The following is a 57671-nucleotide window of genomic DNA, read 5'->3' as shown; positions in this document are numbered from 1 at the left end:
ACACTTTTAAGCAATGGCAGATCTTTGATAGAGTCCGAATAAAAAGTGGAGCCCGCAAGAATTGCACTCATTTCTGCAAGACTGCACACATTTCGTTGTTTCAGCCATTGCCTGAGATAGCGCACCTTATCAATACCCATATTGGGCCTGCCTTCCAGCTCACCAGTGAACACACAGTTTTCATCCAGTTGCCATGTGGTCGCAATCCATGCGTCAAATCCCAGTTTCCGTGCAACAGGCATCACCAGAAAATGGCTGCTGGCAGTCGTCAGCAACAAAGAGTCGCCCCCGTCACGATGCAACTCAACAAGATATTTAGCCATGGGAGGAATTCGTGGCCAAAGCACCTCTTCAAAAAATTCGTCGCGGATATGCTGGCACGCCGCTTCCTCACGGCCTTTCAACAAACCGGCATAAAACCGGCAGAACTGCATGGCATTCACCCGCCCGCTCTTATATTGCTGCTGCCAGCGTGCATTATGCAACTCCATTTCTCTGTCCAGCAGCCCTCGTTCAATCAGGTACATGCACCACAACTGATCGGTGTCGCCCTCTAAAAGGGTAAGGTCCAGATCAAACATGGCCAGCCTCACCGGCTGTGCAACTGGTGCAAATGTAGCAGATGCGGCAGATGAAACAGGCTTGTCACAGCCCTGTTGCTGCGGTAACGCGGAATCCGGAGCAAGTACTTTATCCATGTAAAACACCCATTTCCTTCAGTGCGCTGCCAACAGCATTCACTGCTTTTTGCATTTGAACACTGTTGATCGCGCCAATACACCCCACCCTGAAGGTTTCCACCTCCGTCAGTTTGCCGGGATAAAGAATAAAGCCCTGCGCTTTCACCTTGTTGTAAAAAACCTTGAAATCAAACCGCTCATCTTCAGGCGAATTGAATGTCACGATAATCGGAGAGAGGTCTTCAGGCTTCAGATAGGTGCTTAAACCCATTTGCGTCATTGCGCTGAGCAGACATTGAAAATTTTGCGTATAACGCTCCAAGCGTGCAGGCTGTCCGCCTTCCTGCTCGAACTGAACCAGCGCCTCAGCCAGTGCCGCCACCACATGCGTGGGTGGCGTAAAACGCCACTGCCCCGTGTGGGTCATATAGACATGCTGGTCATACAGGTCAAGCACCAGAGAATGGCTGTTATCGCGGCAGCTCTCCAAAATAGCCTGGCGGATAAACACAAACCCCATACCCGGAACGCCTTCAAGGCATTTGCCGCTGGCTGAAATCAAAGCGTCAAACACAATCTCATGGCAGTCAATGGGCAGCGCGGCAAATGAACTCATCGCGTCTACAATCAACCCACGCCCCAGACGCTGGCATATATCGCTGACCTGCTGCAACGGATTCACCACCCCTGTGCCGGTTTCGCAATGGATCAGCCCCACATGCGTAATGCTGTCATCCTGCATTAATGTCTGTTCAAGCTGCTCAAGCGAGACTGGCCTGTTTTCAGGCTGGGTCAGCACGCTGACGCGGCGCCCCATCATGGTGGCCAGCTTTGCCATTCGCTTGCAGTAAGCGCCATTGTCAAGCACCAGCAAATGGGCTTGACGCGGCACCACAGTGGCAATGGCCGCCTCTACCGAAAAAGTGCCGCTGCCCTGCAATGGAACAACGACATAGTCATCCTGACCATGAATAATGTCCAGCAACTGCCGGCAGACGGTTGCCGTCAACGCATTAAAATCAGCGTCCCATGAGCCCCAGTCCTTGAGCATGGCCTGCTTGGTGCGCAGGCTTGTCGTCAGTGGCCCCGGTGTCAGTAAGATATGACTGTCATCCATCATGCTCATCATCCTTTATTAACATCTTGTATTCAAATTGCTGCAATATCTGTTACCGCGATTACACGCGCACCTTCCAGCGCTGCGTTCTTTTTTCCACCCATTTGCCCAATATCAGATAAAACACGGTGACAATGGATGAAATGCCCACGATCAGCATCGCCATGGCGGCGGCAGCACCGGCATCGCCCGTTTCATCCAGATTCAAAATCGCAATGGAAGCCACCCGTGTCTGCGGAGAATACAAAAACACCACCGCGGAAATTGTCGTCATTGCATTGATGAAAAAATAACGCGAGACATCCAGCAGTACAGGAGTACAAATAGGCAGCGTGACACGCCACATCGTTTTGTAAAAAGGCACTTTCAAGGACGCTGAAACCGCTTCAAACTCGCTGTCAATCGATTTAAGCGCTGTGACCACCGACAGATGCCCGGTTGTATAAAAATGCACGACTGTGCATATCACCATCAGTATCATGGTGTGATAAAGAAAGTTCAGCGGATTGGACGGGCTGTTAAAAAAGAAGATGTACCCCATGCCCAGAACCAGCCCCGGAACAGCCATAGGCAGCACCACAAACAGCCGCAGAACGGGACGTACCAGGCTCAGCCCTTTGGTTTTCTCCATCAGGTAGGCTCCGACAAAAACTGTGGCCGTACCGATGATGGTGGTACCCACAGCCATTTTCAGACTGTTAACAACAGCGTCTCCCAGCCCTCGGCCAATCAGTGCAGACTCATAGTTGACCAGACTCAAACTCAGGTTATAAGGCCAGAAAGTGACAAACGAGGCAAACGCGGCCATTAAAAACATGGCAACCATTAACAGGCAGACGACCACGCAATACAAGGTCATCCACATATCAAACGCTTTTCGCGGCTTGGGAACCAGGGCGACAGCACGCGAAGAAAGCACTGCCGTCTGTTTACGCTGAACAAAATAATCCACAGAAAATGTCAGCAAGGCCGGTGCCAGCAATAGCATTGCCACAATCGCACCGCGTTGAAAATCCTGCTGCCCAATTACCAGCTTGAAAATATCTGTTGCCAGCACATTAAAACTGCCACCAACCACCTTGGGAATACCGAAATCAGTGATCACCAACGTAAAAGAAACCAGCGCCGCCGAAATCACACCGTACTTGCTGCTGGGAAGCGTGATGGTGAGAAACTTGCGGACCCGTGTGGTTCCCATCGTGTCTGCGACTTCATACAGGCGCGCGTCAGCCAGCGAAAGCGAAGTCACCAGAATCATCAGCACATGCGGAAACACAGCAAAACACTCGGCCAGAACAATGCCTGAGGCACCGTAAATGCTGTCAAACCCCAGTGACTGCCAGAATGATTTGGCGATCCCCTGGTTACCAAACCAGTAGATCAGTGAAATGGCAGAAAGCAACGAGGGTGCCAAAAGCGGTAACAGCGTAATGCTGCGCAAAACACCTTTAAAGCGCATACAACTGCGCGTTAAGGCGTAGGCAAAAATGTAGGCCAGCGGCAACGTAATCACCGTCACAAGCACCGAAACCCAGATGCTGTTCCACAAGCTTCTTAGCAGACCGGGAGAAGTAGCATATGTTGCCAGGGCCTCCCATCCTGAAATACCGGAAAATTCGCTGTCAAAGATCTGGGCCAAAACCGCGAACAGGGGTAAAACCAGGGAAACCACCAGTAAAAGCACAAAGACAATCAGGCCTGCATAAATCAAACCGCGTGTGCTGAAAAATCTACCTACCACCTTATTTTTACTACTCACTGTTGTTTTATTTTGCACATCAGTCACATGCATGGCCTGATTGCGATAAACGCAATTCACAATGCCCGTACCGAATACGGAAACACCATTTCAAATGCATGTAAAAAGACCCTGCTCAAAACCAGCCGCTTGCAGTTGCAAGAAGCGGTTGAAACGCTCACCTCAAAATTTGTTTTTATCAGTTCATCGGGAAAATACTCATCCGCTCCGGCCTCATTGAAAAATGCAGGCTGCTGCCTTCGCGGACATTAAAGTCACGCATCTGGTTAAGCGTAAACTGCAACTGCAATGCCTGATCAGGAATTCGGTCAACCATCACCTCTGCCATGCAGTTATCTCCCAGAAACTCGACACGGCGCACGGTTGCCCTGCATTTTCCGGAGTCATCATCCAGCAGCTCTCCGACAATACGGTCTTCGGGACGCAGATAAAGCTTAACGGCCTGCCCCGCAGCAAAATGCCCGGCGCCCTTTTCATCAGAGCACCGCATACGCAGGTCACCGCAACGAAACCAACCATTACCTTCAGCAATTGCTTTAAGGCAATTGGCGTTGCCAATGAAATCAGCAACAAAGGGAGATACCGGGTTGCAATACACCTCCATGGGCGTGCCGACTTGCTCGATGGCACCATGGTTCATCACAACAATGCGATCCGCCATGGATAGCGCTTCTTCCTGATCATGCGTGACCATGATGGTTGTCAGATTCAGCTCGCGCTGCAAGCGGCAAATTTCTTTGCGAAGATGCTGGCGCACTGTTGCATCCAGTGCTGACAGCGGTTCATCCAAAAGCAGCAACCCTGGCGATGTAGCCAGCGCTCTGGCCAAAGCGACGCGTTGCTGCTGCCCTCCCGACATCTGCGAGGGGAATTTATTTCCACTGCCTTTAAGCCCAACCTGTTCCAACAACTGATCGGCACACTTTTGCAGATGCTGACGTGAATGCTTGTGATTTGCCAGTCCGTAAATGACGTTCTCAGCAGCGGTCAGGTTGGGAAACAAAGCATAGGACTGGAATACGATGCCATAATCGCGCTTTGCAGGTTCAGCATAAGATATGTTTTGCCCGCACTGATGGATGCTTCCTGATGTTTGCTGCTCCAGCCCGGCAATGATGCGAAGGAGCGTGGTCTTACCACATCCCGAAGGTCCCAGAAAGCATACAAGTTCACCTTGACCAATAGACAGGTCCACTTGCCTGAGCGCCGCAAAATTACCATATGACTTTGAGATGCCAGAAAGCTGCAGGTATGGCTGATTCATATTCCGTCCTTTTCAACCCTGAATGATTTTTAACAACACAGCTATATCACTCATACTTATTTAGGCTCTGTTTTACTGCTGTAGCGCTGTGACCACTCTTGTAAAACACGGGTACGGTTTTGTGCAATGGACTCAAAGTCCATGTTGATCAAGCGCGACTCGTAATCATCCGGAATATTTTCAAGCTTGGGTGCCACGCCAGGCTGCGCGGTAATGGCAAAACTCTTGCCGTAAATTTCCATCGCATCACGGCTGGATGCCCAGTCTGCCAGGATCTTCGCAGCATCCATATGCTGTGTTCCCTTATGGATAGCAAAGGCTTCAACGTCCCAGCCCAACCCTTCCGACGGGAAAACCAGCTCGATTGGAGCGCCCTTGGCCTTGTTGGTGTGTCCACGATATTCAAACGAAATGCCAGCAACGTATTCACCAGTAGCAGCCATGTTGCAGGGCTTAGAGCCTGAATGCGTGTACTGTGCAATATTCTGGTGCAAGCCGTCCATGAATTTCCAGCCTTCACCCTGGCCATTGTCATCACCCCACATGCCCAGCCAGCTCATCACATGAAAATAGCCGGTGCCAGAAGAGTTCGGATCAGGCATCACAACCTGCCCACGAAATTCGGGCTTAAGCAGATCACGCCAGGTTTGAGGCAAAGGAATGTTGCGTTTAGCTGCCTCTACCGTGTTAAAACACACCACCGCACCGGTCACGTCCATGCCCCACCAATGTGGAGGCGTCTTTGCATCAACATACTGCCGGCTCAGATTGGAAAAATTCGCTGGCGCATAAGGCTCCAGCATGTTCAACTGATCAAGCGAAGCCAAGCCAGAAGCGGCAACGCCCCAGATGACATCAGCTTGAGGATTGGCTCTTTCTGCTATCAACTTGGCAACAATCACTCCCGTTGAATCACGTACAATTTGCAGTTCAATATCGGGATGCGCTGCGTTAAATGCTTTGGCATACTCATTAATCTGTTCTGCCTCAAGTGCCGTGTAGACAGTCAGTTGCGTTTTTTGAGCCCATGCCCCTTCAATTAAAGCCAACCCCAAACTGGCTGTCAGCAAACACTTCATTATCGTTTTAATACGCATACACTTCGACTCCTTCAAATACAAATACGAATTGAGTGTATTGAATGATAACGATGGTTTATGACAACTCAATGACAACGACTTGTACAAGAAACAGCGCAACCAGATCAACGCTTTTCAGTTGAATTCATTTATCGTGCTGCTCAAATAAGAGCAGACTCAACAAGAGGTTTTACCCAGGAATAAAAATGCTCAGCCAGATGTCACTAGGGGTGACTTTGCTCTTTAGGCTACCAGAAACAGTATGGTTCCGCCGTACATGTGCTCAAGGCCCGCCGCATCGACCATGCTTATCAACTGTGTCGCGGGTGATACGTTATTGCTATATTTACCACCGCTTTCTGGCTATCGACTCTCATGCCACTGCTATTGGCGCCCGAGACAATCAGATGAACAGCATCTCTTTTTTGTAAGGTGTTTTTTGTCTGGCAAGCCCGCCATGACAATCCGCCAACGAATCAGTGCTAGAGACCACCTTGCACGGTTTCGTCTTGTCGAGCATTGCTTATGGCGGCGTTACCCACAGTCCGCAGAAATGCATCCTTGGAGGAAGTGGCTTCTTCAAGGAGACAACGCTTATGTAGAGCTATATATAATGCAACGGAATAAGCTTGGCAGTTGATTGAGCGCTTGGGATTGAACTCGATATCTGTGAAAGCCGAATACTCCAGAAGCTGTTCGGTAACGCCGGATTGCTTTTTCAGTGCGTTGATATAGAGCCAATCGTAGAACGCAGTCTGCGGCTCCAACTCCCAGTCTGTGCCAAAGAATCGAAAACCGGTAAGTCGGCCCGAGGAAAGCAGGCGTTCATCCTTTTTCGCTTCACGGGAGGTTTTACCGAAAATATCTACAAAGGGTCCCCCCCGCTCAAAGACTTTACTGCCTTGATATGCACACTCAACGCTGAACGTTCGATTGTGCTTGACTGTGGCGAAACTGAGGTTGAAGGCACTGAGTGCTACGCCAAGCTCTTCGCGAGACTTGCTAGAGACCTCCAGCACCTTTGAGATGCCAGGTAAATTACACGCTGCATCGTGTAGCGAGTCAACAGACTTCTGTTTCTGCGATACGGCCATGCCGGGAAACCACTGGAACTCGATGTACTTGGTCTTGACAAGGGCCGACCCTTCAGTGGCTGGGATAAATAGAGGACGTTCTACCATGTTAGTTCTATTGATATTTTAGGAAATCCCCACGCGACGTGGATATCCCTTTGTTATTCACATTTTTGTCGCCAAGATGCTGCAGGTAGCCGTCACGAACGCCTCCCTTATCCAAGATAGCTCCAGCAATGTACTGAAGTTCGACTACATCAAAGACCAGCACTTCAGTCTGCACATCTGGAAACCCAATAGGAACGGATGTACTGCTGCCAATGACCATCGAGTCGGCATAAAGCGAATGGTCGGCACCGCGATCTCATGAACATACCCAATTGGATATAGCTTTGTCGTGCATATGAAGTGAGGTAAGAAGGGGTTGAACGCTGTGCATATGCTTGGATAGCCTGCCGTGGCATTGTGCTTCTCCTGTGCTGTGCTAATCAGCGTTTTTTGCCTGTGTGTTCTTACTTACTTATGAATTTTGCGGTATTTCCAACAGCAATCAAGCACTTTTGAGGGTTGACGTAAGTGCTTGTTTTAAATGGCGGAAGCGGTGAGATTCGAACTCACGAACGGTTTAACCCGTTGCCGGTTTTCAAGACCGGTGCCTTCAACCACTCGGCCACGCTTCCTGGAATCAAGGATAGGATTATATCGGTTTGTCAGAGTTTCGCCAAGCCCTGGTATTGCTGCCCGGACAAACCGCCATGCGAAACCCTGTGTTCCTCTCCCTTTTGCTCTCTGTTATCAATGAGTTGCTGATGATGCCACGTTGGTTACCGCCGGGGCTGCAGTCATTGCCACTTTACTGGGGCTACTGTTATGGCGCACATTGGCACTGCTTGCAGTAACGCTGGCAACCGGAGTAGCCGCCGTGGCAGGCGCGCTGGCAACCACAGGCTGTGTCGCTGCATTACCACTGACCGCTACCTTGCTGGGCGTGCTGTTCCGCGCAACAATCGGGCTGTGCTGCTGTTCCACAGCAATTTTGCTGGGGGTAAAATGCCGCCCACCAGACCTGGAGAAATTCAACGAAGCATTTTCAACCAGCGCCAGTGCCACATTGGCGTTGTTGTCTGTAGAACGATGCACCAGCAGCGCGCTGCCCTGCCGTACCAGCACCAGGGGCGGAATCTCATTCACCTGGCGCAGAACAGACTCAGACATACCGGTTTCCCGCGCCACCTGAGATACGCTCATGGTGCTAGGTGCTTTCCAGACTGTCCAGGAAGATAGCTGCCCTTTATACAGGCTGAGATTTTCCATGAATACTTCGGCATTGTCCCAGGGCAGCAGTATCTGCGAAGTGATTTCTGCCAGAATCACAGGTTTGTTGGCCGCCGGGTTCAGTGCCTTGAACTCATCCACAGAAATTCCTGCCAGTTTAGCGGCAACGTCTACATCCATATCGCGCTCAATGGCGATGGTCTGGAAAAAAGGATGGTTAGGAATCAAGGGCAGTTCAATTTTGTACCCCAGCGGATCACCAATCAGGTTTTTCAGCGCCTGCAGCGCGGGCACATACGTCTGCGTTTCACGCGGCATGGTCAGGTTGGCGTAATCGGTTGGCAAACCGGCCCGCTGGTTGCGCTCAATGGCCCGCAATACATTGCCTTCGCCCCAGTTATAGGCTGCCAGGGCAAGGTGCCAGTCGCCAAACATGGCGTACAGTTTTTGCAGGTAATCAAGTGCCGCATTGGTCGAAGCAATGATGTCACGCCGCTCGTCGCGGAAGATATCCTGCTGCAAGGAAAAGTTACGTCCGGTCGACGGAATAAACTGCCACATACCTGCAGCCTGCGCGGTTGAAACAGCATGTGGATTGAACGCGCTTTCTACAAACGGCAGCAAGGCCAGTTCCATGGGCATGCCGCGTTTATCAAGTTCTTCCACCACATAATACAGATAGCGGCGAGCCCGTTCACTCGTGCGTACAAAATACTGGGTGCGCGAGGCATACCACTGCTCTTTTTCTGTCACCAGTCCGTTTTGCAGATCGGGCATGGCAAACCCGGAACGCACACGCTGCCAGATGTCGGCATTGGCCATATTCAGGTCAATCCCTTCATCGTAAATGGCAAATGCAGCGTCCGAATTATCCACCAGCACCACATCTGAATCCATGGTGGTGGCCTGCGTGCCACGAGGGAGTCCAACCGTCTGCGTATCAACTGCGCACCCTGTCAACCACAAAGCGCACGCGCAGGATAAAAGTGCCCCGAAACGAATTTGAAGATTCATTTAAAATTATCTTTCCAGTGACGTAACGCCGCAAACACAGCCACATCGTCTGTAGCAGCGGGGTTATGAGCTTGAATAACCCCTATGATAGACGATTTACGCGAACGCAAAAAGGGATTAATACGCAATTCCTGACCTATTTGCGATGGAAGTGTGGGCTGTTGTTTTGTGCACAACTGCTGGCAATGCTCGGCGTATAAGAAAATATCGGCGTTATCCGGCTCTACCACCTGCGCAAAACGCAGGTTCGATAAGGTGTATTCATGCGCACAGCAAACACGGGTTTGCTCGGGCAGTGCAGCCAGTTTATCCAACGAATGCAGCATCTGTTCAAGTGTGCCTTCAAATATGCGCCCGCAACCGGCAGAGAATAACGTATCACCGCAAAAGACAATTGGCGCCTGGTTTTCCTGCAAGGCATCTTGTGGTGCGGGAATGTAAAAAGCAATATGCCCTGCTGTATGTCCGGGGATATCATAAACCTCAATATTCAGTCCCAGCAGGTGCAACTGCCGCCCTTCATGTACTGGCTGGTAAGGTTCAGGAACAGCCTCTTTGGCCGGCCCCCAGACCTCTCCTGCCAGATAAGGACGCAAGGCAGCAATACCAGCCGTATGGTCGGCATGGTGATGCGTGACCAAAATGGCGGCAAGTTCCAACTGGCACGCCTGCAAAGTACTGATAACTGGTGTAGCATCACCAGGATCAACCACCAGAGCTTGGTGCCCGTTATGCAGCATCCAGATATAGTTGTCCGATAAGGCGGGGATTGCAATTAGATTCATGGCAGAAGAGATTATAAGTTTGGATTCATGGTTAAGCACGCCCTTGGGCCAGTACCTGCTGGCCTGGGAGCAACAGCGCATCAACAAAGCGGTTGAAGATATTTTCGGCTACCATGCGCTTCAGCTTGGTCTGCCCTCCCTGCCCGCATTAGAAAACAACCGCATGCCCAACCGCTGGCTGGTGCAGGACCATCTGCCAGGCCAGCAGCCAACACAGCCCTCTGCACTGGTCAGCCGGTTTGATGCCCTGCCTTTTGCCGAACAAAGCATTGATCTGGTGGTACTGCCTCATACATTGGATCTGGCGGCAGACCCGCATGCCACCCTGCGCGAGGTCAGCCGTGTGCTGGTGCCCGAAGGCCGTGTTGTGATCACCTGCCTGAATCCGACCAGCTTATGGGGGCTGCGCCAACGGCGTACACGCTTTTTACAGCGCCTGGGAGCCAGCTCCCACTTCCTGCCCCTGGGCGCAGGCTCGCTGATCGGTTACTGGCGCCTGCGCGACTGGCTACGCCTGCTGGGGCTGGAAGTTGCCACCGGAAGCTTTGGCTGCTACCGCCCCGCGTTTCAAACACAAAAATGGCTGGACCGGACCGCCTGGATGGAGTCTGCCGGTGACCGCTGGTGGCCAATTCTTGGCGCAGCCTTCCAGATCACCGCCATCAAACGCATCAAAGGCATGCGGCTGATTGGCCCGCAATGGAAAACAGAACAAAACAAAAATGCCAAGGGCGCCGTTGCCACGCAACGCATGCATCAGGAAAAACAACAGAACCAATAAGCCTGCCGGCAAGGCCGCTACAATGCAGGCTGCATAAAACAAACTGCCAGGATAAACGCCGTGAACACAACCGCCACATTGCCTCAGGTCACCATCTATACCGATGGCGCATGCAAAGGCAATCCAGGGCCGGGCGGCTGGGGCGCATTACTTCAGTATTCACGCAAAAATGGCATTGCTGAAAAAGAGATTTACGGCGGCGAGGCACAAACCACAAACAACCGCATGGAACTGATGGCCGTTATTCAGGCATTGTCATTATTGAAAAAAGCATGCCATATCGACCTGTACATGGATTCACAATATGTCAGGCAGGGCATGCTGGAGTGGGTTGACAACTGGAAAAAGAACGGCTGGAAAACCGCGCAGAAAAAACCGGTAAAAAATGCAGAGCTGTGGCAGCAGCTTGACGAACTGCGGCAACGCCACCAGATTGACTGGCATTGGGTCAAAGGGCACGCCGGGCATCCTGGCAATGAGCGTGCTGACCAGTTGGCCAACCTGGGTGTGGAAAATATTTAAACACAAATAAATAACGCCAGACCCATCACAGGCCTGGCGTTGAATGTCTAAAATGCCTTATTAAGCCTTGGCTACAGTGGCTATTGCCTGGGCCACATAATCAATGTTTTTCGCATTGAGGCTGGCCACACAGATACGCCCACTGTCCAGCCCATAAATGCTGAAATCAGAGCGCAGGCGCACCATCTGGTCTTTGCTCAACCCTGAGTAGCTGAACATGCCGTTTTGTGCCGAGATAAAACTCATGTCTTCTGTCACCCCTGCTGCCTTGAGCTTAGCCAGCAGTTGGTCGCGCAGGCCTTGAATGCGCACACGCATACCCTCAAGCTCATTTTCCCACATGGTGCGCAGGTCGGGCGTTCCCAATACCGTGGAAACCAGTTGGGCACCGAATGTTGGTGGGTTGGAGTAGTTGGTGCGAATCGCCAGCTTTACCTGGCTCTGCACACGTTTGGCTTCGTCCTGGCTGGTGCAGACAATCGACAATGCGCCCACACGTTCGCCGTACAGAGAAAATGTTTTGGAAAAACTGCTGGAAAGCAAAAAGCTCAATCCCGAATCAACCAGCTTGGCCACAGCCACACCATCTTGCTTTAAACCACTGCCAAAGCCCTGATACGCCATATCCAGGAAAGGCACCAGCCCATTGCTGCGCATCACTTCAATCAACTGATCCCACTGGTCTTCACTCAGGTCATAGCCGGTGGGATTATGGCAGCAGGGGTGCAGCAGCACGATTGTGCCTTTGGTAGCCACTTTAAATGCATTGAGCATGCCTTCAAAATTCACGGCGCGTTTTTCAGCGTCATAGTAAGGGTAGGCCACAACCTGGAAGCCTGCGCGGCTGAACAAAGCGCGGTGGTTTTCCCAGCTGGGGTCTGAAACCATTACCGGCACATCAGGGGTAAGTGTTTGCAGGAAATCAGCGCCCACCTTCAAAGCACCGGTACCACCCAATGCCTGAATGGCGACCACCCGACCGGATTTCACCACATCGCTGCTCTGGCCAAAAATCAGGTCTTTCACGCCGCTGGTGTAAGCCGCCATGCCATCGATAGGCAAATATCCTTTAGGAATAATATTTTCTGAAATCTGCTTTTGTGCAATGGCAACACATTTCAGCACTGGAATCTTGCCATCCTCCCCTGTATAAACACCTAGCCCTAGGTTTACCTTGGATGGATTGGTATCCGCAATGTATTGTTCTGTCAGCCCGAAAATGGGGTCGCGCGGTGCCAGCTCTACTGCAGAAAACAGTGACATGGAAAGATACTCCTTGAGATGAAAATCGAATATGAGGGTAGTCCGAGCCCGTAAACAAGACTAATTAGAATTTTATGCCTAAGCCGGTTGCAACCGCACCCGATATCCCGATCAATTCATTAAATATGGACATTTTGGTTGCAGAAATAACACGTCCGCATTTTCGGGGCCATCAAAACACAAACTCATATATAAGACACATATCTCATGTTTCATCTTTTTTTGAATTTTTCTCCGGCTTGCATGCCTCCACATGGCTTTGAAACAGCAATATCCAGATCAATGATGACATTAGCAGGCCCCTGCGTTAATGACTCTCAGCCGCACTGGCAGAAAAGTCGTGCGATAATGTCCCCCGGCCGCTCCTGTACGCGGCCTGCCGCAAAAACACTCCCTGGTTGATTTACCGGACAGCGTATTGACTAGCGCGTGTTAACACAAACTATAGGTCTGATACCTGCAACAACACTTTGCGGTTTTTATCTTGTTTTGAAACGAATTATGATCAAACTGAAAAATCTCACCTTGCGACGTGGCAGCAAAATTGTGCTGGAACAGGCCAATGTCACGCTCAATCCGGGCGAGAAGATCGGCTTGGTCGGGCGCAACGGCGCTGGCAAATCCTCTTTGTTTGCGCTGCTGACCGGGCTGCTTACAGCTGACAACGGCGACCTGGAAATGCCACCACGCTGGCTGATCGCTGAAGTGGCACAGGAAATGCCCGAAACCGCGCAGGATGCCACCGGCTTTGTCATTGCCGGCGACAGCATTCTGGCCGCCGCGCAACAAGAACTGGCCCAGGCCGAGGTTTCAGGCGATGGAGAAGCCATTGCCAATGCACACCTGCACATTGCCGAAGCCAATGGCTTTGATGCCCGGGCACGCGCGCAGGCCATGCTGCTGGGGCTGGGTTTTAAACCCGATGAACTTGAAAAGCCGGTCAATAGCTTTTCCGGTGGCTGGCGCATGCGCCTGCAACTAGCACGCGCCCTGATGTGCCCGGCAGATCTGCTGCTGCTGGACGAACCAACCAACCACCTGGATCTGGATGCGCTGGTCTGGCTGGAATCATGGCTGCAACGTTATCAGGGCACGCTGATCACCATTTCGCACGACCGCGAATTCCTGGATGCCATCACACAGGTCACGCTGCATCTGGAAGACACGCAACTGACACGCTACACCGGCGGTTACACGGCTTTTGAAGAACAGCGGGCGCAGCGCATTTTGCTGCAGCAGGCGGCTTTTGACAAACAACAGGACAGGATTGAGCACCTGCAGAAATTCATTGACCGCTTTAAAGCCAAAGCCACCAAGGCCAAGCAGGCGCAAAGTCGTATCAAAGCACTGGAGCGCATGGAACGCGTTGCACCGGTCATCACCGCATCCAGTTTTCAGTTTGAATTCAAAGAGCCTGACAGCCTGCCCAACCCAATGCTGGTACTGGACGATGTGGCCTGCGGCTACAACGACAAAGTCATTCTCTCGCATGTTCAGAGCTCTGTGCTGGCAGGGCAGCGCATTGGCATACTGGGTGCCAACGGACAAGGCAAATCCACCCTGGTTAAAACCATTGCCCAGCAGATCCCTGCACTGGCGGGCCGCTGCACCCAGGGCAAGGGATTGCGCATTGGTTACTTTGCACAGCAGGAACTGGATATTTTGCGCCATGACGACAATGCATTGCAGCACATGGTCCGTCTGGCAGCCACCATATCACCCGAAGCGCGCGAACAGGATCTGCGCAGCTTTTTAGGCGGATTCCGTTTTGTCGATGACATGGTCAAACAACCCGTAGGCACCATGAGCGGCGGTGAAAAATCTCGCCTGGTACTGGCCATGCTGGTATGGCAGCGCCCGAATCTCCTGCTGCTGGATGAACCGACCAACCATCTGGACCTGATTACCCGCGAAGCGCTGGCTATCGCACTCAATGAATTTGAAGGCACTGTGATGCTGGTTTCGCACGACCGCGCCATGCTGCGCTCGGTTTGCGATGAATTCTTGCTGGTGGCAGAAGGCGGCCTGCGACCATTTGACGGTGATCTGACCGATTACCAACGCTATCTGCTTGACCATGCCAAACAACAACGCGAAGCGCTTGCATCGGCTGGCACCCCGCAAAAAACGGAACAACCTTCTGCAGAAAGCCCGGTCATTAATTCCCGCGAAGAGCGCAAGCTCGCTGCCCAGCGCCGCCAGCAGATTGCAGAGCAGACCCGTCCGCTCAAAAAAGAAGTAGCCACCATTGAAAAGCGCATGGCCGAAATTGACGCTTTGCGCACACAGCTTGAAGCACAACTGGCCACGCCTGACCTGCCCTCAGAAACCATTGTGGACGCCGGCAAACAATTAAAAGTGTTAGGCGATGAGCTGCAGACCATAGAAGAGCACTGGCTCGAATTGTCCGAACAAATCCAGGCGCTGGAACAGGGTGCATCTGCCTAAAACAGCCGCAACGCTGCACAGTTCTGTCGCCGGATGGTGACAAAAGTGCAGATACAGCCGGTTCCTCCCCTATAATCGCTGGTATCTGTAATATCCGTGTAGTTGACAGTTCAATAGACCATGCCGATTATTTTTGCGCTTTCCATCATCTGCCAGGCCATTTGTATCATCCATGTTTTTAAAACAGGGCAGGAACGCACCTGGCTGATTCTGATTCTTTTCACCTCTTTTTTAGGATGCGCCATTTATGCACTGATGGTGCTTGCCCCCGGTATGCTGGGTACGCGGCAGGGAAAGCGTGCCGTTAAAAAATTAAGCCATACCATCAACGCACCACGCAATCTGCGGACTTTGCGTGGTGAACTCAGCCTGCGCGATACGGCGCAAAGCCGGGTCAATCTGGCCGATGAACTGGTTGAACTGGGGCAATATGATGAAGCCATTACGCATTATCAGGAAGCCCTTTCCGGCGGTGATGCGCACAACCCCGATACACTGCTGAAACTGGCACAGGCACAGTTTCAGGCCAAAGATTACACCGGCTGTCTCGCCAGCCTGAAAGACCTGCTGCAAAACAACCCCGGCTATATTTCGCAAGATGGTCATTTGCTGCAGGCTCGGGCGCTGCACGAGCTTGGCGAGCTGGATCAGGCGGCACAGACGTATCAGCAACTGGTTGAATACTATTCCGGCCCTGATGCCAGATACTTTTACGCCAAGCTGCTGCAACAACAAAACCGCCCCGCAGAAGCACGCCAGCAACTGGAAGAAATACAAAACTACGCGCGCATTGCGCCCAAGTTTTACAAACAGATGCACAGGGACTGCCTGGCACAGGCAAACCGCCTGCTCAAAAATCTGGAATAACTTCGCGGTTGATTTTGGCTCCGCGCCGAATGGTCTGAAACAACGCTGTTTCAGAATCCGTTATATATCAGGATCTGCTACGGCATTTCAGACCGGTTTCTGTCCCTCGGCATTTACACCGGTCTGCGGTGGCACTGGATGCGGCTTGCGTTCACTAACCTCCATCGCATACTGCTTGGACCACAATAAATACGAAAACACCAGCGCCAGCACCGAACACACCGTCATGGCTGTAAACATCGGGATGGCTGTACCATTGGCGAAAATGCCCACCAGCCCGGTAGACAGCGAGCCGCTGCCAAATTGCAGCGCCCCCATCATGGCAGATGCCGTCCCGGCAATTGCGCCCCAGGCAGCCAAAGACATCATGCCGCAACATGGCATGATAATCGGAATCATCGTCGCGGCAATGAAAATCACAATACAGTACGGCAGCAACCATTGCACTTTCATCACCGCCATCAGCAGCAATAAAATGCTGCACACAGCATAGATAACCCCTGTCACACGCACCACGCGAATCGTACCAAAACGAGCAATCAGGCGTGAACTGGTCTGCGCAGCCACCATCATTCCTACGGCATTCAGCGCAAACAGATAGCTGTAATTCAGAGGACTCAGCCCATGCAGCTCAGTAAAGAAAAAAGAAGAACCTGAAATATAGGTAAAAAAACCTGCCTGCGTTAACGCGGCAACTGTCACAAAAGGAATGAACTTACCGCTGCGCAATAGCGTGCCATAGTTTTTCAGCGTTTGCCCAAGCCGAAACTGGGCCCGCTGCTGTGGCGTGGATGTCTCAGGCAAAAACAGCACAATCAGCACAATGGAAATAACCGCCCCTGTCCCCATCGTGATAAAAATCATCTGCCATGAAAGCGCCGGGTGGCTGATGATGGCCGCCCCCATCATTGGTGCCAATACAGGTGCCACACCAATAATCAGCATCATCAGCGACATCAACCTGACGGCCTGTATGCCTGTATACAAATCACGCACCACGGCCAAACCGACAGCCATACCGACTGATGAACCAATGCCCTGCACCGCCCTGAGTATCACCAGCGTTTGCGCATTCTCTGCAAATGCACAACCCAAGGCCGCCACCGCATACAACGAAATACCGATCAGGATTGTTTTACGGCGACCAATCTTGTCTGACATTGGCCCCATGAACAACTGACCACACGCCAGCCCGAAGAAAAAAGACATCAGGCTCTGATGCATCATCCCTTCATCTGCCTGCAAGGTGTGGGCCATTGAGGACAGCGCCGGCAGATACATATCAATAGCCAGCGGCCCCAGGGCGCTCACAAACCCCAGCACCAAAGCAATAAGTAGATTTGATTTATTCATATTTTGATGGATCACTATCGAGCCGCGTCAGCCCGTGACAATTACCGAACGATTATAAGGACAGTCGGAGTGCTGCCGCTTTGTGCGGGGGTATCCAATCTGTGTACCGTTTTTGCATTCAACACGCTTCTGTCTGATGGCTGTGCATGCACTTGTACCCTGCCATGCACGGCCTTGGCATTCGCCCTTTACAATATGATCTGTTACTCCTGTTCTCTCAAAATCACCCCATGAAAAAAGCAGATATCGTCCCCTTTTTTGCCACACTGGCTGCAGCCAACCCGCATCCGCAAACCGAGCTTGAATATGACAATAACTTTGAGCTGCTTGCTGCGGTGCTGCTTTCTGCACAGGCGACAGATGTCGGTGTCAACAAAGCCACACGCGTGCTTTTCCCGATCGCCAACACACCGCAGAAAATGCTTGCCCTGGGCTATGACACACTCTGCGAATACATTAAGACCATTGGCCTGTATCGCAACAAAGCTAAAAACTTACTGGCAACCTGCCAGATCCTGATTGACCAGTACCATGGAGAGGTGCCGCACGACCGCGAAGCGCTGGAATCATTACCCGGCGTTGGCAGAAAAACTGCCAATGTTGTACTCAATGTAGCATTTGGCGACCCGACCATTGCAGTGGATACACACATCTTCCGCGTCAGCAACCGCACCGGGCTTGCACCCGGAAAAACACCGCTGGAAGTAGAACAAAAGCTGCTGAAACGCGTTCCACCAGCTTATCAGCAGCACGCGCACCACTGGCTCATTTTGTTAGGCCGCTATGTGTGCGTGGCGCGTAAGCCGCGCTGCTGGGAATGCCAGGTCAGCCAATGGTGCGACTACAAACCCAAAACAGCAGCGCCTACAAAATAAAACCGCAAACAACCCGCCCCCATTAATTATGCTTGGCTTTGGGCCTGCGTATTTTAGCGGCCTTGGTTGCTTTATGCGCCGCACGTTTGACTGCGCTTTTCAACTGGTCCAGCGCAGAACCGGTCCCGCCGTTTTGTCCATGTTTGGCAGACTGGCTCGCCTTTTTAGCTACTTTGCCATTCTTGGAAGCAGCCTTGTTTTGCGCAGACGCAGGTTTGCTCTGCCCGGCCAGGCCGTTTGGCACCAACCGGAAATCAATACGCCGGCCATCCAGATCCACCCGGCTGACCTGCACATGCACACGGGTGCCCAGTGCATAACGCACACCGGTACGTTCACCGCGCAGCTCCTGGCGCAACTCATCAAAGCGATAGTAGTCCCCGCCCAGTTCTGAAATATGGATCAGCCCCTCCACATACATGGACTCCAACTGCACAAACAATCCGAAGCTGGTCACCGCACTGACCGTTCCGGTAAACTCCTCTCCGAGATGCTCGCGGATATAAACGCACTTCAGCCAGGCCAGTACATCGCGGGAAGCCTCGTCCGCACGGCGTTCATTGGCACTACAATGCAGCCCGGCAACTACCCAATGCTCCATTTCCGTCAGCGCCATGCTCCCAGTATTCCCGGTATGCGGCTTGCCGCCCTTCTGCGCTGCAGCCTCTTTCGGTTTAGGGGCTGACTCCAGATTGCTGACCGCCGTGCGATCATCGAGCTTGTACTTGCGGTTGGCCAGAATCCCCCGGATCACACGGTGCACCAGCAGGTCAGGATAACGCCGGATCGGGCTGGTGAAGTGTGTGTAGGCCGTATACGCCAAACCAAAGTGCCCGCTGTTGATCGGCGAATAAATCGCCTGCTGCATAGAGCGCAACAGCATCATCTGAATCTGGCTGGCATCCGGCCGGTTTTTGGTGAGCTCGGCAATGCGCTGAAACTCCTTAGTTGTCGGCTCTTCCGACAAGGTGATGTCCACACCAATGGCACGCAGATAATTTTGCAGCAACTCCCGTTTTTCCGGTGTCGGCCCTTCATGCACACGAAACAGCGCAATGCGTTTATGGTGTTCTATGAACTCTGCCGCGCACACATTGGCAGCCAACATCGCTTCTTCAATCAGGCGATGCGCTTCGGTACGCTCGTAAGGTTCTATCTTTTCAATCTGTCCGGCCTCATCACAAATGATCCGCGTTTCAACCGTATCAAAATCAATTGCACCACGCTTTTCTCTGGCCTGGTACAGTGCTTGGTACAACTCGTACAGATGCAGCAGATCCTGCACATGTTCAGACCTGCGCAACGCTTCCGGGCCATTGGTATTGGTCAGAATGGCGGCCACTTCGGTATACGTCAGCCGCGCATGGCTTTTCATCACGGCTGGATAGAACTGATACGCATGCACTTTGCCCTGCGCCGTAATCAGCATATCGCAAACCATGCACAGCCGCTCCACATCCGGATTCAGCGAGCACAGCCCATTCGATATTTTTTCCGGCAGCATCGGAATCACCCGCCGCGGAAAATAAACCGATGTGGCCCGGTCATAGGCATCATCATCCAATGCGGTTCCCGGCTTCACGTAAAAACTCACATCGGCAATCGCCACCAGCAACCGGTAGCCCTGCCCTTTGCCCACACGCGCCGGCTCGCAGTAAACCGCATCGTCAAAGTCACGCGAGTCTTCGCCATCAATGGTTACCAGCGGCACATCGGTCAAATCCACCCGGCTGCGCCAATCAGCCGGCTTTACCTTATCGGGCAATGCCTGTGCCTGCTCTAATGCTTCGGGAGTAAACACATGCGGCACATTGTATTTACGCACCGCAATTTCAATCTCCATGCCGGGGTCGTCAATCTGCCCCAACACCTCCACAATCCGGCCTACCGGCTGGCTATGCAGCGTAGGCGGCTCGGTCAACTCAACCGTCACCACCTGCCCCGACTCGGCATGCGCCAACGCCTGCTCCGGAATCAGAATATCCTGCGGGTAACGGTTATCCTCCGGGGCCACCAGCCATACACCATTTTCCTGCAACAAACGGCCAATAATCAGCTTTTGCTGACGCGACACAATTTCAGTGATATTTGCCTCTGGCCGCCCTTTGCGGTCATAGCTGGCAATGGTCGCCTTCACCCGGTCCTGGTGCAGTACCGTATGCATCACATGCGAGGGCACATACAAATCCGGCCCGCCATCATCGCGCACAATAAATCCATGTCCATCGCGATGTCCCTGCACAATACCTTCAATGACATCGTGCTTTATTTCTTTTTTAATTTTCTTAATGATAATAAACCTTCATCGTTTAAATTCAGGACTGCCTCTGACAATCTGCCGCCCAAATAACTCACAGACAACAGATTATTCATACCAGCACAATGCCAGTATAAGAAACACCCCACATACCTCTATATTTTTGTAGAGATTACATCCACATGGGCGTGATCATTCTTATTTCCCTTTGCCCACCATAGGATAGATCATCCTGATTGCCGGCAGCAGGAGGGCTTGATACAGCCTTAATTCTCCACGCTCTTTGGTCTGTGCGCCAATTGTATGACAGTTCCGGGCATCATTGCCACTTTCCATGAAGACCCAATGCCACACAATGCCCTTATTTTTAAACATTTTTTAAAAACCGCTTTGTTTATTTAAAAACTGTGCTAGAATTCATCTCCTTAGCCCAGGTGGCGGAATTGGTAGACGCACTAGTTTCAGGTACTAGCGGGTAACTCCGTGGAGGTTCGAGTCCTCTCTTGGGCACCATATACCAAATAAAAAAGCAGCTCTCAGAGCTGCTTTTTTATTTTTCTTTTCTCCCACACCATTTCTCTAAAGACTACTGGGTTTCCAAACTCAGGAAACTCGTCTGTCTGGCACCAACTTTTTTTCTGATACACAAGAAGTTCTCCGGCCATTTTGCTTTCTTGCTGAAGCTGACTATTTAAAGACGTTTCCAAACAGTACCCGTAGTTTGCAATATTATGTAATATGCTACATAATATTCAATATGAAAAATGACGTTGGATACCTCATTAAACAGATTGATGAATGCCTTTACAGAAAGGCCAATCAGAATCTGAAGCTCATCGACCTGACCTTATCGCAAGTCAAGGTGCTCATTTTGCTGCGTGAGCGGGAAAAAACAAGGCAACTGACTTCACACAAAGATATTGAGGAAAGCCTGCAAGTCTCTCATCCCACCGTATTAGGACTGCTACGCCGCCTGGAGGCCAAGGGATTTATCCGGACTGAGACTGGAACTGCCGATCGAAGAATCAGAAATGTATTCCTGACGCAGCGCGATGCCTCTTTCTGGGACAATTTACGGACTAACCAGGTAGCCATGGAGAAGCTCATTTTGGCCAATTTTTCCAAAGAGGAAAAAGATACCCTCCGATTGTTATTAACTAAGCTTTTGCACAACATTCAGTAATTTTTTTCACTATATATGTAGCATGTTACATAAATATTCAAGATTTTTTAATTTGATTGCTTTTCTCGTACTGTCGGCCACCAACCATTGGAAAACGCTTCATTCTGGACTCATACAAGGTGCATTTATGGTCAAGAAACACTTTCTGATCTGTTTCATAGCAATTCTGGCGCTTGGTGGCTGCGACCAAAAAGAACCGGACAACCTGGCAATGCCTCCGACAGAAGTGGGGGTTGTCACGGTCGTGACACGGAGCGTGACCGTTCAGCAAGAGCTTTCAGGGCGGGTGAAATCCTCTTTGCAGGCCGATGTACGTCCGCAGGTTGACGGTATCATCCAGGCGCGTCTTTTTACCGAAGGCGGATATGTCAAAGAAGGGGAAGTGCTGTATCAGATAAACGCTGACAGCTATCGTGCTGCATTCAATCAGGCCATGGCTTCTCTCAAAAATGCCGAAGCCAACATCACAACCACCCGTCTGAAAAGCGAACGCTACACGGAACTGGCAAAACAAGGCGGCATTGCACAGCAGGAAGTGGACGATGCCGTGGCGGCTTATCAGCAGGCCCTGACCGTGGTGGAGGAAAAACGGGCGCTCCTGGAAACAGCCCGGATTAATCTTGAGCGAACAGAAATCAAAGCACCTATTTCAGGATTTATCGGTATTTCAAACGTCACAGTGGGCCAGCTTGTCATTACCAACCAGAGCGAACCCCTGGCAACCATTCACAGCCTTGACCGGGTTTATGTAGACATTACCCAGTCTGGCACGCAGAGGCTGCATTTGCAAAGGCTTCTGGAACGAAATGCACTGCGCAACGGCAATGCCGAGGTACAGCTCAAGTTGGAAGACGGCACCATATATGAAGAAAAAGGCACGCTGCAACTGCAGGAAATCGCTGTAGATGAATCCACGGGCGCAGTCACATTGCGGGCCGCGTTCCCCAATACCCGTCGCATTCTCATGCCAGGCATGTTTGTGCGGGCCATTGTCGCAGAAGCTGTGCATGACAATGCGGTGCTGGTCAAACAACAGGCCGTCACGATGAACGCCAAAGAAGAAGGCACGGTGATGGTACTGACGCCAGACAACGTGGTCGAAGAGCGTTCGGTCGTGACAGGGTCAACCGTCGGCAATGCATGGATTATCTTTGAAGGTCTTCAGGCCGGAGATCGGGTTGTGCTGGAAGGACTGAGCCGGATTAAGCCGGGAGACACTGTCAGGCCGGTAGAGCTCACAACAGAAGTTGATGATTATCCGCAAGACGTCGCAACGATCTTTGGAAAATAAGGAACCAGCATGCCGCGTTTTTTCATCGACCGTCCGATCTTTGCCATTGTCATTGCATTCATCATCATGCTGTTCGGAAGCATTTCCATCATCATGCTTCCCAAAGGCCAGTACCCCGATATTGCACCGCCAACAGTGAGTATTTCTGCAACCTATCCGGGGGCTTCTGCCGAAACCGTGGAAAACACGGTGACCCAGGTCATTGAAAAAGAGCTCACCGGGCTGGACGGCCTGTTGTATTTCTCATCCACCAGCAGCGCTTCCGGCCAAAGCAGCATTACCCTCACTTTTGAGCAGGGCACGGATCCGGATATTGCGCAAGTTCAGGTTCAGAACAAAGTACAACAGGTTACCACCCGCCTGCCCGCCATGGTTCAGCAGCAAGGGGTCACGGTGCAGAAGTCGCAGGGCAATATCCTGATGATGGTGGTGCTTTACGATACAAGAGACCGTGACAGCAATTACGATGTGGCTGACTACCTGGTAAGCAATGTGCAGGACCGGCTCGCACGCCTTGACGGGGTTGGCAATATTCAGCTTTTTGGCCAGCAGTACGCCATGCGGATATGGCTCGACCCCATGAAGCTGCGTTCCTACAACCTCATGCCCTCTGACGTGCGAACCGCCATAGAACAGCAAAACCGGCAGGTCGCCATGGGCAAGCTCGGCGATCAGCCGGCGGCTCCGGGTCAAAACCTGACCGCTACGGTCACTGCGGTTTCTATGCTGCAAACGCCGGCGCAATTCCGCGACATCATCATCAAATATAAGCCCGATGGCTCCGTTGTCAAGCTCGGTGATGTAGCCAGAATAGAAATGGGCAGCGAAAGCTACAGCACTGTTACCAGCCTGAACCGGCATCCATCTGCCGCCCTTGCCGTGCAACTGACCTCCGGGGCCAATGCCATGGCGACTTCTGCCAATGTCCGTGCGCTCATGGAAGAAGTCAAATTAAATCTGCCAGAAGGCTACGCCATCGCCTATACCAATGACAATTCCGATTTTGTGAAGCTCTCCATCTGGGAGGTGGTCAAAACCCTGATCGAAGCGGTGGTGCTCATCACCATTGTCATGTACATTTTTCTGGGCAATTGGCGAACCACGATCATTCCCACCCTGACGGTGCCTGTGGTGCTGCTGGGAACCTTCGCCGTCATGTATGCGCTGGGCTTTACCATTAACACGCTGACGCTGTTCGGGATGGTACTGTCCATCGGTTTGCTGATAGATGACACCATTGTCGTGGTCGAGAATGTGGAGCGCCTCATGCGGGAGAAGAATCTTTCCCCGCGAGAGGCCACCATAGAATCCATGCGCGAGATCACTGGCGCGCTTGTGGGCATTACCGCCATCATCATGGTGGTGTTTATTCCGATGATATTTTTCAGCGGTTCAACAGGCATTATCTACCGGCAGTTTTCCGTCACCATCATTGTGTCCATGGGGCTTTCCGTGTTCATGGCCCTGACGTTCACACCCGCCATGTGCGCCCTGCTGCTCAAGGAGCAAAAGAAAGCCGAAGGCCGGTTTCAGCGTTTCTTTAACCGCTGCCTGGAACATTATGGAAAACAGATCGACAAAACCCTGCGCAGGCCGGTGCGCTGGCTGGTGGCGTACGTAGTGATATCTGGAGGCTGCCTGCTGTTTCTCATGCAGATGCCTACCGGCTTTCTGCCCAATGAGGATCAGGGCATCCTCATCTGCCAATATACCCTGCCGGCAGGTGCAGACATGTCTCGCACCAACGAGGTGGGTAAAGCGATAGAGAACTACTTCCTCGATGAGGAGAAAGACAATGTACAGATCGTTTTCATCACCAATGGTTTTGGCTTCAACTCATCCAATCAGAACTCCGGCATGGCGTTCATCTCGCTAAAAGACTGGTCAGAAAGGCCCGGAGCACAAAATAGTGCCGATGGCATTGCCATGCGGGCCATGCAGCGCCTGTCCTCCATACGCGATGCACAAATCTTTGTACTGAGCCCGCCACCCATCATGGGGCTGGGGCAAACGGATGGTTTTGAACTCTATCTGCAAGCCCTTGCCGGAACAGACAGGGCAGAGCTTGAATCGCTGCAAAATGTTTTCATGGAACACGCCGCGCAGGAAAAGAGCCTTGCAAACGTCCGCTCGGACAATGCTTACCGGGTACCGCAGTTGCACCTTGCATTCAACAATGAGAAAGCACTGTCCTACGGTATTTCCCTTGATGATATGTACGACGCCTTAAATGTTGCGTGGGCCGGCGAATATGTCAACGACTTTATCGACCGCTCCCGCATTAAAAGAGTCTATATGCAATCAAGTGCCGAATTCCGCTCCAGACCCGAAGACCTAAATGCCTGGAGCGTGCGGAACAACGCGGGCCAAATGGTGCCCTACTCGGAGTTTACGCAAACATCATGGATTCCAACCCAGGAAACGCTGGAGCGCTTTAACGGCGTGTCGGCTTATTACATTCAGGGAGCCGCAGGCCCGGGCATGAGTTCCGGGGACGCGATGCAGGCGGTGGGGAAAATCATGGACGAAATTCCCGGAGCCTCTTATGCCTGGAGCGGGCTTTCCTACCAGGAGCAACAGGCTTCGGGACAGACCATTTTGCTCTACAGCATCTCGATACTGGTTATTTTCCTTTGCCTGGCGGCCCTGTATGAAAGCTGGTCGGTACCGATTGCCGTGCTCCTGATCATCCCGCTGGGTGCGGTGGGAACCGTGCTGGCCGTACATTGGCGCGGGCTTGAAAATAACATCTACTTCCAGGTGGCCATGCTGACCATCATAGGCCTGTCGGCAAGAAATGCCATCATGATGGTGGAATTTTCAGACCAGGCGCACAAGTCCGGACTCAGCCTCATGGAAGCTGCCCGCCAGGGTGCCATACTGCGTTTCAGGCCTATTCTGATGACCGCTCTCACTTTTGCCGCAGGCGTACTGCCATTGGCCATGAGTACCGGCGTGGGGGCAAACAGCCGCATCGCCATCGGCACAGGCACCCTCGGCGGCACGCTGACAGCCACGGTTTTATCCGTTGTCCTTGTCCCTCTGTTTTTCCTGCTGGTAGGCCGGCTGTTTGCCAAAAAAGAACGTCCGGACACGCCTCATGCCCAACAGAACCCGGGATAACGCCTTATCATTTTCAGGAATTGCCTGTATGTGTGTTTGAGTAGTTTTCAAATGCACGTACAGACAATCATCTCAAAACAGAACAGGTACCACACGACCATTCAGCTACCCTGCTACAGGCGCTGCACAATTTCCAATAGCCTTCGCACGACACCGTTGTCCTGGTCCAGCCAGGCAAATGCCAGTTGTGCAATAGGTGCTGGTGGCACAAAGTCTTTATAACAAACACCTTTGAGCCTGATCTGCGATAAGGAAGCCGGAACAATAGAGATACCCAGCCCCGCTGCAACCAGATTGATCACCGAAGAAATCTGTGGTGCCGGCTGGCTGATGCGCGGGCTGAAGCCCTGGGCATGGCAGAGTTCAAAAACTTCGCTGTACAGCGTGGTGCCCGGCGGGCCGGGAACCAGGATAAAAGATTCATCCATCAAGTCCTTGGCTTTCAGGTATTTTTTTCTGACCAGCGCATGGGTGGACGGCAAGGCAATTTTCATCGGCTCATCGGCCAGCCGGTAGAACTGCAGGCCCTCGGGGGCATAAAATGCCGGGCGAATAAAAGCTGCGTCCAGCCGTTGCTCCACCAGCCCTTGCAGCAACTGGGGCGTATTGGCTTCTTCCATGGTGAGTTCAACAGCAGGGAAGCGTTTTTTAAGCGCGTTGATGGCCGCAGGAACCACCGGATTAAACGGGGCCGATCCTGTAAACCCCAGCCGCAGTTGCCCGATTTCACCCTGCGCGGCACGGCGAGCTGTTTTTTTTGCATGCTCAGCCTGCTCCAGCACATAGGCTGCCTGCACCTCAAACGCCTGCCCTGCCGGGGTCAGCACCACCCCATGCGGGGTACGCTGAAACAGTTTGACGCCCAGCTCATCTTCAAGGCTTTTAATCTGCTGGCTTAAAGGTGGCTGTCCGATGTGCAGCTGTTGCGCGGCACGGGTGATGTTACCTTCTTTGGCGACCGCCAGAAAATACCTCAGGTGTCTTAACTCCATAATATATTTTAAAAGTATGGGTATCGCTATTTTAATATATTAGACACAATAGCAGGTCAATGTGAAAATATGCAGGTCTTGATTGATGACGGGTTAACACACAGGTATGGATACGCAGGTTAGAACCACACAGGCCCAACGAAGCCAGTTACTCATTGAGGGCCCCGCAGGCCAGATTGAAATCACGATGGATATGCCTGCCGAGCCTGCAGAAATCAAGGGGGTGGCACTGGTCAGCCACCCGCAACCCCTGCTGGGTGGAACACCCAGGCACATTGTGCCGCACACTTTGGCTAAAAATCTGTGTGCTGACGGATGGATTACCGTTCGCCCGGCCTTTCGGGGTGTTGGCCGTTCAGACGGCACATATGCCCAGGGTATCGGGGAAGCCGAAGATACGCTGGCTGTTATAGCCCACATGCGCTCGGTATTCCCGGACCTGCGGCTGGCGCTGGTCGGCTTTTCATTTGGTGCATATGTGTACGCCAGAGCCGCCTGCCAGCTTGAACAAACACAACCGGCCGATACCATCGCCCTGATGGGCTTGCCGGTTGGCAACACCGCCGCAGGAAGGGTTTATGAAGCCCTGCCGTTACCGGCACGCACCCTGTTGATTCATGGGCAGGATGATACGGTCACACCGTTAGCCAACGTGCTGGAATGGGCACGGGCCGAGCACCGCCCGGTGATTGTTTTTCCGGGAACAGACCACTTTTTCAAAGGCTGTCTGGATGGTGTGACGCGCGTGCTACTACAGCATCTTGCGCTGCAGGCGGCTTGAATGCAACTGTGTATGAGCGCGTCATGATACACCGATTAAAGTCTTTGTTTTCCATCAGCCAGGACGGTGCACAGCCTTCATTGGCTGCTATTTTCTGGATGGGGTTTGCCCAGATTTTTGTCTGGGGCGGTTCGTTTTTTCTGCTGGCTGTGCTGGCGCGCCCCATCATGCAGGAAACAGGCTGGTCGCGCCAATGGATTTATGGCTCGCTTTCGCTGGGTATTTTTATCTCCGGTGTTCTGCTGCCCTACATCGGCAAATACATTGCACGCCAAGGCGGCAGAAACGTGCTGGCACTCAGTGGGGTGGTCACCGCTCTTGGGCTGGCAGTCATGGCACTGTCTTCGTCTTTGGTGGTTTTCATTCTGTCATGGTGTATTTTAGGTGTCGCCATGTCCATGGGCCTGTACGATGCACTGTTTGCCACACTGGGCGATACCTATGGCACTGGCGCTAAAAAAGCCATCACCACCATCACATTGATTTCAGGTTTTTGCACCACACTGGTATGGCCGCTGCTGGCATTGGGTGTAAGCCATCTGGGCTGGCGCCATACTTGCCTGATATGGGCGGTGTTTCTGGCGCTGACCATTTTTCCGATTTATCGGCGCTCCTTACCTCAGGTCGCAAAAAGCCCGCCGCCAAAGGATCAAAAAGAAACACCGCCAATCACGATTGACCGGACAGTTTATACGCTGATGTCATGTATCTTCATGCTGTCCGCCGTGGCCATGACCGTCATAACGGTACAACTGATTGACCTGCTGCAGGAAGACGGGTTTACGCTGTCGGCGGCCATTGCCATCAGCGCACTGATCGGCCCGACGCAGGTGGCAGCACGTGTCGTGGATATCATGGTGCGCATCAGCCATCCGATCTGGTCGCTGCTCATCTCTGTTGTGCTGGTTTTTTTAGGCGTTACCCTGCTGCTGTGTTTACCGGCCTATGCCGCATGGGCAGTGATTGTATACAGCGCCGGCAACGGCCTGCGCTCGATCGTTCGGGGAACGTTGCCGCTGGCCATTCTCAAACCTCAGGAGTTTGCCCTGGTCATGGGAAAAATTGCACGCCCGTCGCTGGTGGCCCAGGCACTGACACCCTTCATTTTTGGCATGTTGTTTGAAATGGCCGGTTCCAAGGGCGTACTGGCTGTGCTGGCCCTTGTCGCAGGCGTCAGTGTCATACTGACTGCCATACTGGTCAAGCAGCTCAGGCAGAAAAACCTGTATGTGAAACAGGTCAGAGGCTGACCCGCTGACCTGCTCCAATCATGCGCAGCCCTCAGCAAGCACTCAGTGTTTTGGGCTGACGTTCTCCGGGGAAAAACCACGGGCGCAAATAAACCCCCACACTGTTGCCAAAGAATGCCGCCACCAGCCACAGCCAGCCATGCAGGCTGCCCGAGGCAATGCCGCTGAAATAAGCGCCAATGTTGCAACCATAGGCCAAACGTGCGCCATAGCCAAGCATCAGCCCGCCAATAATCGCGGCAACCAAGGAGCGGCGCGGAATATTCAGGTTGGGTGCAAAACGCCCGGCCAGACCAGCGGCCAGAAAAGCCCCCAGCATGATACCAATATCCATCATGCTTGTGATATCCTCCCACACCGGCGCTGCCAGCGCCTTGGCATTGGCAGCCGTTTGCCAGAATGCCCAGTCTGAAACCGAGATACCCAGCCCCTGCGCCGCCTTGGCACCCCACAACGCAAATGCCGAAGTAATACCCCATGGGCGGCCCGCCAGCGCCAGTGTGACAAAATTCAGCAACGCCAGCGCAACCGCCCCCCAGATCAAAGGCCAGGGGCCTTTCCAGAACCGTGCCACGCCATGCCGTGAGGCTTGCGCCGCCTGCTCCAAAGCACCATGGCGGCGTTTTTCCAGCACCACAGTCAATGCGGCAATGATGGCAAACAGTACCAGACTGATCAGCAGCCCCGGCGCCAGCCCGACATCATTCACCAGAGAAACCGGAGGCAGCGACGGCAGAGCAAACCACCAGTCCACATGCTGGGTGGCAATAACCGAACCGATAATGAAAAATAACAGCGTGACCAACATGCGCGCATTACCGCCGCCAACGGTAAACAGCGTTCCGGATGCGCAGCCGCCACCCAGTTGCATACCAATGCCAAAAATGAAAGCGCCGACAACCACTGAAACGCTCAAGGGTGAAACAAACCCTGCAACCGGATGCCCAAACAGGCTGCCGGCCGCAAGCGCCGGGAAAAACAGCAGCACAGCCAGTGCCAGCATCACCATCTGAGCCCGCAGCCCGGCACCGCGCCGGTCCCGGATGAACACCCGCCAGGCCGATGTAAAGCCAAAAGCAGCATGGTACAGCGTCAGCCCCAATGCAGCGCCCACCAGAAACAGCAACGCCTGACGCCAGTTGACCAGGTTCAGCAGCAACAGTGCTGTTATTGCCAGCAGCGTCACTGCCGCCAGTGCGGCAACAGGTTTTCGCTCAGTCGTCCAAGGAATGGCAATATTCATTGCAGCTCCAGATCATGAAAAATTTCATTCTAGAACTGCTTTTTATGCTGACAAACGATAGAAATATGATAAATAAATTACTTCAGGGCATAAGAGAATAGCGCTCTGTTTCTAAACGCTATTTCTTTTGTCAGGCACACAGAAACCATGATGCAACCATGGCTCATTGGCGCTGCCCGTCAGGGCCACCGCTGACCGAGACCATCAGCCATTTGCCGGATTGCTGCATGTAAAACTCACTCCAGCGCCCGCAGATCTGGCTGCTGGAACCGCTGGAGCTATCCGGCATTTGCACCTGCGCTTCATAGCAGTAATGCGCCACACCTGCGCAGTGATCGAATACGGCCACACCCACCGGCTTGAGGCAACACCGTATCACACGCGGGGAATCGGGCCCGACTGACAAAACACCGGTTTCATAATTCTGCACGGCAGGATGGCCAATGACCCAGCCACAATAACCGGGATGGATGGCCTGACGGATCAGGCTGATCTCCTGCTTCATGGCCCATGCCCAAAGCTCAACCACCGCATTCCACAACCCGTGCTGTGCACCATCCATTTGCCCGATGAGGGAAAAATCCGTTGTCAGTCCATTCACCGATGCAGTTTTCATTGACTCTGTCCCTGATGATGATTTGCTTGCTGCCATGTTCGCAACGGCAATTTTGCGCCAGACAGGAAAAGCGCCATGGTTGACAACGCATGACGCCTCATATTCACCAACGCGCAACAGCGAAGCCATCCGGCCCCCTAGCCCCAGCACAGTCTGCCTGCAATTGTTATTTGATGAATAACAGCCGGTTACTTCCACTTACTAAGCAGTTTGGCCGGGCGCATGGTGTCATATATTTCAAATGGCTGGTGAATCCAGGGGCTGGTTGGCAATGCTTCGGCAAAATAGTCCGGCATGAATTTGGAAATGCCTTTTTGCCAGATGACGGCGGTGCGCAGTTCTTCGATAGACGGCAAAGCACGCAAGCGGTCAACCACTGCGTGCAATGTCACGCCGGAGTCGGCCAGATCATCCACCAGCAACACCTTGCCGCCAAGCTCACCGCGGGGCATGGTGATGTACTTGGCCATATCCAGACGCCCCTGCAGCGTGCCGGCTTCATCACGGTAAGAGCTGGTTGCCATAATGGCCAGCGGCTTGTCAAACACACGTGAGAGAATATCTCCCGGACGTGTCCCGCCTCTGGCCAGACACAGAATCTGATCAAACTCCCAGTCTGACTTATAAACCTGAATGGCCAGTTTTTCGATCAGATCATGGTATTCGTCCCAGGATACGTACAGGTGTTTACCGTCTTCAGTCAGCATGGCATCAACTCCCTCAACGATGATTAATGAGCCAGGTATGGATGTCGCAATAAAATCGTCTGCTTACGATCCGGACCGGTAGAAACAATGTCCACCGGAGCCCCGACCAGATGTTCAATGCGCTGCAGATACAGTCTGGCATTCATCGGCAGCTTGTCGTACTGGGTAATGCCGAACGTGCTTTCTTTCCAGCCTTCCATCGTTTCATACACCGGCTGGCAGCGCTCAATTTCATCGGCCCCCATAGGCAGCATGTCAATGCGCTCACCATCGAGCTCATAACCAACGCACAGCTTGAGTTCATCCAGGCCATCCAGCACATCCAGTTTGGTAATGCACAACCCGGAAATGCCATTGATCTGGCACGAGCGCTTGAGCAGCGCTGCATCAAACCAGCCACAGCGGCGCTCACGCCCGGTGGTCACGCCTTTTTCCGCACCCACCGTGCTTAAATGCCGCCCCACAGAACCTTCTGCATGAATATCAAGCTCGGTCGGGAACGGCCCGCTGCCCACGCGGGTGCAGTACGCCTTGGTGATACCCAGAATATAGTTCAGCAATTGCGGGCCAACACCCGCGCCGGAACAGGCGTTGCCGGCAACACAGTTGCTGGATGTCACATACGGATACGTGCCGTGGTCCACATCGAGCAATGACCCTTGCGCGCCTTCAAACAGCAGGTTGCCGCCTTCACGCCACAGTTCATTCAGCTCACGCGACACATCGGCCATCATCGGCTTGATCTGCTCGGCCTGTGCCATGGCTGTGTCATACATCGGCTGGAATTCCAGCGGTGTGGCATTCAGGTAGTTTTTCAGTGCAAAATTATGCATGTCCAGCAGTATTTCCAGCTTCTCGGCAAAACGCTTGGGGTGCTTCATATCCTGCACGCGCAATGCGCGGCGCGCTACCTTATCTTCATAAGCCGGGCCAATGCCTCGCCCTGTGGTACCGATTTTTTGGTTGCCCCCGCGCTCACGCGCCGCTTCACGTGCAATGTCCAATGCACTGTGAATCGGCAAAATCAGCGGGCATGCTTCACTGATACGCAAACGTGAACGAACCTCAATGCCTGCAGCTTCCAGTTGTGCAATTTCCTCCAGCAACTTTTCGGTAGAAAGCACCACCCCGTTGCCAATAAAGCACGTCACAGACGGATGCATGATACCGCTGGGGATCAGGTGCAGGGCCGTTGTCTTGCCGTTGATCACCAGTGTATGCCCGGCATTATGCCCCCCCTGGAAGCGGACCACCCCCTGCGCCAGCTCTGCCAGCCAGTCCACCAGCTTCCCTTTGCCTTCGTCGCCCCACTGCGTGCCGACGACCACTACATTACGTCCTGTTGGGGTCATTGCATTCTCCGTATTCAGTTGAAAATTCACATCCAAATCATGCAGGCCAGGCCTGCTGCTCAAATTCCCTGGTTATCCACAGACCTGCTCATGCATTGGGTGCATAAGGTTTGACAACCCAGTCAGTACCTTGCTGCACCAGAATGCGGTCACATTGAAATTCATCTACGCGCTGCTCATGTCCGGGCAGCATGCACACAACCACTTCGCCCTGTGCCCGCAATTGGGCAATGGCTTTCGTCAGCGCGGCATCCACACTCCAGGGCGCCAGAATCGCCGGCATTAACCCGGGGTCATGTGCCAAAGAAGTCAGTAACTTGATATCCAGACTGAACCCCACAGCCGGACGGGTGCGTCCATAAATGGCACCGATTTCGTCATAACGGCCACCGCGTGCCAGCGCGTCGCTATACCCTTGCGCATAAACCGCAAAACGAGCGCCTGTGTAGTAACCATAACCGCGCAGGTCTGCCAGATCGTAGCTCACACGGGCGCCATACTGCTCACCAATATGCTGCCCCAGCCAGCGCAGGTCTGCCAGTGCCTGTGTAATGGCCGTGCGTTGCGGTAAAATCCGCGCGGCTTCGTCCAGTACGGCAACATCACCATACAGGTTTAACAATGCCAGTAATGCCTGACGCACCTCTGCCGGGAACGTACGCGTCAACGCCTGCAGCTCACCTGCGTCTTTGTTGGCAAGTGCTGCATAAACCTGGTGAAATGTATGCGCATCGACAAAAACCCCGCCCAGCAGGCTGCGCACAATGCGGATATCGGCCATGTCCAAGGTCAGATGTGGCACCCCGATACGGGTCAGCGATTCCAGTACCAGAGACTGCGTTTCCAAGTCAGCCTCCAGCCCGGCATGGCCATATATTTCGGCGCCGAACTGCAGCGGTTCACGGGTACTGTGTAAATCGGAAGGCACGGTATGTACAACCGGCCCGCAATAGCATAACCGGACCACGCCCTCACGGTTTAGAAGGTGGGCATCAATCCGTGCCACCTGGGGCGTTGTATCTGCGCGTACGCCGAGCATTCGCCCGGAGAGCTGGTCAACCAGCTTGAATGTTTTCAGGTCGAGCGCCTGCCGGTTATCACCCACCAGTGATTCCAGATGCTCCAGCATAGGCGGCATCACCAGCTCATAGCCGTAACAACGGGCAGCATCCAACAGTTCGCGCCGCAAATCCTCAATACGTCTTGCCTCTGAGGGCAATACATCAGCGATGGACTCTGGCAGTAACCAAGCAGACATTTATCGGTAACAGAGGTTCTTAAAAATTGGATTTTACGCCGTCGTGCAAGATTGCACAGCTTCTTTTTTTATTCTGCTTCAATATAGGCTCCTTTAAACTTGACAATGGTGTCGCATTCGCTCATTAAAAATGAGCTTATCAATAAGGAAGCGATTGTTTTGCGACGCGAAATCTCCATTTTGACCATACTCACAGTCATTTCATCGCATCGCGTCTCTGCACCCGATCCAAAACGAAAATAATACCTAACATATTGAAATAACAAGCAATTATGTTTTGCACCGCATGATTGCATGATACTCTCGGAAATGATATACAAACACGGCAATTTGTAATAGGATGTGCGAATCAATTCAAAGTCTTATATAAGACTTTGAATGTAAGCTGTTTCAATAATTCTGGACAGCATTCTTAAAGAGTCTGACTGACGTAAGGAGAAGACAAATATGGCAAAAATGATGAAAGCAGCAGTTTTTGTTGAAAAAAATCGCATTGTATTAGAAGAAAAACCTATTCCTGACGTAGGTCCGCTGGATGCTCTGGTCCGAATCACCACCACCACCATTTGTGGTACAGACGTTCATATCTTAAAAGGAGAATACCCGGTTGCCAAAGGCCTGACCATTGGTCACGAGCCGGTCGGCGTCATTGAAAAACTGGGGTCCGCAGTGACCGGTTTTAAAGAAGGCCAGCGCGTCATCGCCGGGGCCATCACCCCCAGCATGCACAGCTACGCCTGTATGTGCGGCTGCGCCTCACAGGATGGCCCGGATACCAAAACCGGCTTTAAACTGATGGGCGGCTGGAAATTCGGTAACACGATTGACGGCTCTCAGGCTGAATACATTCTGGTCAACGATGCGCAGGCCAACCTGGCCCCCATTCCTGATGGCCTGACCGATGAAGAAGTGCTGATGTGTCCTGACATCATGTCCACCGGCTTCTCTGCTGCTGAACGTGCCAATGTGCGTATCGGCGACATGGTTGCCGTATTTGCCACCGGCCCGATCGGCCTGTGTGCTGTGGCAGGTGCCAAGCTGATGGGTGCAACACGCATTTTCGCGGTAGACGCCATTCCGGAACGTCTGGCCGTTGCCAAAAAACTGGGCGCCACAGATACCGTCAACTTCAAAGAATGCAACCCGGTTGAGAAAATCATGGACCTCACCGATGGTCGTGGTGTGGACGTTTCTATTGAAGCGCTGGGCACCCAGGCCACGTTTGAATCGTGTCTGCGCGTTCTGCGTCCGGGCGGCAAACTTTCCAGCCTGGGTGTGTATTCGAACGACCTGAAGATCCCGCTGGATGCTTATGGTGCCGGTCTGGGTGATATCGATATCCTCAGCGGCCTGTGCCCTGGCGGTAAAGAACGTATGCGCCGTCTGCTGGCTGTGGTGGCAGCACGCCAGGTTGACCTGCGCCCCCTGGTCACCCACCATTACAAACTGGACGACATTGAGGCTGCATACGACCTGTTTGCCAACCAGCGCGATGGTGTGATGAAGATCGCGGTTAAACCTTAAGCGAAAAGTCTACAACTCTGCATTGATATCTGAAATGCAGGGTTGGATTTGCTCTTACAACAGGCTGCTGCGGCAGCCTGTTTTTATGCAGCCTCAAGATAAGAAAAACGACTTTCGGGGTAAACAAACAGTGCCCATGAAAAATGGGGCGGAAATACAATGATCCCTTCATGAAGGGCAGAAGGTTGCGGCACTTCCTGCTCAAGCAACGCCAGTATTTCCTGCGCAGAAACATTGCACACCACATGATCTTTTTCAAAAACCAGCAGCAGATTTCCTTGCTGCCCTGAGAGCCACGCCTGCACGCGCGGCATTTCCCAGTGCTCCGACACCAAAGGACGGCTGCTGTGGCTGTAACGCTGAATCTGTCTGTGAACAGTTGCCCATTCCTGCGCAGCAGCATCAGGCTGCAGCGTTTTGGCATAGTGCAGTTGGGTCTCCAGCTTCAGAACCTCGCTGTGCCGGCGAGGACGCCGCTTATCCAGGCGCAGTTTTTCCAGTTGGAATTCCAAAGCATGGATACGCCGGGTATTCCAATGCCTCCAGCGCTCATATCCTTGAATACGGTTGTGACATATCTGCTGTTGCAGCGCCTTCCATAACTTGGGTTTGCTTTTGGGTGGAATCGGTATGCGCACACCCAGGCATTCACAAGGCTGCCCGCAGCTAAAACAACGCACATTCCGATCCATTGCTGGCCGGCGTACAGCCGTTTGGCACGAAAAGCATACCCATTTATATTGCGACATATCCTCCACCCCGGTAAATACAAAGACTTGTCACAGTTTAAACATAATTCGAAATTTCGATTAAATTCTGGTCAGGGTCACGCAGATACACCGAAACGATCGGCCCCGTTGCACCGGTACGCTGAACCGGCCCTTCAAGCAGGGCAACACCAACCGTCGCCAGATGCTGCATGACAATATCCAACGGCTGCCGGGTAATAAAACACAAATCGGCAGAGCCTGGTGTCGGATGAGCCGCTTTGGGCTCAAACTCTTTACCAGATGCATGCAGATTGATTTTCTGATGACCAAAACTCAGCGCTTTACGCCCAGCACCAAAAGTCACCACCTTCATGCCAAGCGCTTTTTCGTAAAACCGGCATGACGCATCCACATCTTTGACCGTCAGAACCAGATGATCCAGGTGATCAATTTGAAAGTTCATATCGTCCCTATAAACTGAAAGTGCCACGTTGACGTGGCACTTTTAAATCAGAACATCCAACCCTGCTTAAACCAGGTTAGCCAGGTTAACGCCCACCGGTCTGCGACGCGCCCATGAATTTAAAGAATTCACTGTTCGGGTCCAGCACCATTACATCATCTTTACCGCGAAAGCTCGCGCGATACGCCTGCAGGCTGCGATAAAAATCAGCAAACTGGGGGTCTTTGCCAAATGCATCGGCAAAAGTACGGGTCGCCTGGGCGTCCCCCTCACCCATCACATTTTGGGCTTCCTGGTAAGCGGTTGCAATTTTTTCCTGATAGGTTCTGTCGGCCTGGGCACGCAGGTTTTCATTTTCAGCATTACCTTCCGCACGCAGCTTTTCCGCCAGACTCTTACGCTCGGTAATCATCTGCTCAAAAATCTTGGGCGCAGTGGACGCGGAATAATCAACCCGGCGCACACGCACATCTTCAATCAGAATGCCCATGTCCTGCGCGATAGGCGCGAGCCCCACCTGCACGGCGCTCATGATCCGCTGGCGGTCACTGTCAAGCACGGCCTGTACGCTGCGGCGGGCAACTTCCTCGTTAAAAATACGTTGTACGTTGGAAACCAGCTTCGCTTCGGCTGTACGCATATCTGTGCCGTTGTTGGATTCGATGAAGCGCTTGGCATCCACCACACGCCACTTCACAAACCAGTCCACAATCAGCCCCATGTTGGATTCTGATGTCAGAATTTCCACAGGCGTTGCGTTATCCAGCGTCTGGATGCGTTTATCAATATACGCAACGGTCTGGAATGGTGCCGGCAGCTTGAAATGCAGTCCGGGTTTGTTGATAAACTCGATCTCTCCATCGCTGCTGCGCTCGGCCGAAAGTGATTTGACATCCCACAACGCATTCAGATCCGATGAGACATTAATGATGTAGCGTACCTTACCAAAGGCATACACCACGCCGATCTGACGCTGGTCAACAGTAAAGATCATCGTACTGCCGACAAACAGCAGTACCAGCAAAGTCACGATGATCATGGCAATACGGTTCATTGTTTTATCCTTTTTTGATTGATCTCGCGAATTTATTAATAACGATCCCGACCAAACGCATCTCTGGAGCGATCTCCCAACGCCGATCCATTGATAGCGGTATTGTTACTGGAGGCCAGTGGCGAGTCAGAAGAAGATGGCTGCGCCGCTGCCGCTGGTGCTGCGGGAGCTGTTCCACCACTGCCGCTGGCACCTGGCGCCGCATTGCTTTGGTTCAGAATTCTGTCCAACGGCAGATACAGCATGCTGTTATTGCGCGAATCAACTATCACCTTGGTCACGTTGCCAAAAATATCCTGCATGGTTTCCAGATACATCCGGTTACGGGTCACCTCTGGAGCCAAGCGGTACTGTTCATAAATCTGTAAAAAGCGTTCCGTGTCGCCCTGTGCCTGTGCTGTTACGCGTGCCCGGTAGGCTCCTGCATCTTCCCGCAGGCGTGCAACAACCCCCTCTGCCGATGCAACACGCTGGTTGGCATAGGCGCGACCTTCGTTGATGCGGCTTTCTTTTTCGGCTGTCGCACTGCGTGCCTCGTCAAACGCAGGCTTCACCTGCGCCGGTACCTGCACATCCAGAATATTCACGTTATACACTTCAATACCGGCATTGAGCTTATTCAACTGGTTCTGAATGGAGCTCATCATCAGTGCGGCAAGACTTTGCCGCTTGCTCACTCCGGGCGGGGCGCTTTCCTCTAACGTCAGTGTGCTGGTTTGCATACCAAAATCATTCCCAGCAACCACACGTCGCGGATTCATCAGAAAACAGGGATCATCCCAGGCCTCCAGATGCTCACCTGCAAGCGGCAGGCAGCTTTCACGCTTAATCACAATATCCATCGGTGTGCTGCCCACCACCTCACGCACGGCAGACTCGGCAGCCAGCACCACAGCGTCTTCCGTCTGGGCATTCACAAATAAGAACTTGCGAATGTCATTGATACGGTATTGCACCGTGAAGCGAATCTCCAGAATATTCTTATCCTGTGTCAGCATGGCCGCGTTGCTCAGCCCGGTTACGCTATTGATGTTGCTGTTGCCAATATTGATGGAGCGCAATTGTTCGGTGGCTACCGTCTCGCGGCTTTGAATCGGATACGGCAAATGCCACTGCAGACCAGGCCCAACTTCCCGCGTATATTCGCCGAAAGTCAAAATAACGGATTTCTGGCCTTCCTGCACCGTGAAAATACCTGAGGCGAGCCAGCCTGCCACAATCACCAGCAAGATGAAGCCCACGCCTATGCCGGCACCTTTGCCACTGACCTGCATCGGCGGGCGCTGGTTACCGGAAGAACCGTTACCATTACCGCCGCCCCAGCCGCCGTTGTTGCCACTGTTACCGCCACCGTTAGAATCGGAACCTTTGCCGCCATTGCCTGCGCCGCCAAACCAGCTTCCCAGTTTGCCGCTGACATCACGCCAGATTTCATCCAGATCAGGGGGGCCATCAGGCTGCTTGCCCTGCTGTCCAGGTTGATTGTCCGATTGCCCTTTACGCCCATCCTGATCATCCTCAGGTTCCCGGTCTCCTTGCGGCGAACCAGACTGATCGCCTTCACGCGAATCATCATTCTGAGGCTTGGTTGGACGCCCCCATTGCGGATCGTTCAGGTTAAACACCGCAAGCAGGCGCTGCCATATGGAGATGGTCTTGGGAGGCGTTGATAAATGGGTCATGCTTGACATACGATAAGATTGTGTCTTTCTTGATGTTCGGGACAATTAATTTTCGTCTGAAAAATCCCGAGAATCCCGTGTTTCAAAGTGTGATTGTGCCGTATCTGACGAATTTTGTATGGAATTGTTCAAATTGTCAGGTGAATTTTCGGACATCTGCCCGTCATCAGCCTGAACAATCTGTGCAAGCGTCTGCCGCAAAACGTCCAGTCCAATGCCCTGCGCTGCACTGACAAAAACGCGCCGGCATGACACACCATCCACTTCGTACCAGTCCTGCGGCTCTCTGGGCTGGGCGGTTTCGGGCAATGCATCAATTTTATTGAATACCAGCAACTGCGGTACATGCTGCGCGCCGATTTCTGCCAAAACCTGCTGCACCTGCTCAATCTGCTCGGCGTATTGTGCATTGCTGGCATCTACCACATGCAGCAGCAGGTCAGCCTCTGCGGCCTCCTGCAACGTCGCTTCAAAAGCCTCTACCAGACCATGCGGCAAATCACGAATAAACCCTACGGTATCGGACAGGGAGACCGATCTTTTGGCTTCATTCAGATAAAGCGAACGTACCGTTGTATCCAGTGTGGCAAACAACTGGTCTGCTGCATAGGTACGCGCTTTCACCAGCGCATTAAACAGCGTTGACTTACCGGCATTGGTATAACCGACCAAAGACACGCGAAACACCTCATTGCGCGCCCGTGCACGTCGTTGCGTGTTGCGCTGCTTCTTCACCTTATGCAACTGGTTTTTCAGCGCCTTGATGCGCTCATTGATCATGCGCCGGTCCAGCTCTATCTGGGTTTCCCCCGGACCGCCACGCACGCCCTGACCACCTTGCTGTCGCTCCAGGTGGGTCCACATCCGCACCAGTCTGGTTGACAGATACTGCAACCTGGCCAATTCAACCTGCAACTTACCCTCATGACTGCGGGCACGCTGGGCAAAAATATCCAGAATCAGAAACGTACGGTCATTGACAGGCATGCCAATCCGCTTTTCCAGATTTCGCTGCTGGGCAGGAGACAACCCCTGATCAAACAGGATTTCCGAAGCCCCCTGGGCCTGCGCGAGCATGCGAATTTCGTCCACTTTGCCGGAACCGACAAAATAAGCGGCATCCGGCGCCTTGCGCTGCACGACCAACCGGCCCGCCGGGTGCAATCCGGCAGACTCAGCCAGCAAAGCCAGCTCATCCAGGTCGTCATCATTCAGGCGTTTGGCACCAAAGCCAACGCCTACCAAAAAAACGCCAGGACCGACAGACATTGCCGAAGCAGATTGCCCACGCGATGAGGCCAACGGGTGTTCAGACAAAGTTGTTAAGCTGTACTCTCAAAATGAGATACTCGGCTTTTGGCTGCCAAATCAAATCCCGCTCTGACGCTCTGCAGCACCTTCATCTGCTACCGGAGGAGCAGACTGGAAGCTGACCGAGCGGCCTGGAACAATGGTTGATATGGCGTGCTTATAAACCATTTGTGTTACGGTGTTGCGCAGCAACACTACATACTGATCAAAAGATTCCACTTGACCTTGCAGTTTGATTCCGTTGACCAAATAAATGGATACTGGAATGTGTTCCTTACGCAGGGTGTTCAAAAATGGGTCTTGTAATAACTGCCCTTTATTGCTCACGATATTCTCCGTGTTCAAAGAAAATGATGGATTAAAAACATCACGATACCACAACTCTGCAGTTCGTGACCACTACCTCGCACCAGCCTTATCAACAAAAGGGTTGTGTGCTGAGCGAAATTCTATACGCAATGGCGTTCCTGACAGATCAAATACTGTTCTGAAACGCCCTTCCAGATAACGTTTGTAAGCATCTGTCACATGCTCCAAGGCGCTACCATGAATAATCACTACCGGCGGATTCATGCCGCCCTGATGAGCATAACGCAGCTTTGGACGAAACCGGCCAGCCCGCTTGGGCTGCTGGAACTCCACCGCCTCATGCAAAGTACGCGTCAGTTTGGGAGTGGACAGCTTACGGAATGCGCTGCCATATGCCTGCCCGATGGCTTTCCATAACGGGCCCAGCCCCTGTCGTTTCAGTGCCGAAATACGCAACACCTGAGCAAACCGCATAAACCCCAGACGCTGCTCGATGGAGCGGGTCACAATCTGCCGTTGGTAATCGTCAATCGCGTCCCACTTATTCACTGCCAGCACCACAGCACGGCCATTTTCCAGAATATAACCGGCAATATGCGCATCCTGGTCCGTCACCCCTTGTGTTGCATCCAGCAACAGCAGTACCACATTGGCACTATCAATGGCCTGTAGTGTTTTCACGACAGAAAACTTTTCCACCGCCTCAAACACTTTACCTTTACGGCGCAACCCGGCGGTGTCAATCAGTTCATAAGCCTGCCCCTGGCGCTCCAAGGGCACAGAAATCGCATCCCGGGTTGTACCGGCCTGGTCAAACGCCACCAGCCGTTCTTCACCCAGCCAGGTATTGATCAGGGTCGATTTGCCTACATTCGGACGACCAGCAATAGCCAGCCGGATGGGCCGTTCTGCGTCGTCATCCTCAACCGTTTCTTCATCAACTTCAGGCAGGTTCAGCAGCGCAACAACCTCGTCAGTCAGGCTGCGTACACCCTGCCCATGCGCGGCGGCAACCGCCAAAGGTGTCCCCATACCCAGCTCATGAAATTCAGCCAGTTGCACGCCGTCATGCATGCCTTCCGATTTGTTGACAGCCAAAACAGTCGGCTTGCCCAGCGACCGCAGATAGCGCGCAATGTCATGATCCTGTCCGGTGACACCCGTCCGTGCATCCAGCACAAATACCACCACATCGGCTTCTGCCACGGCCTGCTGCGTTTGTTTGGCCATTTCACGCACAATGCCTGAAGAGGCATCGGGCTCAAACCCGCCGGTATCCACCACGATCAGTTCATGCCCGGCACACACAGCATCGCCATAATGGCGGTCGCGTGTCAGCCCCGCGAAATCAGCCACAATGGCATCTCGCGTTTTTGTGATGCGATTAAACAAGGTGGACTTGCCGACATTGGGCCGTCCGACCAGTGCGACCACAGGCTTCATGCTGCTTTGTGCCTATCTGCGTTGTGCATTATCGATCAACCGGGCCTAAAGCCATAGACAGTACCATTGCGCGTCACAATGATCAGCATGTCTCCCACCGCCACCGGGGTTACAGCAACGCCGGAGCTGTTGGTTGTAAACCGGCCCAGGAAGCTGCCGTCCTGACGGGAAAGCAGGTGTATGTTGCCCTGACTGTCACCAATCACCACCGAGCGCTGCCCTAAAGCCAATGGCGCGGTCAACTGGCGGTAGCGCAACTGGTCGTTGTTCCATACCGCAGCACCAGTCTGCTGGTTCAGCGCCATGATCCGCCCGTCAGACTCTACGGCATAAACATTCTGGTTATCTACTGCCAGGCCCTGGTCACTGTCTGCGCTTTTGCTCCAAAGCACCGCACCGCCAGCCTGTATGCAGGCAATGGCATTCTGGTAGGAGCGTGCACACAAAACATCGCCGTTACGCGCCACGCCACCCACAACATCAGCCAACCGGTCAATTTCGTTGGTTCCGCGTGGGTTTCCTATGGGCAGACCCCACAAAGGCGCCCCGGTATCCGGGCTCACACCATACAAATTGGCAGTCAGCCCCACGATCAGGATATTCCCGTATGCATCCAGTGCGCCATCCCGGCGCAACACCAATGAATCATTGGTATTTTGCTGCTGGCGCCATAAACCAGCCCCGTTGCGGACATCATAAGCCTGAATGGAACGGTCTGTCGCATTCACAAACACGCGCCCACCAGCCACCAAGGGCGGTGTCAGAACCTGTGCAGCAACACGCTTGCGCCACAGTTCCTGGCCTCGTTCATCAAACACAACCAGATCATTATCCCGCGTGACAACTGCGGTATAACGACCATTACTGCCCACACCGGCGGTTAAGCGGGCCCCGGCAGAAGCCTGCCAGATCACCTGCCCGGTGCTGGCATTCAGCATCAGCACCGTGCCATCTCCCCCGGCCAGGGCGACCTGTGTGCCAACCACACGCGGCACCAGCGGAAAGTCAACATCCCCCACACGCGTTGACCATACCTGCGTGGTCGTCAGAAGTGGTGTCACCACAGGCAGTGGTTCCGGCTCCGGCCGGTTGCCCTTGCTGCTGCCAAAACACCCTGCCAGTGACAAAGCGGCACACGTTACAACAATGCTGTTCAGAAGGTACTTTTTCATGAGCGCGGCTCTCCTGCAGGAACCAGGGTTGTCACATCAACCCCTAAAACACTTAATTTATTGGCAACCATCTGTTGAGATTCCGGCAGCATCGCAAGCCCACGGTAGGCCTGGGAATAAGCTGCTTTTGCCTCTTCGATTTTGCCTTGTGCGACATATACCATGCCGCGCTTGTCATTCACCAGTCCTGCAAACGCTTCAGGCACTTCGGTCGCCAACACGGCCAATGCCCGGTCATAGTCTTTCTGGTCCATCAAAATATCGGCAAGCCGCAATACCGCCAGCCCTTTCAGCCCCGGATCGCGGCCATGCTCTGTGACCCAGGACAGGATTTCTTTGGCCGAATCCAACTGGCCCTGGTTATACAGCAGATTGGCTGCCACCAGCGCTGACTGTGACGCATATGTGGCCCTGCCATACTGCTCCTGTATTTCCGTCACCGCCTGTTTGGCCTGATCGGCATCATTGCGCACCAAAGCCTCATTCAGTTTGTCATAAATGACTGCGGCACCGCGTGCCTGCTGGTTCTGCCAGAATTGCCAGCCCACCCAGCCAACAATCACAACCAGCAACACCACTGCCGTCAACGTGATCAGGCGACCGTATTCGGCCCAGAAGCCTTTGAGTTGCTCCAGTTGTTCTTGCTCTTCTAAATTCAGGTTTTTCAGATGTTTTGCCATGATAATGAAATGAATAAATACCTTCTATTCCTGCCTGCTCAAGATTGCGCCCGCATATGCTTTTGAATATGAGTGCTCTCAGCTTAGCACCTCATGATACCAGCTTGAGGCATCATGGATAGGCCTTTGCCATTGTTTCCCCTCTCCGTCACGTAAAGCTTTGATGGTGACCTGAGCTGCTGCCAGCTCATCAGCACCAAATATCAATGCGTAACGTGCTGCACTGGCATCCGCTTTTTTAAACTGCGACTTCATGCTGCCCCAGCCGTTTGGCGTTGCGGCATGCATTTGCACAGCAACCCCCAGCCGGCGCAACTGCTCAAGCAAAGGCGAAACAACCTGCAATGCATCATTTTGGGGGATTATGACATAGACGTCTGCAGCCGGTGCAGCAGGGGCCACATCAAGCTCCTTCACCAGTTCCAGCACGCGTTCAACGCCCATGGCCCAGCCAACTGCAGGCGCCGGTTTTCCACCGATCATTTCAAACAGATAGTCATAACGCCCACCGCCACAAATCGTACCCTGGGCACCGAGCCTGGTTGTAACAAACTCAAATACCGTCAGGTTGTAATAATCCAGCCCACGGACCAAACGGGGATTGAGCTTCCACTGCACACCGTTGGCATCCAGCAAAGACTTGACCTGATCAAAGTGTGCCATCGATGCCGGACTCAAATAATCAATCAACTGGGGCGCTTGTGTCACCAGTTCCTGCATTGACGGATTTTTGGTATCCAGAATTCTGAGCGGATTGCTATGCAGCCGCCTGCGGGCATCTTCATCCAACTGATCCTGATGCGCCTCAAAATACGTGATCAGCGCTTCGCGGTGCTGCCGCCGTTCATCAGGTTGCCCCAGCGAATTCAGCTCCAATTGCACATGCTCGGCAATGCCCATTTCATGCCACAAAGCCTGTGCCATCAAAATCAGTTCAACATCCAGCTCCGGGCCAGAAAAGCCTACCGCTTCAGCGCCTACCTGGTGAAATTGCCTGTAGCGCCCTCTCTGGGGTTTTTCATGACGAAACATCGGGCCAATATAAAACAAGCGTTTAGGGCCATCGTACAAAGCCGAGTGTTCGCTCAGCGCACGAACCACGCCGGCAGTACTTTCCGGGCGCATGCTGAGCTGATCGCCATTCATGCTGTCGGTAAAGGAATACATCTCCTTTTCGACCACATCGGTCACCTCTCCCAGGCCACGTACAAACAGCGACGTGAACTCCAGAATCGGTGTACGGATATTGCGGTAAGCATAGCGAGCCATCAAATGACGAACCTTCTCCTCCAGCCACTCCCAGGTTGCCGAATCGGGAGGCAGAATGTCGTTCATCCCCTTGATTGCCTGTATCTGTTCCATGAATAACTCTTTAACTTATTTTAAAAATGGATGCTTACTCTTCTTCGACAACACCGTTGCCAGCCCCATAACGCTTACATACATAATCATTGATGATGCCTAAAAAATCATCCGCAATATGCTCACCTTTCAGCAGCAGTTCCCGCTTGCCGTCGATAAATACAGGCGCAGAAGGCGCTTCGCCATTCCCCGGCAAACTGATGCCGATATCCGCATGCTGGCTTTCCCCGGGGCCGTTCACAATACACCCCATCACGGCCACTTTCATCGACTCAACCCCTGGATATTGCACACGCCACTTAGGCATCATGGCCCGCAGATATTCGTCCGTTTTCTGTGCCAGTTCCTGAAACAACGTACTGGTGGTACGACCGCAACCGGGACATGCCGTTACACTGGGCACATAGTGACGCAACCCCAGCGACTGTAAAATCTCCTGCGCCACAACCACTTCCTGTGTGCGTGCTTCGCCGGGCTGGGGCGTCAATGATACACGAATTGTGTCCCCAATGCCGCGCAGCAGCAGTGGAGATAGCGCCGCCGTAGAAGCCACTGCGCCCCGAAATCCCATGCCGGCCTCAGTCAGCCCCAGATGCAGGGGATTGCGGCACTGCTGCGACAACGCCTGATACACGGTGATCAGATCACAAACCTGGCTCATCTTGCAGGAGATCAGCACCTGTGCCGGATTCATCCCCAGCGCCTGTGCCGAATGCGCCGACTGCAGCGCAGATGTCACAACAGCCTGATACATGATCTGCTGCGGATCCAAAGGCGTCTGGCGCTTTGCATTTTCATCCATCAGGTCTGCCAGCAATTCTTGATCGAGACTTCCCCAATTGACGCCAATGCGAACCGGTTTATCGTATTTCAGCGCCATCTCAATCATTTGCGCAAACTGGCTGTCGTGCTTATTTCCCTTACCCACATTTCCCGGGTTGATGCGGTATTTGGACAAAGCCTGTGCGCACTCAGGGTATTCTGTTAACAGCTTATGGCCGTTATAGTGAAAGTCCCCAATCAGGGGGACATAAACGCCCATGCGATCCAACTGCTCCCGAATGTAAGGCACTGCCTGTGCTGCTGCCGGCGTGTTGACGGTAATGCGCACCAGTTCAGACCCCGCGTTGGCCAGCTCTTTCACCTGAATGGCTGTGGCAATCGCGTCTTCGGTATCGGTATTGGTCATGGACTGTACGCGTATCGGCGCGTCCCCGCCGATAGAAACGACACGTCCGGCCCAAGCAACCTGCGCCTGTAATGTTTGGCGCTTCATCGGGACAACAGGGGCAATGATGGGAAAAGCCGGCAGATCTTTATCCGCAGAACTGGTCATTACTTCACCTCAAAGCGTGCCACATTTCCTCGGCTATAAGGCGTCAGGTCAAATGGTTTGCCCCGTACCTGGACTGTCGTTGCGCCAATAGCGCCCACAACAACATTCACCGGGGCGTTTTTCAGCAGTACATCCAACGTATCGCCTGCGCGCAGCAGCCGCTCGGCCAATACATCTCCGTTCTGGGCTGTCACCGTAATCCAGCTTTCAGCCGTTGCTGTGAAGCGGATGCGGTCATTTCCACCGACAGTTGCCGCGCTGGCCTCATCGTTGAGAACGGGGCTGGGCATCACAGCGGGCGCCAACTGAGAAGCAGCACCTGTTGTTGCACTTTGTGTGTCACCATCATTCACCAGTAATGAAGGCAGCGCTGCATTAGGTGCCACAACCACCACGGACTCTGTCGCATCTGGCTGTGAAACAGGTTCTGCCAAAGACAGTGTGGTGCTGTGTTCAATCGCAGCAGGAAGCACGACTGTCGCTGCATTCTGGCCGTCTTCCTGACCGATCACCGACAGCCAGGCATCTCGCCACTGTGCCGGCATAAAATAAAGTACCAGCAGCACTATCAGAAGAACAGCAAAAAACATCCACCACAACTTGGACCCTTTTTTACGCCCTTTTTGCGGCTTTAGCACCATGGGGCGCAAGCCTGCCGACATGTCAACACCTGCACCAATGGTGCTTTGGGGCTGCACGCCTGGCAACAGGCTCAACACCGCTGAATCATCTATCCGCAGACGTTTGCAAACCGCAATCGCCAGGCTGCGTGTAAAAGCAGTATCCGGCAGCAGATCATACTGGTCGGCTTCAAGTGCCTGCAGTTTATTGACCGGTACTTTCAGGATGGCCGCCAGCACGTCCAGATCCATCCCCTGCGCCTGGCGTGCTTCACGCAGCAGATGCCCCGCACTCGCCGCAGCAGATGGCGTATTCAAGGCATCTGCTGCTACCTGATCCGGCACCAAGTTATCTGTTTGATCGCTCACAGCGTAAAGTCGCCTCTCTCTAATGCCGCACGCTCTTTAGAGGCCGGGAAATTTGCACGCAGCACCCGTGCCATCTGGCTCATGCGATAGGCATCACCCTGCTGGCGGGCAATCTTAATGCCCAGCCACAGCGCTGCCGAATTCAGGTTATTCAGGCCAGGCAACTGGTCAAAATAATACTTTGCGCCCTGCACATCATTGCGGTTAAACATGAAGTTGGACAATTGATACAGTGCGTATACATTGCGCGGATCCAACGATAACGCCTGATGGAACGCATTTTCTGCCTGCACCACATTGCCAGCCTCGGCATAACAGGCCCCAATTGCAGCCCAACTGCTGGCCTTGTTCGGGTAGGATGGAATCGCAATCGCCTGCTGCAAAGAAGCAATTCCTTCGGAAGTTTGCTTGTTAGAGCATAAAGCGGCACCATAGTTATGCAGGTAGTCGCCATTGCTTTTATCAATAGACGCCGCCTGCCTTAAGAAGGCCAGCCCCTGCGCCTTGTCCCCCATCTGGTCATAAATCATGCCTTTGAGAGAAATGGCCTCAGGTGCATTGGGTTTGGCTTCCAATGCCTTATTCACATCATCCAACGCAACCGAATATGCGCCGGCCTGGTAATACGCCACGGCCAGTTGCAACCGGGCCTCATAACGTTTCTGGTTATCAACCGGCGCGCGCGTTGCTGCAGCCATATTGGTGTCCGGTATTCCCCCTGTGCCTGACAACTGCGTGGTTTCCGTGGTCACACACCCGGCCGCACCACATAACACAGCAGCAGCCGAAACACCAATCCATAACCTGGCGGAAAAGAAACTCCGCATGCCTTTACTCATGTGTTACCCTTTCTAGTTGCAATGTCACCATGCGTTCACGGACCCGGGTCCTGTCTTGCACCTCGCCAGCCAACTGACCGCAGGCAGCATTGATATCATCACCTCGCGTTTTACGTATTGTGGTCACAATTCCTGCATTTTGCAAAATTTTCGCAAATATCTGAATCTGAGCAGTAGGGGAACGTTTTAAGCCAGAACCTGGAAACGGGTTGAATGGGATCAGATTCAGTTTGCAGCGTATGCGTCGGCTCAGCAATGCAACCAGTTCATGCGCATGTGCTGGCGTATCATTGATCCCATCGAGCATACAGTATTCAATGGTGATGAAGTCGCGTGGCGCCTTATCCAGATAACGCTGGCAGGCATCCAACAGGTCGTCAATCGGATGTTTGCGATTCAATGGCACCAATGTATCCCGCAGTGCATCATTGGGTGCATGTAAAGAAATCGCCAATGCCACCGGACAATCCTCGCGCAGGCGGTCAATCATCCGCGACAGCCCCGAAGTTGACACCGTGACCCGCCTTCTGGAAAGGCCATAGCCATAATCATCCAGCATCACCCGCAATGCCGGTACCACGGCATGGTAATTTTGCAGCGGCTCGCCCATACCCATCATCACCACATTGGTGATCACCCGGTCTGTGCGCTGCAGACGCCCCCGCAGAAAAAACTCGGCCTGGCGCAATTGCGCCAGAATTTCTCCGGTGCTCAAATTCCGGCTGAAGCCCTGGTGGCCCGTCGAGCAAAAACGGCATCCCATGGCACAGCCAGCCTGGGAGGAGATGCACAGCGTACCCCGATCCGTTTCGGGAATAAACACCGCTTCAATCGCGTTACCGGCCCCCACATCAAACAGCCATTTGACGGTACCATCTGCCGATTCATGGCATGACACCACTGGCAGAGAACCAATTTCAGCAACTTCGGCCAACTGCTGACGAAAGCTGGCCGAAATATCCGTCATTTGTTCCCAGTCATTTTCGCCGCGCTGATGAATCCAGCGCAGCAACTGCGTGGCACGGAAACGCTTTTGCCCCAGCGACTCACAAAAGTCAGCCAGTTTCTCGCGGTCGAAATCAAGTAAATTGACTTTCACGATCTACGTCCATGCCACCCAAGACTACAAAATCAGCGGCTGTAAATGTTCATGCCCGGAAAGAAAAACGCCACTTCCACAGCAGCGGTTTCCGGTGCATCGGAACCGTGCACTGCGTTGGCATCAATGCTGTCGGCAAAATCGGCACGGATGGTCCCTGCTGCTGCCTTTTTAGGATCAGTTGCGCCCATCAGCTCACGGTTCTTGGCAATGGCGCCTTCGCCTTCCAGCACCTGAATCATCACCGGGCCGGAGGTCATGAAATCAACCAGGTCTTTGAAAAAGGGACGCTCTTTATGCACGGCATAAAACTGGCCAGCTTCCTGCGCAGACAGATGCACCATTTTGGCCGCAATGATTTTCAACCCAGCTTTTTCAAAGCGGCCATAAATCTGCCCGATCACGTTTTTAGCCACTGCATCGGGTTTGATAATGGAAAGCGTACGTTCAATTGCCATGATTTTCCTCTGAAAATGAAATATAACTTAAATAAATTGTCTATTTTACCTGTAGTCTGGCCTTTTGACGAAAACCACAGTTGAACGCTTAATGACTTCTGCCGCCACCGCGTGAGTTGCGCCGCTTATAGCTGTTGCCAGCACCAAACCCCGCGCTATTACCCCCAGCAGGCCGGCTGCGTCTGGATGCAATACCCGATGGCGTAATGAAGCGGTCATGCTCGATATAGCCAACAGAGGTTTTCATCGGATCAGGCTGATTTTTAGGGTTGCTGCGCGACCCCTGAGGAGAATTCCGCCTGCCGCTGCCCATGCCAGGCCTGCTGCTCCGCCGCTGAGAGCCTCCTCTGGCAGGCTCATTGCCCTGAATGGCGGTCATCGCCTTGCCACCCACCAGTTTGCCCAATGACTTCAGCTCATCGTCAGAAAGCTCAATCCAGTGTCCCTGTCTCAGGTTGGACGGCAACACCATCGCGCCATAGCGAATACGGATCAGGCGGCTGACGGCATGCCCAAGAGATTCAATCATACGCCGCACTTCACGGTTACGCCCTTCACAAATCACCACCCGGTACCACTGGTTGGCACCTTCGCCGCCACCGTTTTCAATGGTCTTGAACTGGGCGCGCCCGTCCTCAAGCTCAATCCCGTCCAACAGGCGCTGCTTTTCCTCATCTGACAGCCCGCCCAATACCCGTACGGCATACTCGCGCTCAATGCTGAAACGCGGATGCATCAGCGAATTGGCCAGTTCACCGGAATTGGTGAACAACAGCAGTCCTTCTGTATTCAGGTCAAGGCGGCCAATAGACAACCATTTCCCCTGCGACAGCTTGGGCAGTTTACGAAATACAGTCGGGCGGCTCTGCGGGTCGTCCCTGGTCACGATTTCCCCGGCCGGTTTATGGTATGCCAATACCCGCGCAGGCGGAGGCGCAATCTGTACCCGGATGGTTTTACCATTGACCCGGACCTGATCGCCGTACTGAATCCGCTGGCCAATATGTGCCGGCTCCCCGTTGACAGAAATCCGGCCCTCCAGAATCAGTTGCTCCATTTCCAGACGGGACCCCATCCCGGCCTGCGCCAGCACTTTATGCAGCTTGGGGCTATCCGGCTGAGGCTGCAATACCCGTTTATTGACGGCCGCGCCCGTTTCAGCGGCACCGCCCATACCATCATCAAAACGGCCGGAAACAATGTCATCAAAAGAAATATGCCCATCGTCCACCTTGGCTGCATGGCGGGCCACTGGTTTTTCTCCGGCAGATAAATTATTGCCATTACGCAGATTCTTACGCCGTGTTCGGCTGACAATGGCACGCAGACCGCGTCCGCGCCGCTCAGTAGGATACCGGGGCTGCGAAGCATTGGCACCCTCTGTGCCGGCTTGCTCTCCCTCTGCGGAAACACCTGAATAGGTTACATCACCCCGCTCCGTCCCGGCTTGAGCGGCTGTATCCGGAGCTGTACCCGTATATGGCAGATCCGGCATTCCCGCAACAAGATTCACAATAGGCTCTTTATAAGCCGCCGGCTTAACAGCCTCATCGGCCTGGTGCGGAATTACCTCTGCTGGCGCCACAGCATCATGCAGTTGTTTCCCATCCGCAGCAGTTGCTGCTGGCTTTTGCATTTCTGCATCTGCATCTTTTTTGACTCTGGGTTTACGCACGCGCTTTGGTTTTTCAGCCGCAGCGTCCGCTGCATCTGCTGTTGGCTGCGCTGCCTTGGTACGTCTTGTTTTGGGGCGTGCTGTACTCACTGGCTGCTCGGGCAACTCATTGGATGGTTCAGCCACATCCAGGTTTCCGTCTATCTCACTGCTATTCATTATCTTTATCTAATCCTTGTTGGCTGGGACTTTCATCATCCCGAATTTCTATTTCAGTTCCATCGGACTCATCTGCAGGCACACTCTGTTCAACCTGTTGCGGCTGACTATCACCCTCGATCAGCAGGGATACCTGCACCTCCTGCATCATGGCGTCTACCTTCTGCTCCATCTGATCACTGTCCATCGCCGGCAAATCTCCAAGCGACTCCAGCCCCAAATCATCCAAAAACTGCGCCGTGGTCGCATACAATGCCGGGCGTCCAGGCGTTTCCCGGTGCCCAATGACTTCAATCCAGCCCCGGTCTTCCAGCTGCTTCACAATTTGCGTGCTGACAACAACACCGCGAATATCTTCAATGTCTCCGCGTGTGACCGGCTGCTTATAAGCAATAATCGCCAGCGTTTCCAAAGTGGCCCGTGAATACCGGGGCGGTTTTTCCGGGTTGAGCTTTTCCAGATACTGCCGCATCTGCGAGCGGCTCTGAAAGCGCCAGCCTGAGGCCACGCATGTCAGCTCAATGCCTTTATCTGCCCATTGCTGCTGCAACTGATCCAGCATCATGCGCACACTGTCAGTACCCACCTCTTCATCAAAAAGCGCCGTAAGATCGCCCACCGTCATCGGGCGATCTGCGCAGATCAAAGCAGTTTCAAGAATGCGCACCGCATCCAAAGTATTCATGGAATTTCAACCCAGCAAACGGCAACAGCTGCCAGTATTTATTGCACTCAAGCTATTTAGATCAGATCTGAAAGAAAAGCACGCTGCATCAGCATACGCACATCCCTGATATAAGCCATATTGATCTGTAATGGATTGATCGGCTGTAAAAATATATCAGGTTTTGAAATTGTTACAGATTGTAACCAAGCCCCGCCATTCTAACAGCAAGTGAAATATCTTTTGGACATTCTTGCTCAAAATATAAACCCTGTCCGCTGACAGGATGTTGCAAGGAAAGCCGGCACGCATGCAACGCTTGTCTTGTCATATTATACGACAACTGCCCCCCGTACAACAGATCTCCAACCAAAGCGTGTCCGATAAACGCCATGTGAACCCGAATCTGGTGCGTCCGCCCGGTATGCAGCCGGCACTGTACCAGGCTGACCTGTGAGTTTCCTTCAAGCAGCGTCACATCGGTCCGGGCAGGTTTACCCTGGCTGACCACCGCCATCTTCAGACGTGATTTCGGATCCCTGCCGATCGGTGCCTCAATGACACGTTCGCCATCATGGTATGCAGCAGGCCAGCTACCGTGCGCCAAAGCCAGGTATTCGCGCCGCACCTCCCTGGCTGCGATCATCCGCACCAGTGCCGTACAGGCCTCCAGAGTTCGCCCCACCAGCATCAGCCCGCTGGTATCCTTGTCAAGACGGTGCACAATCCCCGCTCTGGGTAACTGGGCGGCCTTTGAATCGTAGGCCAGCAGGCCATTGAGCAAGGTCCCGGACCAGTTCCCCGCAGCCGGGTGCACAACCAGCCCGGCCGGCTTATTGATAACCAGCAAATGGGCATCTTCGTACACAATATCCAAAGGCACGAGCTCTGCCCGAAAGGCCAGTGTGTCCGGCGTGGGCCTGAGTTCGGCTTCAATCACCTGCGCAGCAGGTATGCGTGCTGCCGCCTTGCCTGCAACCTCACCATTCACCCTGACCGCGCCATCGGCAATCAGCTTTTGCAGGTAGCTGCGGGAAAACTCCGGCACCATTTCGACTAAAATCCGATCCAGCCGTTGCCCGTGTTGTGCCGCGCTGACAGATTGCTTTCTGGTTTCTATCTCCTGCGCGCTTCCCTCCCCTTCATCCTCATCGGCGGACGGCGATGTCATCTTTCTTCCCGAAGTCGATATAATCATGCTAATTTCACTTACTTATCGTTGCCCATTTAAATTCACAAGGGGTTGTCTGTGCGCAGGTTTGACTTTTTGAAAAATTTCTCGTGCCGTTTGAGTTATGGCATTTCCATTACCGCACTGGCATTGCTGTTATCGGCCTGCTCTTCAACCAAAGACCAGGACGAAACAGCCGGCTGGACGCCCAACAAATTGTACTCTGAAGCCCAGAGCGCCATGATCAGCAGAGATTATGACAAGGCGATTGAGTACCTCAACAAACTTGAAGGGCGTGCCGCAGGCACCATGCTGGCACAGCAGGCACAATTGGAAGCCGCCTACGCCATGTATAAAAACGGCGATAAGGAAGATGCCGTCACGGCCCTGGACCGCTTTATGCAGCTTCACCCCAGCAGCCCGGCTTATGATTATGCGCTGTACCTGAAAGCGCTGGTCAACTTCAATGACGACCTGGGATTTTTTGGCTCCATCTCCAACCAGGATCTGTCCGAGCGTGACCAACAGGCAGCCAAAGCATCTTTTCAGACTTTCAGCGAACTGGTAACGCGTTTCCCTGACTCGAAGTATGCAGCCGATGCCCGCCAGCGCATGGTCTATATTGTCAATGCGTTAGCCCAGTCCGACGTGCACATTGCACGCTACTACTATACACGCGGTGCCTATGTGGCCGCGGCCAACCGTGCACAGGAAGCCATTCAGAGCTATCAGCAAGCCCCAGCACTGGAAGAAGCGCTCTACATCCTGTACATGTCCTACGATAAACTGGGAATGCCCCAGTTGCGTGATGACGCCAAACGGGTGCTGGACCATAACTTCCCCGACAGCAGCTTCTTAACCCAGGGCTTCAGAGGCAGCAAACCCTGGTGGCAGTTGTGGTAAACAAAACACACGGCATATCTTTCCACACGCTATAAAACCGGTGGTCTGATTTGAAAAATTGTGCGGCATTTTGCCGCACAATTTCATTTAGCCCCCTGTTTTCCTGCGGCAAGGTTTTCAGCATAGGCCAGTGCCTCATCCACCGTGCCAAGACGGCGCATAGGGGGCAATGCCGCCAGCAGGCGCCTGCCATACCCCATGGTCACCAGCCGGGGATCACACACCACCAGCAGACCCTGATCTGTTTCACGGCGAATCAGGCGCCCGGCCCCCTGTTTTAGCGCCACCGCCGCTTCCGGGATGGATATTTCTGCAAAAGCGCTCCCACCTTCACTTTCTACACGCTCGCAGCGGGCCTGTATCAGCGGGTCATTCGGTGGCGGAAAAGGCAGCTTGTCAATCATCACCAGTTGCAAGTCTTCCCCTGCAACATCAATGCCCTCCCAGAACGATTGGGAACCCACCAGCACACTGCTGGCAGCCGTATTCCGAAACAACTCCAGCAGTTCCCGCTTCGGGCGTGTTCCCTGCACCAGAACCTGAATATCCAGCCCCTGCGTTTCAAACTGCTGCTTTAAAGCCTCGCCAATGATCCTGAGTGCGCGCAGGGTTGTTGTCAGCACAAATGAACGCCCCCCCAGTTTTGCAACCAGTTGCGCCGCCAGGCCAGCAACAGCCTCAAGGTGCTCGGCCTCATTGGGCTTGGGAAAACTGCGTGGCACGAACAAGGCTGCCTGCTGTGCATAATCAAAAGGACTGTTAAACCTCCTGATATCCGCGTGCTCTATGCCCACCTGCCGTGTAAACCAGCTCAACTGCTCATCAGCCCCTAACGTGGCTGAAGTAAAAATCCATGACTGTGCCCCCTGAAAACAGCGCTCCTGCATGGCCTGCGCAATATCCAAAGGGGATTCAATCAGCCGCAGTGAAGCTCCAGCCTCTATCCAGCGCACCATTTGCGCCGCTTTGGGATGGTTAAAATTATCCAGCCGCTGCTGTAACGATTGTGCACGCTCATATAGCCGGGCCAGATCAGGAGACGTCTCCGTCACTTTTTCCAAGGCCTGCTTTACTTGCAGCAGGCACGCGCTGGCCTTGGCTAACCCCTGCGCCCACTCCTGGGCATCGATCTGCTGCGGCACTGTTTTTTCCCATGCCATGCGCGCATTCATTGGCAGTTTGCGACACGTCAGCTTCAACTCCCGCACCGCCTGCTCGCATTCGTCACGCAGTTGGGCCCAGTTCTGCAAACCACGTGCATACATCAAACCGGCAGCAAGCATGTCGCGGGAAAAATCAAGCATCTGCGATGTTGACCATGTTACCCCCAGAAACTGCAAACCCGTTTCATTGAGCTGATGCGCTTCGTCAAAAACCACCACATCCACCGTCGGCAGCAACTCCGCCACACCGGATTCACGCACCGCCAGGTCAGCAAAAAACAGATGGTGGTTCACAACAATCACATCCGCGCCCATGGCTTCCCGTCTGGCAAGCATCAGGTGGCATTGGCGGTAATACTGGCAGTCACTGCCCAGACAGTTTTCCCGGTTGGAGGTCACCAGTGGAATCACACCGGAACGCTCGCCCAGGCCGCTCATCTCGGCCAGATCGCCGGTGCGTGTTCCCTGTGCCCATAAAATGACACGCGTCAGGTCACGCTGCTCATATGGCGTCAGCGTATGCTGTTCATGCTGTGCCACATGAATCCGGTGCAGACACAGGTAGTTATTGCGGCCCTTGAGCAATGCCGTTTTGAGCGGCAATTGCAGCGCTTTGCGCACATGTGGCAAATCGCGCCAGAACAACTGGTCCTGCAAGCCCTTTGTCGCAGTAGAAATCAATGTTTTACGACCACTGAGCAATACAGGCACCAAATACGCAAATGTTTTACCGGTACCGGTCCCCGCCTCCACCACCAGTTGGCTGCGCTGTGTAATGGCTTGCCCCACGGCCTGAGCAAACTCTGTTTGCAACTCGCGGCTGAGGAAATGGGGATCCGCCTGCTGCAACACCCCACCCGTTGCAAATGCCCTGGCAATGGCGTGCTCGAACTCCGAAGAGTGTTCTTGCGGTGGGTTCATCGCCACAGAAACCCTTTTATGATCACCGGTATCAGATACAAACGTTTCCCCTCGCTGCCGCTATGCCAAATCCCACCCGATTGGGTGTCTTTTCATCAAACCCCATTTTACCCGGTAGAGAGAGTGATCCTTGAAACTCATGCCAAAATGCATCAAAATGAAGTTGCACGCCTTATAACGTGCTATGATTTAGCCGTGCAGTCAGTACAAAGTCTCACTTTCTGCATTTTTTTAAGCTGTTCTGATGATTTAAGAACTTGTTCACGATCTTTTAAGTAGTAGCGTAAGGAAAGCCATAAGGACAAACTGTAAGCTGGTGTTGAGCTTGCGTTCACAGTTTTTCCATAGTCTGCGGTTTTTCTCCAACCATGCAAAG

Annotated in this window: 48 protein-coding genes, 2 tRNA genes and 1 pseudogene (1 of these 51 running past the window's edge); 13 read left to right on the top strand and 38 right to left on the bottom strand. The window is 53.2% G+C overall.

All coding sequences use genetic code 11. The annotated features are described in order from the left end of the window. The 9 genes from AACY98_RS00255 to gloB form a co-directional block, all read right to left on the bottom strand. Window positions 1-698, bottom strand: the 5' portion of a protein-coding gene (locus AACY98_RS00255) for an HAD family hydrolase (RefSeq protein ID WP_339800110.1). It extends 85 nt beyond the left edge of the window; 698 of the gene's 783 nt are visible here — the first part of the coding sequence; its start codon is at window positions 696-698; its stop codon lies beyond the left edge, outside the window. Next, window positions 691-1797 (bottom strand): 2-aminoethylphosphonate--pyruvate transaminase, encoded by a 1107-nt coding sequence (locus AACY98_RS00250; RefSeq protein ID WP_339800937.1) that lies wholly within the window; start codon window positions 1795-1797, stop codon window positions 691-693. The genes AACY98_RS00255 and AACY98_RS00250 overlap by 8 nt, the downstream gene beginning before the upstream one ends. Before the next feature lie 61 nt (window positions 1798-1858). Beyond that, on the bottom strand, window positions 1859-3556 hold the full coding sequence (locus AACY98_RS00245; RefSeq protein WP_339800107.1) for a putative 2-aminoethylphosphonate ABC transporter permease subunit: 1698 nt from the start codon (window positions 3554-3556) through the stop codon (window positions 1859-1861). A gap of 178 nt (window positions 3557-3734) precedes the next feature. Next, window positions 3735-4820 (bottom strand): putative 2-aminoethylphosphonate ABC transporter ATP-binding protein, encoded by a 1086-nt coding sequence (locus AACY98_RS00240; protein ID WP_339800105.1) that lies wholly within the window; start codon window positions 4818-4820, stop codon window positions 3735-3737. 56 nt (window positions 4821-4876) lie between these two features. Further along, window positions 4877-5917 (bottom strand): putative 2-aminoethylphosphonate ABC transporter substrate-binding protein, encoded by a 1041-nt coding sequence (locus AACY98_RS00235; protein ID WP_339800102.1) that lies wholly within the window; start codon window positions 5915-5917, stop codon window positions 4877-4879. A gap of 464 nt (window positions 5918-6381) precedes the next feature. Further along, the gene (locus tag AACY98_RS00230) at window positions 6382-7080 is read right to left on the bottom strand and encodes a DarT1-associated NADAR antitoxin family protein (RefSeq protein WP_339800099.1); all 699 of its coding nucleotides are present in this window, start codon (window positions 7078-7080) and stop codon (window positions 6382-6384) included. A 482-nt stretch (window positions 7081-7562) separates the two neighbouring features. Beyond that, window positions 7563-7652 (bottom strand) — tRNA-Ser (locus tag AACY98_RS00225). 115 nt (window positions 7653-7767) lie between these two features. Continuing rightward, window positions 7768-9261: a transglycosylase SLT domain-containing protein gene (locus AACY98_RS00220; RefSeq protein WP_339800096.1), complete on the bottom strand. Its 1494-nt coding sequence runs from the start codon at window positions 9259-9261 to the stop codon at window positions 7768-7770. Then, entirely contained in the window at window positions 9258-10046 is a 789-nt protein-coding gene (gene gloB / locus AACY98_RS00215) for a hydroxyacylglutathione hydrolase (protein WP_339800093.1), read from the bottom strand. Before gloB ends, AACY98_RS00220 begins: the two co-directional genes overlap by 4 nt. A 19-nt stretch (window positions 10047-10065) precedes the next feature. On the opposite strand from gloB, the gene AACY98_RS00210 reads away from it, so the two are divergent. Then, window positions 10066-10827, top strand: coding sequence for a class I SAM-dependent methyltransferase (locus AACY98_RS00210; protein WP_423817496.1), 762 nt, complete (start codon window positions 10066-10068; stop codon window positions 10825-10827). A gap of 78 nt (window positions 10828-10905) precedes the next feature. Continuing rightward, a complete protein-coding gene (rnhA, locus tag AACY98_RS00205; RefSeq protein WP_339800934.1) occupies window positions 10906-11349 on the top strand; it encodes a ribonuclease HI in 444 nt (147 codons plus the stop codon). Between the two features lie 60 nt (window positions 11350-11409). On the opposite strand, the gene AACY98_RS00200 is transcribed toward rnhA, so the two are convergent. Next, window positions 11410-12612: an amino acid aminotransferase gene (locus tag AACY98_RS00200; RefSeq protein WP_339800088.1), complete on the bottom strand. Its 1203-nt coding sequence runs from the start codon at window positions 12610-12612 to the stop codon at window positions 11410-11412. A gap of 501 nt (window positions 12613-13113) precedes the next feature. Between AACY98_RS00200 and AACY98_RS00195 the strand changes: the two genes are divergently transcribed. Both AACY98_RS00195 and AACY98_RS00190 read left to right on the top strand, forming a co-directional pair. Next, complete coding sequence (locus tag AACY98_RS00195) at window positions 13114-15060, top strand: ABC-F family ATP-binding cassette domain-containing protein (RefSeq protein ID WP_339800085.1); 1947 nt, start codon at window positions 13114-13116, stop codon at window positions 15058-15060. Between the two features lie 120 nt (window positions 15061-15180). Continuing rightward, window positions 15181-15927, top strand: coding sequence for a tetratricopeptide repeat protein (locus tag AACY98_RS00190; protein WP_339800082.1), 747 nt, complete (start codon window positions 15181-15183; stop codon window positions 15925-15927). Between the two features lie 87 nt (window positions 15928-16014). On the opposite strand, the gene AACY98_RS00185 is transcribed toward AACY98_RS00190, so the two are convergent. Then, complete coding sequence (locus AACY98_RS00185) at window positions 16015-17280, bottom strand: multidrug effflux MFS transporter (protein WP_339800080.1); 1266 nt, start codon at window positions 17278-17280, stop codon at window positions 16015-16017. 230 nt (window positions 17281-17510) lie between these two features. On the opposite strand from AACY98_RS00185, the gene nth reads away from it, so the two are divergent. Next, the gene (nth, locus tag AACY98_RS00180) at window positions 17511-18155 is read left to right on the top strand and encodes an endonuclease III (RefSeq protein ID WP_126979496.1); all 645 of its coding nucleotides are present in this window, start codon (window positions 17511-17513) and stop codon (window positions 18153-18155) included. Window positions 18156-18177: 22 nt separating this feature from the next. Here the strand turns inward: nth and rnr are convergent, their stop codons facing one another. Further along, window positions 18178-20451 carry a ribonuclease R gene (gene rnr / locus AACY98_RS00175; RefSeq protein WP_423817505.1) on the bottom strand — a complete coding sequence of 758 codons (2274 nt, stop codon included), beginning with the start codon at window positions 20449-20451 and terminating at the stop codon, window positions 18178-18180. Window positions 20452-20840: 389 nt separating this feature from the next. On the opposite strand from rnr, the gene AACY98_RS00170 reads away from it, so the two are divergent. From AACY98_RS00170 to AACY98_RS00155, 4 genes are all read left to right on the top strand, one after another. Further along, window positions 20841-20925, top strand: a tRNA-Leu gene (locus AACY98_RS00170). Between the two features lie 244 nt (window positions 20926-21169). Then, entirely contained in the window at window positions 21170-21595 is a 426-nt protein-coding gene (locus tag AACY98_RS00165; RefSeq protein ID WP_339800074.1) for a MarR family winged helix-turn-helix transcriptional regulator, read from the top strand. Window positions 21596-21722: 127 nt separating this feature from the next. Continuing rightward, a complete protein-coding gene (locus tag AACY98_RS00160; RefSeq protein ID WP_339800071.1) occupies window positions 21723-22886 on the top strand; it encodes an efflux RND transporter periplasmic adaptor subunit in 1164 nt (387 codons plus the stop codon). A 9-nt stretch (window positions 22887-22895) separates the two neighbouring features. Continuing rightward, complete coding sequence (locus tag AACY98_RS00155) at window positions 22896-26009, top strand: efflux RND transporter permease subunit (protein WP_339800069.1); 3114 nt, start codon at window positions 22896-22898, stop codon at window positions 26007-26009. Window positions 26010-26122: 113 nt separating this feature from the next. On the opposite strand, the gene AACY98_RS00150 is transcribed toward AACY98_RS00155, so the two are convergent. Further along, on the bottom strand, window positions 26123-27001 hold the full coding sequence (locus AACY98_RS00150; RefSeq protein WP_339800066.1) for a LysR family transcriptional regulator: 879 nt from the start codon (window positions 26999-27001) through the stop codon (window positions 26123-26125). Window positions 27002-27107: 106 nt separating this feature from the next. On the opposite strand from AACY98_RS00150, the gene AACY98_RS00145 reads away from it, so the two are divergent. Both AACY98_RS00145 and AACY98_RS00140 read left to right on the top strand, forming a co-directional pair. Next, window positions 27108-27782, top strand: a complete 675-nt coding sequence (locus AACY98_RS00145) for an alpha/beta hydrolase (RefSeq protein ID WP_339800063.1) — start codon at window positions 27108-27110, stop codon at window positions 27780-27782. 23 nt (window positions 27783-27805) lie between these two features. Further along, window positions 27806-29032 carry an MFS transporter gene (locus AACY98_RS00140; RefSeq protein WP_339800060.1) on the top strand — a complete coding sequence of 409 codons (1227 nt, stop codon included), beginning with the start codon at window positions 27806-27808 and terminating at the stop codon, window positions 29030-29032. A gap of 31 nt (window positions 29033-29063) precedes the next feature. Here the strand turns inward: AACY98_RS00140 and AACY98_RS00135 are convergent, their stop codons facing one another. From AACY98_RS00135 to AACY98_RS00115, 5 genes are all read right to left on the bottom strand, one after another. Further along, window positions 29064-30275 (bottom strand): YeeE/YedE family protein, encoded by a 1212-nt coding sequence (locus AACY98_RS00135; protein ID WP_339800057.1) that lies wholly within the window; start codon window positions 30273-30275, stop codon window positions 29064-29066. Window positions 30276-30438: 163 nt separating this feature from the next. Beyond that, window positions 30439-31020, bottom strand: coding sequence for a hypothetical protein (locus AACY98_RS00130; RefSeq protein WP_339800054.1), 582 nt, complete (start codon window positions 31018-31020; stop codon window positions 30439-30441). A gap of 59 nt (window positions 31021-31079) precedes the next feature. Further along, a complete protein-coding gene (locus AACY98_RS00125; protein WP_339800051.1) occupies window positions 31080-31598 on the bottom strand; it encodes a phosphoribosyltransferase in 519 nt (172 codons plus the stop codon). A gap of 23 nt (window positions 31599-31621) precedes the next feature. Continuing rightward, a complete protein-coding gene (locus tag AACY98_RS00120) occupies window positions 31622-32950 on the bottom strand; it encodes an adenylosuccinate synthase (protein WP_126979359.1) in 1329 nt (442 codons plus the stop codon). An 88-nt stretch (window positions 32951-33038) separates the two neighbouring features. Further along, the gene (locus AACY98_RS00115; protein WP_339800045.1) at window positions 33039-34208 is read right to left on the bottom strand and encodes an ATP phosphoribosyltransferase regulatory subunit; all 1170 of its coding nucleotides are present in this window, start codon (window positions 34206-34208) and stop codon (window positions 33039-33041) included. 447 nt (window positions 34209-34655) lie between these two features. On the opposite strand from AACY98_RS00115, the gene AACY98_RS00110 reads away from it, so the two are divergent. Further along, window positions 34656-35732, top strand: a complete 1077-nt coding sequence (locus AACY98_RS00110) for an NAD(P)-dependent alcohol dehydrogenase (RefSeq protein ID WP_126979355.1) — start codon at window positions 34656-34658, stop codon at window positions 35730-35732. Window positions 35733-35815: 83 nt separating this feature from the next. Here the strand turns inward: AACY98_RS00110 and AACY98_RS00105 are convergent, their stop codons facing one another. The 18 genes from AACY98_RS00105 to AACY98_RS00020 form a co-directional block, all read right to left on the bottom strand. Continuing rightward, on the bottom strand, window positions 35816-36412 hold the full coding sequence (locus AACY98_RS00105) for a hypothetical protein (RefSeq protein ID WP_339800042.1): 597 nt from the start codon (window positions 36410-36412) through the stop codon (window positions 35816-35818). Between the two features lie 106 nt (window positions 36413-36518). Next, window positions 36519-36905, bottom strand: a complete 387-nt coding sequence (locus AACY98_RS00100) for a VOC family protein (RefSeq protein ID WP_339800040.1) — start codon at window positions 36903-36905, stop codon at window positions 36519-36521. A gap of 85 nt (window positions 36906-36990) precedes the next feature. After that, window positions 36991-37959: a protease modulator HflC gene (gene hflC / locus AACY98_RS00095; protein ID WP_339800037.1), complete on the bottom strand. Its 969-nt coding sequence runs from the start codon at window positions 37957-37959 to the stop codon at window positions 36991-36993. Between the two features lie 35 nt (window positions 37960-37994). Further along, entirely contained in the window at window positions 37995-39641 is a 1647-nt protein-coding gene (hflK, locus tag AACY98_RS00090; RefSeq protein ID WP_339800035.1) for a protease modulator HflK, read from the bottom strand. Between the two features lie 45 nt (window positions 39642-39686). Continuing rightward, window positions 39687-40910 carry a GTPase HflX gene (gene hflX, locus AACY98_RS00085; protein WP_339800032.1) on the bottom strand — a complete coding sequence of 408 codons (1224 nt, stop codon included), beginning with the start codon at window positions 40908-40910 and terminating at the stop codon, window positions 39687-39689. A 99-nt stretch (window positions 40911-41009) separates the two neighbouring features. Beyond that, window positions 41010-41279, bottom strand: a complete 270-nt coding sequence (gene hfq, locus AACY98_RS00080) for an RNA chaperone Hfq (RefSeq protein ID WP_339800030.1) — start codon at window positions 41277-41279, stop codon at window positions 41010-41012. Between the two features lie 72 nt (window positions 41280-41351). Then, a complete protein-coding gene (der, locus tag AACY98_RS00075; protein WP_339800027.1) occupies window positions 41352-42704 on the bottom strand; it encodes a ribosome biogenesis GTPase Der in 1353 nt (450 codons plus the stop codon). Window positions 42705-42739: 35 nt separating this feature from the next. Next, window positions 42740-43876: an outer membrane protein assembly factor BamB gene (gene bamB / locus AACY98_RS00070; protein WP_339800024.1), complete on the bottom strand. Its 1137-nt coding sequence runs from the start codon at window positions 43874-43876 to the stop codon at window positions 42740-42742. Further along, window positions 43873-44556: a YfgM family protein gene (locus AACY98_RS00065; protein WP_126979339.1), complete on the bottom strand. Its 684-nt coding sequence runs from the start codon at window positions 44554-44556 to the stop codon at window positions 43873-43875. Before AACY98_RS00065 ends, bamB begins: the two co-directional genes overlap by 4 nt. A gap of 78 nt (window positions 44557-44634) precedes the next feature. Then, a complete protein-coding gene (gene hisS, locus AACY98_RS00060) occupies window positions 44635-45918 on the bottom strand; it encodes a histidine--tRNA ligase (protein WP_126979337.1) in 1284 nt (427 codons plus the stop codon). A gap of 34 nt (window positions 45919-45952) precedes the next feature. After that, on the bottom strand, window positions 45953-47254 hold the full coding sequence (ispG, locus tag AACY98_RS00055) for a flavodoxin-dependent (E)-4-hydroxy-3-methylbut-2-enyl-diphosphate synthase (protein ID WP_423817494.1): 1302 nt from the start codon (window positions 47252-47254) through the stop codon (window positions 45953-45955). Continuing rightward, entirely contained in the window at window positions 47254-48243 is a 990-nt protein-coding gene (locus AACY98_RS00050) for a helix-turn-helix domain-containing protein (RefSeq protein ID WP_339800020.1), read from the bottom strand. Before AACY98_RS00050 ends, ispG begins: the two co-directional genes overlap by 1 nt. Then, window positions 48240-49082 (bottom strand): type IV pilus biogenesis/stability protein PilW, encoded by an 843-nt coding sequence (gene pilW / locus AACY98_RS00045; protein ID WP_339800018.1) that lies wholly within the window; start codon window positions 49080-49082, stop codon window positions 48240-48242. The genes AACY98_RS00050 and pilW overlap by 4 nt, the downstream gene beginning before the upstream one ends. Continuing rightward, window positions 49075-50184: a 23S rRNA (adenine(2503)-C(2))-methyltransferase RlmN gene (gene rlmN / locus AACY98_RS00040; RefSeq protein WP_423817504.1), complete on the bottom strand. Its 1110-nt coding sequence runs from the start codon at window positions 50182-50184 to the stop codon at window positions 49075-49077. Before rlmN ends, pilW begins: the two co-directional genes overlap by 8 nt. A gap of 29 nt (window positions 50185-50213) precedes the next feature. Further along, a complete protein-coding gene (gene ndk, locus AACY98_RS00035; protein WP_339800013.1) occupies window positions 50214-50639 on the bottom strand; it encodes a nucleoside-diphosphate kinase in 426 nt (141 codons plus the stop codon). An 88-nt stretch (window positions 50640-50727) separates the two neighbouring features. After that, window positions 50728-52473 carry a pseudouridine synthase gene (locus AACY98_RS00030; RefSeq protein ID WP_339800011.1) on the bottom strand — a complete coding sequence of 582 codons (1746 nt, stop codon included), beginning with the start codon at window positions 52471-52473 and terminating at the stop codon, window positions 50728-50730. After that, a complete protein-coding gene (scpB, locus tag AACY98_RS00025) occupies window positions 52466-53158 on the bottom strand; it encodes an SMC-Scp complex subunit ScpB (protein WP_339800008.1) in 693 nt (230 codons plus the stop codon). The genes AACY98_RS00030 and scpB overlap by 8 nt, the downstream gene beginning before the upstream one ends. Before the next feature lie 172 nt (window positions 53159-53330). Beyond that, entirely contained in the window at window positions 53331-54308 is a 978-nt protein-coding gene (locus AACY98_RS00020) for an RluA family pseudouridine synthase (RefSeq protein WP_339800005.1), read from the bottom strand. A 96-nt stretch (window positions 54309-54404) separates the two neighbouring features. On the opposite strand from AACY98_RS00020, the gene AACY98_RS00015 reads away from it, so the two are divergent. After that, on the top strand, window positions 54405-55211 hold the full coding sequence (locus AACY98_RS00015; protein ID WP_239442124.1) for an outer membrane protein assembly factor BamD: 807 nt from the start codon (window positions 54405-54407) through the stop codon (window positions 55209-55211). Window positions 55212-55294: 83 nt separating this feature from the next. Here the strand turns inward: AACY98_RS00015 and AACY98_RS00010 are convergent, their stop codons facing one another. Both AACY98_RS00010 and AACY98_RS00005 read right to left on the bottom strand, forming a co-directional pair. Further along, window positions 55295-57295: an ATP-dependent DNA helicase gene (locus AACY98_RS00010; RefSeq protein WP_339799997.1), complete on the bottom strand. Its 2001-nt coding sequence runs from the start codon at window positions 57293-57295 to the stop codon at window positions 55295-55297. A 261-nt stretch (window positions 57296-57556) separates the two neighbouring features. Next, a pseudogene (locus AACY98_RS00005) lies at window positions 57557-57671 on the bottom strand (IS5/IS1182 family transposase); the annotation flags it as partial.

Source organism: Saezia sanguinis (genome assembly GCF_963921665.1).
In the GTDB taxonomy this organism is placed as follows: Bacteria; Pseudomonadota; Gammaproteobacteria; order Burkholderiales; family Burkholderiaceae_C; genus Saezia; species Saezia sanguinis.
This window is presented reverse-complemented; position numbering and strand designations above follow the sequence as displayed.

Coding starts and splice junctions, on each gene's coding strand:
- AACY98_RS00010 (WP_339799997.1), bottom strand. CDS start 57,295: ATGAACCCACCGCAAGAACACTCTTCGGAGTTCGAGCACGCCATTGCC.
- AACY98_RS00030 (WP_339800011.1), bottom strand. CDS start 52,473: ATGAATAGCAGTGAGATAGACGGAAACCTGGATGTGGCTGAACCATCC.
- gloB (WP_339800093.1), bottom strand. CDS start 10,046: ATGAATCTAATTGCAATCCCCGCCTTATCGGACAACTATATCTGGATG.
- AACY98_RS00240 (WP_339800105.1), bottom strand. CDS start 4,820: ATGAATCAGCCATACCTGCAGCTTTCTGGCATCTCAAAGTCATATGGT.
- scpB (WP_339800008.1), bottom strand. CDS start 53,158: ATGAATACTTTGGATGCGGTGCGCATTCTTGAAACTGCTTTGATCTGC.
- AACY98_RS00120 (WP_126979359.1), bottom strand. CDS start 32,950: ATGACCCCAACAGGACGTAATGTAGTGGTCGTCGGCACGCAGTGGGGC.
- ndk (WP_339800013.1), bottom strand. CDS start 50,639: ATGGCAATTGAACGTACGCTTTCCATTATCAAACCCGATGCAGTGGCT.
- AACY98_RS00130 (WP_339800054.1), bottom strand. CDS start 31,020: ATGGCTTCGCTGTTGCGCGTTGGTGAATATGAGGCGTCATGCGTTGTC.
- hflX (WP_339800032.1), bottom strand. CDS start 40,910: ATGTCTGTCGGTCCTGGCGTTTTTTTGGTAGGCGTTGGCTTTGGTGCC.
- AACY98_RS00115 (WP_339800045.1), bottom strand. CDS start 34,208: ATGTCTGCTTGGTTACTGCCAGAGTCCATCGCTGATGTATTGCCCTCA.
- AACY98_RS00020 (WP_339800005.1), bottom strand. CDS start 54,308: ATGACATCGCCGTCCGCCGATGAGGATGAAGGGGAGGGAAGCGCGCAG.
- AACY98_RS00185 (WP_339800080.1), bottom strand. CDS start 17,280: ATGAATAAATCAAATCTACTTATTGCTTTGGTGCTGGGGTTTGTGAGC.
- AACY98_RS00145 (WP_339800063.1), top strand. CDS start 27,108: ATGGATACGCAGGTTAGAACCACACAGGCCCAACGAAGCCAGTTACTC.
- AACY98_RS00140 (WP_339800060.1), top strand. CDS start 27,806: ATGATACACCGATTAAAGTCTTTGTTTTCCATCAGCCAGGACGGTGCA.
- hflK (WP_339800035.1), bottom strand. CDS start 39,641: ATGACCCATTTATCAACGCCTCCCAAGACCATCTCCATATGGCAGCGC.
- AACY98_RS00250 (WP_339800937.1), bottom strand. CDS start 1,797: ATGGATGACAGTCATATCTTACTGACACCGGGGCCACTGACGACAAGC.
- AACY98_RS00125 (WP_339800051.1), bottom strand. CDS start 31,598: ATGCTGACTGAAGACGGTAAACACCTGTACGTATCCTGGGACGAATAC.
- AACY98_RS00165 (WP_339800074.1), top strand. CDS start 21,170: ATGAAAAATGACGTTGGATACCTCATTAAACAGATTGATGAATGCCTT.
- hisS (WP_126979337.1), bottom strand. CDS start 45,918: ATGGAACAGATACAGGCAATCAAGGGGATGAACGACATTCTGCCTCCC.
- AACY98_RS00220 (WP_339800096.1), bottom strand. CDS start 9,261: ATGAATCTTCAAATTCGTTTCGGGGCACTTTTATCCTGCGCGTGCGCT.
- AACY98_RS00065 (WP_126979339.1), bottom strand. CDS start 44,556: ATGGCAAAACATCTGAAAAACCTGAATTTAGAAGAGCAAGAACAACTG.
- AACY98_RS00200 (WP_339800088.1), bottom strand. CDS start 12,612: ATGTCACTGTTTTCTGCAGTAGAGCTGGCACCGCGCGACCCCATTTTC.
- pilW (WP_339800018.1), bottom strand. CDS start 49,082: ATGAGTAAAGGCATGCGGAGTTTCTTTTCCGCCAGGTTATGGATTGGT.
- AACY98_RS00100 (WP_339800040.1), bottom strand. CDS start 36,905: ATGAACTTTCAAATTGATCACCTGGATCATCTGGTTCTGACGGTCAAA.
- AACY98_RS00195 (WP_339800085.1), top strand. CDS start 13,114: ATGATCAAACTGAAAAATCTCACCTTGCGACGTGGCAGCAAAATTGTG.
- AACY98_RS00155 (WP_339800069.1), top strand. CDS start 22,896: ATGCCGCGTTTTTTCATCGACCGTCCGATCTTTGCCATTGTCATTGCA.
- AACY98_RS00235 (WP_339800102.1), bottom strand. CDS start 5,917: ATGCGTATTAAAACGATAATGAAGTGTTTGCTGACAGCCAGTTTGGGG.
- AACY98_RS00150 (WP_339800066.1), bottom strand. CDS start 27,001: ATGGAGTTAAGACACCTGAGGTATTTTCTGGCGGTCGCCAAAGAAGGT.
- AACY98_RS00190 (WP_339800082.1), top strand. CDS start 15,181: ATGCCGATTATTTTTGCGCTTTCCATCATCTGCCAGGCCATTTGTATC.
- der (WP_339800027.1), bottom strand. CDS start 42,704: ATGAAGCCTGTGGTCGCACTGGTCGGACGGCCCAATGTCGGCAAGTCC.
- nth (WP_126979496.1), top strand. CDS start 17,511: ATGAAAAAAGCAGATATCGTCCCCTTTTTTGCCACACTGGCTGCAGCC.
- AACY98_RS00110 (WP_126979355.1), top strand. CDS start 34,656: ATGGCAAAAATGATGAAAGCAGCAGTTTTTGTTGAAAAAAATCGCATT.
- AACY98_RS00135 (WP_339800057.1), bottom strand. CDS start 30,275: ATGAATATTGCCATTCCTTGGACGACTGAGCGAAAACCTGTTGCCGCA.
- hflC (WP_339800037.1), bottom strand. CDS start 37,959: ATGAACCGTATTGCCATGATCATCGTGACTTTGCTGGTACTGCTGTTT.
- AACY98_RS00160 (WP_339800071.1), top strand. CDS start 21,723: ATGGTCAAGAAACACTTTCTGATCTGTTTCATAGCAATTCTGGCGCTT.
- bamB (WP_339800024.1), bottom strand. CDS start 43,876: ATGAAAAAGTACCTTCTGAACAGCATTGTTGTAACGTGTGCCGCTTTG.
- AACY98_RS00230 (WP_339800099.1), bottom strand. CDS start 7,080: ATGGTAGAACGTCCTCTATTTATCCCAGCCACTGAAGGGTCGGCCCTT.
- ispG (WP_423817494.1), bottom strand. CDS start 47,254: ATGACCAGTTCTGCGGATAAAGATCTGCCGGCTTTTCCCATCATTGCC.